Raw genomic sequence first — 55,873 nt, 5'->3', positions numbered from 1 at the left:
CCAGCACCTTGGGCTGCAGGGCCGCCCTGAGATCGGCATGCAAAATACCCAGAAACAACAACGCCGGCATGGTGACGTTGAACACCAGTGCCGACGCTGTGTGGATAAAGTTGTCATTGATCCAGCCCACGCGCTTGAGCACCACACCTAAAAACAGCATGGCAAACACGGGAGCGGTAATCGTGAGCGTCTGAAGGAAGATAGCCAGCATGGCAGCTCACTCGTAGAGGTATAGCCGGATTGAAGCTCTCACCGGGAAAGCTTCAACGTCCTTTCTTACATACCTTTAACGGCATAAATGCCAGCAGCATTACGCCAGTAACCTTTGTAATCCATGCCATAGCCGAAGATGTAACGGTCAATGCACGGCAAGCCCACGTAGTTGGCCTTCAGGTCCGGACGCGCTTTGCGGTCGTGGTCCTTGTCGATCAGAACCGCGGTGTGCACCTGACGGGCACCGGCGTGTTTGCAGAATTCGACAATGGCGCTAAGGGTGTGCCCCTCATCGAGGATGTCATCGATGATCAGTACGTGACGGTCAATGAACGACACTTCTGGTTTGGCTTTCCAGAACAGGTCGCCGCCAGTGGTTTCATTGCGATAGCGCGTAGCGTGCAGGTACGACGCTTCAAGCGGAAATTTCAGATGGGTGAGCAGCTTGCCGGAAAAAATCAGGCCGCCGTTCATCACACAAAATACCACTGGATTGGTCTCGGCCATTTCGGCCGTGATTTGCGCGCCTACGCGGGCAATCGCCGCTTCGACTTCAGCTTCGGTGTACAGGCAGTCAGCCTCTCGCATGATTTGACGGATATGCTCGAGATCAGCAGACATGACGCTCTCCAGGGGGGGTTGTGCAAGAAAAGCGGGCAAAGGTACGCACCCGCATGGCTCAGATCAAGCATTTATGGACTAACGTGCAGTAATGTCTGTAGGACATCACCCCGGATTAGATTAATCTAGGCCGCTTTTTTTGCCTGCCCAACCGGAGCCTTTACTTATGCCCATCCGTGAGATCCGCCATCCGCTGATCCGTCACAAGCTCGGCCTTATGCGCCGCGCAGACATTAGCACGAAGAACTTCCGTGAGCTCGCTCAGGAAGTCGGCGCGTTGCTGACCTATGAAGCCACCAAAGACCTGACCCTCGAAACCTACGAGATTGAAGGCTGGTGCGGCACTGTCCAGGTTGAAAAAATCGCTGGCAAGAAAATTACCGTCGTGCCGATTCTGCGTGCCGGCATCGGCATGCTCGAAGGCGTACTGAGCCTGATCCCGGGCGCTAAAGTCAGTGCTGTCGGTATTGCCCGTAACGAAGAGACCCTTCAGGCCCACACTTACCTGGAAAAGCTGGTACCGGAAATCAATGAGCGTCTGGCGATGATTATCGACCCGATGCTGGCCACCGGCTCGTCCATGGTTGCCACCATTGACCTGCTGAAAAAAGCCGGCTGCAAGGAAATTCGCGCCATGGTGCTGGTTGCTGCACCTGAAGGGATTGCTGCTGTTGAAGCCGCTCACCCGGACGTAATCATCTACACCGCCTCGGTTGATGAGCGTTTGAACGAGCACGGCTACATCATTCCGGGCCTGGGCGATGCCGGCGACAAGATCTTCGGCACCAAGCAAAAGGACGTTTAACATGCAGGACGAGTTCAACGACCCGCTCTGGCGCCAGATCATATCTGGCGCGCAGATGCTTTTCGTGGCCTTTGGCGCGTTGGTGTTGATGCCACTGATTACCGGCCTCGACCCTAACGTCGCGCTGTTCACGGCGGGTCTCGGGACTCTGCTGTTCCAGATCGTGACCCGGCGCCAGGTGCCGGTCTTTCTGGCTTCGAGTTTCGCTTTCATTACCCCGATCATTCTCGCCAAAGGCCAGTTCGGCCTGGCAGCGACCATGGGCGGCGTGATGGCAGCCGGTTTCGTGTACACCTTCCTCGGCTTCGCGGTAAAGATCAAAGGCACCGGTTTTATTGACCGTTTGCTGCCGCCAGTGGTGATTGGGCCGGTGATTATCTCCATCGGCCTGGCGATGGCGCCGATTGCCGCGCACATGGCCATGGGCCGTGCTGAAGACGGTACCGAGCTGATCCACTACCAGACCGCCATGATGATCTCGATGCCAGCCTTGCTGACCACCTTGATTGTGGCCGTATTCGGTAAAGGGATTTTCCGTCTGGTGCCGATCATTGCCGGCGTGCTGGTGGGCTTTGCCCTGGCGTTCTACTTTGGCGTAGTCGATACGGCCAAAATCGCTGCAGCACCGTGGTTCGCCCTGCCGCACTTCACGGCTCCCGAGTTCAACTGGCAGGCGATTCTGTTTATCGTCCCCGTGGCCCTGGCCCCGGCCATTGAACACATCGGCGGCGTGATTGCCGTGGGCAGCGTGACCGGTCGTGACTACCTGAAAAAACCGGGCCTGCACCGCACGCTGTTCGGTGACGGCATTGCCACCACCGCAGCCGGCCTGCTGGGCGGACCGCCCAACACCACCTACGCCGAAGTGACTGGCGCAGTGATGCTGACCAAGAACTACAACCCGAAAATCATGACCTGGGCCGCGATCTTCGCCATCAGTCTGGCGTTTGTCGGCAAGTTCGGCGCACTGCTGCAAAGCATTCCGGTGCCGGTGATGGGCGGGATTCTGTGTCTGCTGTTCGGCTCGATTGCAGCGGTGGGCATGAACACCCTGATCCGCCACCAGGTTGACCTGAGTGAAGCGCGCAATCTGGTGATCGTGTCGGTAACGCTGGTATTCGGGATTGGCGGTGTGCTGATCGGTACAGGCATGGGCCCTGAAGACTTCGGTCTCAAGGGCATCGCGTTGTGCGCCATCGTTGCGATTGCGCTTAACCTGCTCCTGCCGGGCAATGACAGCTGGAAACACAAGAAAGGTGACGGCCCCGTCATCTGACCTGTAATCCCTGCGGGAGCGGGCTTGCTCGCGATTGCATCACCTCTATCCAACAGATAGACCGCGTTGACTGCATCGCGAGCAAGCCCGCTCCCTCAGGGGTTTTTCTAAAGCGCCATCGGCGCCCTTTCACACAACGTGTTCAATGCTGCCGCCCACTGCGGGCTGTCATTGAGACACGGCACCAGCACCAACTCCTCGCCCCCCGCCTCAATGAACTGCTCGCGACCGCGATCACCGATCTCTTCCAGGGTTTCGATGCAGTCGGCCACAAACGCCGGGCACATCACCAGAATCTTCTTCACTCCCTGTTTGGCCAACGCATCCAGCCGTGCCTCGGTATAGGGTTCAATCCACTTGGCCCGCCCCAAACGGGACTGGAACGCCACCGACCACTTGCCCTCGGGCAGGCCCATACGCTCCGCAAAAGCCTGCGCCGTTCGCAAACACTGCGCCCGGTAACAGGTCGCCAAAACGGCGGGCGAGGCATTCTGGCAGCACTCTTCATTCTTGAAGCAGTGATTGCCGGTCGGGTCCAGCTTGTGCAAATGCCGTTCAGGCAAGCCGTGAAAGCTCAGCAACAGGTGATCGTAGTCCTGCTCCAGATGCGGCCTGGCACTGGCCACCAGCGCATCGAGGTATTCGGGCTGATCATAAAACGGCTGCAGGATGGAGAACTGAATGGGCAGCTTTCGGGTTTTGACCACCCGCCTGGCCTCTTCAATCACCGTGGTGACGGTGCTGTCGGCGAACTGTGGATACAGCGGCGCCAACGTGACCTTTTTGATGCCCTGAGCGGCCAGGCGGGTCAGTACCGTTTCAATGGAAGGTTCGCCGTAGCGCATGGCCAGTTCAACCGGGCCCTGGGTCCACTCCTTGGTCATGGCCTGCTGCAAGCGGCGACTGAGCTCAACCAGCGGCGAGCCCTCCTCCCACCAGATTGAGGCATAGGCATGGGCGGACTGCTCCGGACGCTTGATCAGGATCAGCGACACCAGCAAACGCCGTACCGGCCACGGCAAGTCGATCACGTACGGGTCCATCAAAAACTGGTTCAAGTAGCTGCGTACATCCGCTACCGAAGTAGACGCCGGCGAACCCAGGTTAACCAGCAACAGCGCGTGGTCGGTCATGCAACATCCTATTTCAGAGGCGGGCGGCTACGTCATTGAGCGCCGCACGCAAATCGGTGAACTGAAAAGTAAAACCGGCAGCCAGCAATTTTTCGGGCATCGCCCGCTGGCCACCCAGCAACAAACCCGACATCTCGCCCAGCAACACGCGCAACACAAAGGTGGGCATGGGCATAAACGCCGGGCGGTGCAACACGCGGCCCAGGGTCTGGGCGAACTCAGCATTGCGTACCGGATGCGGCGCGCAGGCATTATAAGGACCGCTTGCCCCATTCTCATGCACAAGAAAATCAATCAGGGCTATTTGATCGTTGATGTGAATCCACGGCATCCATTGCCGACCATTGCCTATCGGCCCGCCCAGCGCCAGCTTGAAAGGCAGCAGCAGGCGCGACAAAAAGCCGCCCTCGGCTGCCAGCACCAGCCCCGTACGCACCAATACCACGCGTATGCCCAAGGCTTGAGCCCGCTGCGCGGTTTCTTCCCAGGCAATGCACAGGTGGCTGGCAAAATCTTCGCTGACCGGGGGCGACTCCTCGGTCAACTCACGCTCACCGCCGTCGCCATACCAGCCCACGGCCGAGCCGGACACCAACACCGCTGGCCTTTGCTCGCGGGTTTCAAGCCAGGCAACAAGGGTCTCGGTTAGGGAAATGCGACTGCTCCACAGCACAGTCTTGCGTTTGCGCGTCCAGGGCCGGTCGGCAATGGGCGCACCGGCCAGGTTGATCACGGCATCAACCGCTTCCTGGCCAAGTTCTTCCAGTGCAGCTATACCCTTGACCTGAGCACCGCACAACTTGGCCACTTGCTCGGGGCGCCGGCTCCATACACTGAGACGATGGCCTTGCGCCAGCCAGTGACGACAGAGTTGGCGACCGATCAAGCCTGTACCGCCGGTCAGCAAAATGTGCATGAGTTGAGCCTCGCAAGGAGTTTTATCGGGAGCACTGGTCTATTTTTATATGAAGACCTTTTATCGGTCATCGACCTGATTTAAGGATAGGCCACATGGATCTGAAAGAAGCTCTAAAACCTATACTAACAAATAAAATTGTACAGGTATTGCCGACGGCGTAGTCTGTGCAAACAGAGATCGAGGCCATAATGACTGTACCTATCGCGATTATTGGCGCCGGCATAGCCGGGCTGGCAGCAGCAAAGTCACTGCACAATGCAGGGCATGCGGTTCATCTTTTCGATAAAAGTCGTGGCAGCGGCGGGCGCATGTCGAGCAAGCGCAGTGATGTTGGCGTACTGGACCTGGGGGCTCAGTATTTCACCGCACGGGACCGGCGCTTTGTCGATGAAGTCCAGCAATGGCAAGCCAAAGGCTGGGCCGTCGAGTGGGAACCGCACCTGTACCACTATAAAAACGGCCAGTTGACCCCCTCCCCCGACGAGCAAACCCGCTGGGTCGGCAAGCCGCGCATGAGCGCCATCACCCGAGGCCTGCTGGGGCATTTGCCGGTCAGTTTCTCGTGCCAGATCACTGACCTGATACGCGGTGAAAAGCATTGGCACCTGCTGGACGCCGACGGTGACGAACACGGCCCTTTCAGCCACGTAATCATCGCCACCCCGGCGCCGCAAGCCACCTCCCTGCTGGCCAGCGCGCCCAAATTGGCAAGTACCGCTGCCGGTGTAAAAATGGAACCTGCCTGGGCAGTCGCCCTGGCCTTCGAATCACCGCTCGACACGCCGATGGAAGGTTGCTTCGTACAAGGCAGCCCGCTGGACTGGCTGGCCCGCAACCGCAGCAAGCCCGGACGTGACAGCCAGCCCGACACCTGGGTTTTGCACGCAACCAGTGCCTGGAGCAAACAGAACCTCGACTTGCCCAAAGAGGCGGTCATCGAACAATTGCACGGCGCCTTTGCCGAGCTGATGCACTTCCCCACCCCCGCCCCGATTTTCAGCCTCGCGCACCGCTGGCTTTACGCCCGGCCAGCCGCGACCCATGAATGGGGAGCCCTGGCCGATGCCGACCTGGGCCTGTACGCCTGCGGCGACTGGTGCCTGTCGGGACGGGTAGAAGGGGCATGGCTGAGTGGCCAAGAGGCTGCACGCCGACTGATCGAGCACCTGAAGTGAACCGCATCACCCCCCGGAAATTGCTGCTGTCAAAATGGACAGCAGCTGTGCCGCATAACCGTGAAAAACACTTTCTGGTCACCCAGCTGTTTTGCGACGAAGAAGGCACCGTGCTCGATATCGAACTGCAAGCGGTGCTGACCCAGCGCAATCAGCGTTTGACGTGGCAAAGCCTGCAGGATGCGGACGAATGGAAAATGGGCTGGCAATAATCCTTTCGGCAGCACCTCAAATACTTGTACAAGGTAATTGACTTGTACAACGCAAGACCTATGATGAATCCAAGTTGTACATCAATAAAAAGATGTACAAGTAATTCTTGGAGGTTTATCACATGGCCAGCACCGTCTCGTCTCATACCAAACCGAAAATCGCCATCAGCGCCTGCTTGCTGGGAGCAGAAGTTCGCTTCAACGGTGGGCACAAAGAGTCGCGGCTGTGCAGTCAGGCCCTCAGAGAACACTTCGATTTTGTACCCTTGTGCCCTGAAGTCGCCATTGGCCTGGGTATTCCGCGCCAGCCGATCCGGCTGATTGGCGACCCGGCTCAGCCGCAGGCGGTTGGCAGTGTCGATGCGACCCTGAACGTGACCCAGGAGCTATATGACTACGGGGTGACGATGGCCGCCGCGCATACCGATATTTGCGGCTACATCTTTATGCAGAAATCGCCATCCTGCGGGCTTGAGCGGGTCAAGGTGTATCAGGACGGCGGGCGCCCCGCCGAGCTGAGCGGGCGCGGGATTTACGCACAGGCATTTTGCGCCGCACACCCTGACTTGCCAGTAGAAGAAGACGGCCGCCTGAACGACCCCGTACTGCGCGAAAACTTCCTGACCCGGGTGTATGCGTACAGCGCCTGGCAGGCGTTGCTCAACGCGGGCATCACCCGCCGCTCACTGACAGAGTTTCATGCCCGCTACAAATACCAGCTCATGGCCAACCACCCCGCGCAGTACAAAACCCTGGGCAATCTGCTCGGCACCCTGGGCAAAAGTGACCCACGCAAGATCGCACCGCAGTACTTCAGCGAATTGATGAAAGCCCTCAAGCAATGTGCCACACGCCGCACCCACACCAATGTGCTGCAACACATCAGCGGTTATCTCAAACAGTCCATCAGCGCCGAAGACAAACAGGAAATGCAGCACCTGATTGCCCAATACCTGCACGGCATTGTGCCGCTGGTGGTGCCACTGACACTGCTCAAGCATCACTTTCGCCTGCACCCGGCTCCCTACATTTCAAGGCAGGTCTATCTGCAGCCGCACCCGGAAAACCTCAGCCTGCGTAATGCGATCTGACCATGAATGACGACCTGATCATGTCCAACACCCCCGATGCGGACTACAGCAAGGCGCTGGCCGAGGGCTGGCAGCCGATCCGCGAGGTGGCCCGCATCACTGGCGTGAACGCCGTGACCCTGCGCGCCTGGGAACGGCGGTATGGTCTGATCATTCCCCATCGCACGGCCAAGGGCCATCGCCTGTTCTCGACCGAACACATCCTGCGTATCCGCCACATTCTGACGTGGCTCAACCGCGGGGTAGCCGTCAGTCAGGTCAAACCGCTGCTCGATTCCCTGCCGGCATTTCGCGAACCTGCCGGCAACGACTGGCAGGCGTGGCGCCAGGCCCTGACGCTGGCGATCGGAGAGCTGTCCGAACGCAGGCTCGATGACAATTTCAATCAGGTCATGTCGCTGTATCCGGCCCATACCCTGTGCGAGCAATTGTTGATCCCGCTTTTAAGCGAGCTGGAACAACGCTGGCAGGGCCAATTCGGGGCACAGCTGGAGCGCGTGTTCTTCAGCTCATGGCTGCGCAGCAAACTGGGCGCCCGGATCTACCACAACAATCGCTCACTTAAAGGGCCCCCCGCTCTGCTGATCAACCATTCAACCCAGCATTTCGAAGCGCAACTGTGGTTAACGGCCTGGTTGGTCAGCAGCAGCCATTGCCCGGTTGAAGTATTCGACGCTCCCCTGCCCAACGGCGAGCTGGCCCTGGCGGTTGAACGTCTCAAGTCACCGGCCGTGGTGCTCTACTCGAGCCAGACCCTAAACCTCCAACAGTTGCCAAAACTACTCACTGGCATCGGCTGCCCGATCCTGATTGCCGGACCAACGGTATGCATCCATAGCGTCGAACTGGCCGTATGTACGACTGAAATCCCGGGATTGTTCCTGGCTCTTGATCCGCTTGAAGCCCATCAACGGCTCAGCCATCTCGGACTTTTCTAGCCCCAAGGAACCCACATGCAACTGATCTGGCTGCGCAGCGATTTGCGCCACTACGACAACACCGCCCTGGGCGCCGCTGCAGAACGCGGCCCAACCGTGGCCTTGTACCTCATCAGCCCGGAACAATGGCTGGCCCATGACGATGCCCCGTGCAAAGTCGATTTTTGGCTGCGCAACCTGCGAGCCCTGAGCGACAGCTTGCAGCAGCTCAATATCCCGCTGCTGATTCGCACCGCACCGCTGTGGGATCAAGCGCCCGGCGTGGTCCTTGAGGTGTGCCAACAGCTGGGGGTTGAAGCGGTACACGTCAATCAGGAATACGGCATCCACGAAACCCGCCGCGATCAAGCGGTCGCCCGCGCCCTCGACGCTCAGGGCATCGGCTTTCACAGCTACCTGGACCAATTGCTGTTCAAGCCCGGCAGCGTGCTGACCCAAAGCGGGTCGTACTTCCAGGTGTTCGGCCAGTTCCGCAAGGTCTGCTACAGCCGTTTGCAGATAGCCTTGCCGCCAGTCACCGGCAAACCCCGGGCTCAGGCGCCGCTGTCGATTCAGCGCGATGCGGTTCCCGAATCGGTCACAGGCTTCTCCCCCCCAAGCCAGTCATTGCAGGCGCTATGGCCTGCCGGAGAAGACGAAGCCCGGCAGCGCCTCACACGCTTTGCCGATGAAGCTATCCACGACTACAAAGATCAGCGCGACTTGCCGGCAGTGCCCGGCACCAGCCAGCTATCGGCCTACCTGGCAGCAGGTGTCATCTCACCGCGCCAGTGCCTGCACGCCGCGGTGCAAAGCAACCATGGCGAGTTCGACACTGGCAGTGCCGGTGCTTCAACCTGGATCAGCGAGCTGCTGTGGCGCGAGTTCTACAAACATATTCTGGTGGGCTACCCCAGGGTTTCCCGGCACCGCGCCTTCAGGCCTGACACCGAGTTTTTGCCCTGGCGTGATGCCCCACAAGAGCTGGCCGCCTGGAAACAGGGGCGCACGGGCTTTCCGATCATCGATGCGGCCATTCGCCAGTTACTTGCAACCGGCTGGATGCACAACCGCCTGCGGATGGTGGTGGCGATGTTCCTCACCAAAAACCTGCTGATCGACTGGCGCGAAGGTGAGCGTTTTTTTATGCAGCATTTGATCGACGGTGATCTGGCCGCCAACAACGGTGGCTGGCAATGGAGTTCTTCCACCGGCACAGATTCAGTGCCGTACTTCAGAATTTTCAACCCGCTGAGCCAGTCAGAACGCTTCGACCCTGAAGGGTGCTTCATCAAGCACTGGCTGCCTGAACTGGCGGACCTGAATAAAAAACACGTGCATAACCCCGCTTCGCTTGGCGGACTGTTCGGGGCGGCCAATTACCCGGCCCCCATCGTTGATTTGAGCCAAAGCCGCGACCGCGCCCTGAGCGCTTTCAAAAATCTGCCGTCACGGCAAATGACAGAGGTGAGCCATGGCTGACGTTCGGCGGGTTTGGCTCACAGGCGCCAGCAGCGGGATAGGCGCGCACATGGCAGAAGAGTTGCTGAGCAGCGGTGCCCGGGTGGCGCTGACCGCCCGCACGCAGGAACCCCTGAAAGCCTTGTCCGACCGTTACCCCGGGCAAGTCTTGCTGGTGCCCGGCGACCTGACCGACAGCGCGCAGGTACAGGAAATCGGTAAACGCATCACCCAGGCATGGGGCGCGCTGGACACCGTGATTCTCAACGCCGGGACCTGTGAATATGTCGACGTCCGTCAGTTCGACGCCGCGGTGATCGAGCGTGTGGTGCGCACCAACCTGTTGGCCAGCAGCTACTGCATTGAGTGCGCACTACCCTTGCTGCGCGCAGGCTCGCGGCCGCATCTGGTGGGCGTGGTCAGCTCTGTCACCTACTGGGCACTGCCACGCGCCGAGGCTTATGGCGCATCGAAAGCCGGCCTGCGCTACTTGCTCGAGTCACTGCGTATCGACCTGGCCCAGGAAGGCATTGACGTCACACTCGTCAGCCCCGGCTTTGTCGACACCCCGCTCACCGAAAACAACGACTTCCCGATGCCCATGCGCTGGCCTGCGCAAAAGGCGGCTCAGCATATTTGCCAGCATCTGCACAAACGCCCGCTGGAGATCGCATTTCCCGCACCGTTTATCGTCGCGCTGCGGTTGCTGGCGAACTTGCCAAAACGCCTGCAAGTTGCGCTCAGCAAACGCCTGGCCCGGACCTCTGACGGTAAAGCATCATGAAAATCGCGATCATTGGCAGCGGCATTTCCGGGCTGACCTGCGGCTACTTGCTGCATAAGGCACATGACATCAGCGTGTTCGAAGCCAGTGACTGGGTCGGTGGCCACACCCATACCGTCAATGTGAACGTCAAAGGCCAGGCGTATGCCGTGGACACCGGGTTTATCGTGTTCAACGACTGGACCTACCCCAACTTCATCAAGCTGATGGACCAACTGGGGGTTCGCTCCAAAGCCACAGAAATGAGCTTTTCCGTCCACGACACCGACAGCAGGCTCGAATACAACGGCAACACACTCAACAGTTTGTTTGCCCAACGCAGCAACCTCTTGTCGCCGGGCTTCTGGGGCATGTTGCGCGATATTTTGCGCTTCAATCGCGAAGCCGTCCGCGACCTGGAAGAGCAGCGTATTGCCAGCGACATCCGTCTGGGGGACTACCTGCAGCAACGCGGTTATGGCTCCCGGTTTATCGAGCACTACATCGTGCCGATGGGCGCGGCGATCTGGTCCATGTCGCTGGCCGAGATGCAGGGCTTTCCGCTGCAATTTTTTGTGCGCTTCTTCAAAAACCACGGTTTGCTAAGCGTCACTAATCGCCCGCAATGGCGAGTGATTGAAGGCGGCTCAAGCGCGTATGTGAACCCTCTGAGCGCAGGTTTTGCCGACAAGATCCGTCTGAACTGCCCGGTCAAACGTGTCGAACGCGATAAAGGCGGGGTACTGATCCACAGCGCCGCCGGCAGTCAGTATTTCGACAAGGTGATTTTTGCCTGCCACAGCAATCAGGCGTTGAGAATACTGGCGCGCCCTTCGGTCGCCGAAGCACAAATTCTCGGCGCCATGCCCTATGCCGAAAACGATGTGGTGCTGCACACCGATACTCGCCTGCTGCCTGATCGAAAACTGGCGTGGGCAAGCTGGAATTATCGCCTTGGCAATGCCGGACCAAGGGGCGCTGCGGTCACCTACAACATGAACATCCTGCAGGGTTTTCAGAGCGAGACGACCTTCTGCGTCAGCCTTAACCAGAGCATTGCCATCGACCCTCTCAAAGTACTGGCCAGTTACACCTACGCCCATCCGCAATACAGCCTGGGTGCTGTAGCGGCTCAAGCCCGCTGGCAAGAGTTACTGGGCGCACACCACAGCTTTTTTTGTGGCGCGTATTGGGCCAACGGGTTCCACGAAGACGGTGTCGTCAGTGCGCTGCGCGTCGCGGCGGCCTTTGGCCAGCAATTATGAACAGCGCCCTGTACAGCGGCTGGATCGCCCATCGACGCTTTGCGCCGACCACCCATGCATTCCGCTACCAAATCGGCTTGCTGTATCTGGATCTGGACGAACAGGACGCGGTGCTCGCGCTATCACCACTGGCCGGCAAAAGCCGCTTTGCGCCGTTTTCTTTTCGTGAAACCGATTATCTGAAAACGCACACAGCAACCGGCATGCGCCTGATCGACGCGGTACGTCAGCAAGTTGCCATGGCTTTGGGGCATGCACCGCAAGGCGCGATCTGTTTGCTGACGCAAGCCCGCAGCTGGGGGCTGTCCTTCAACCCGGTGAGTTTCTTTTACTGCTACGAGGCTGACGGAAAACTGGCCGCCATCTTGTGCGAAGTCACCAATACGCCCTGGCGCGAACGCTATCACTACGTGCTCCCGACTCAGGGGGACGGTTTTCAGCATGCCGTCGTGGCCAAGGCCTTTCACGTCTCGCCCTTTCTGCCACGGGATCTGGAATACCGCATGAGCTTCAGCCCGCCGGACACCCGGCTCGGGGTGCATATGGCGGACTGGCTGGGCGACCTGAAAATGTTCGATGCCACCCTCAACCTGCAACGCACGACGCTGGACCGCGCAGGGCTGCATCGGTACTTGCGCCAGTTCCCGTGGATGACCGCCAAAACCTGTCTGGCCATCTACTGGCAAGCCTTGCGCCTGCTGCTCAAGCGCACACCGATTTCCCCCCATCAGGCCGCCGACGGCGCCTTTCGAATTGCCGCCCTGCAACCCAAGGATCAACGCCATGAAGAGCCCTAGCCTGGTTAGCAAACCCTCACTGTCCACGGCCCATAACCTGACCAGCGCATTGCTGCGCCGCGGGGTCATGCGCCAACTGAGCCAGTTGAAAAACGGTCATTTGGTCGTGATCGAAAACGGCGAACGCCTTATGTTTGGTGATTGCAGCGCGGGCCTGGTGGCCGAAGTGCACGTCCACGACACGAACCTCTGGGGCATGATCGCCAGCAGCGGCTCGATTGGCGCGGGCGAAGCGTTCATCCATGGTTATTGGAGCTCACCCGACCTGACCAAGGTGGTCCGGGTACTGGTCAGCAACATGGCGGTGCTCGACGCAATGGAAGACGGGCTGGCACGCCTGGGCCGGCCGCTGATCCGCGGTTTGCACTGGATTAACCGCAATACCCGCAAAGGCTCGCAAAAGAATATTGCCGCGCATTACGACTTGGGTAACGAGATGTTCGAACAGTTTCTCGACCCCACAATGATGTATTCGGCAGCGCAGTTCCTTAGCGATGACGACACCCTGGAGCAAGCCCAGCTCAATAAGTTGCAGCGTATATGCCAGAAACTCGACCTGAAACCCGAAGACCACTTGCTCGAAATCGGCACCGGCTGGGGCAGCATGGCGTTGTTTGCCGCACAGCATTACGGCTGCAAAGTCACCACCACTACCCTGTCCAAGGAGCAATTCGACTACACCAAAGCCCGTGTCGAAGCCTTGGGCTTACAAGATCAGGTGACTTTGCTGCTGGAGGACTACCGCGATTTAACAGGGCAATACGACAAGCTGGTGTCGATCGAGATGATTGAAGCCGTCGGGCATCACTTTTTGCCAGGCTACTTCAAGCAATGCTCCCACCTGCTGAAGCCCCACGGGCTGATGCTGCTTCAAGCCATCACCATCCGCGAACAACGTTACGAGCAGGCCAAAACCAGCGTGGACTTTATCCAGCGCTACATATTCCCCGGTGGCGCGCTGCCCAGCGTGCAAAAAATGCTCGAAATCGTCGGCAACGACACTGACATGAACCTTATGCACATGGAGGACTTTGGCCTGCACTACGCCAAAACCTTGCGTCTGTGGCATGAGAACTTTCGCCGCGCCCACGGGCGTTTAACTGAATTGGGTTACGACGAGTACTTTCTGCGTCTGTGGGAGTTTTACCTGTGCTACTGCGAAGGCGGCTTTCTTGAGCGCAGCATCGGCACCGCGCAATTGTTGTTGGCCAAACCGGCGGCCATGCCTGCGCCGTTGCTCGGGCGGTTCAGTGCTTAGTTCCACGCTTCAGATGCGACTCCTCAATGCCGGGCTGTTCCAGCTCGGCTGGTTCGCCTGTGTGCTGGGAGGCAATAGCCTGTGGTTACTGCTGGCAGGAGCCGCCTTGTTGGCGCATCTGCTGGTGATCAGCCGCTCAATGTCAGACGTGCGCCTAGTCCTCGTCGTCTGTTTAGTCGGTAGCACGGTGGACAGCTTGCTGCTCAATGCCGGGGTTTTCGCGTTCAAGCAATCCGGGGGTTTGATTCCGTTCTGGCTGGTGCTGTTATGGGCACTGCTGGCCATTACCTTGAATCATTGCCTGGCCTGGACCGCCAAGCCTTGGTGGCGTGCTGTTTTGCTGGGTGCTCTCGGCGGGCCGTTGTCGTATTACGCCGGGCAGCGACTGGGGGCGGTGCAATTCCCCCTGGGCCTGTGGCCAACGCTTGCGGGGTTGAGCCTGTTGTGGGCGGGGTTGTTTCCGGCGCTGCAATGGCTGGCGGGCAAACAAAAAACTTAATGATCTGCACAGCATCTGCTCGCGAAGGTCTCAAGAGCGCCGTATTTATCCAGTAAACACTCGTTATCGTTAACGACTTTCGCGAGCAGGCTCGCTCCCGCACCAGGGTTATGACAGACACTTTATCAGCCGATTTACACCTGCCAGCAACACTGCCTTACACTGCGCGCCTATGACCAACATCCCCCTGACCGAAATCAACGAACCCGCCGTCACCTGTTCGACGTGTGCGGCGTGCTGCTGCCAACTGGAAGTGATGCTCATCACCGACACCGGCGTGCCCGAACGCTTTATCGACAACGATGACTGGGGCGGTGAGGTAATGCTGCGTCTGGACGATGGCTGGTGCGCGGCCCTGGACCGCAACACCATGATGTGCACCATCTATGAGAAGCGCCCGCTGATTTGCCGCGAGTTCGAAATGGGCGAAGTCGAATGCCTCAACGAGCGCCAGGGCATTGCGACGGCGTATCGCTAACCCACGAGTCCTACAGCGACAGCGTGTAATGCAGCGCGTAGCTTTCTACGCCGTCATTGGTGCTGGATATGCCCGCATTGGAGTAGTGAGTCGCGCGAATCCCGACCTCATGCCCACCCGCAAAGCGCAAACCAAAACCCAGGCGGTCCTCAAACTGGAAAGCCGTTCCCAGCCTGTTGCCTTCGACTTCAGTGTGCGAGAACAACGCAACTCCAATCCCGGCCTCCACATAAGGGTTAACCCTTTCACCGGCAAATTCGTACACAAATACGGGCGAGAACGACAGGCTGTTACTCGAGGATGACTTGTCACCTTCCCAGTAGGTGTAAGCCCCGTCCCAGTATCCGGTCAGACGCCCCGTGTCGCTTTGCATCCAGCTTTTGTCCCAATCGGACTTCAAGCCCAGACGCCAGGTCATGGTCGATTCGCTGGTATGCCCCACCCCAAATTCAAGCCCGGCAGCCTGTGCCGTAATACTGTGCCCCAGTACAGCGGCTGCAATCGCAACCAAACCAAACAGTCGATTCATAAGAAAATCCTATTTCATATGCCTATGTCAGTTGTTATGCGCCTCATCAGGCAGACGTTATGAAGCAGAGTTCCGGTTTCTTTACAGACCGAAGCTTCGCACAACGCCAGATTTATTCCACAGCACAGGCAGGATTTCTCCTAAGTGTTCAGGCGAAGCGCTGGTCCAGAACTGTGGTTCGCGGGATGGGCCCACCGCCAGCAAGTCTTGTTCCGTCAATAAACGCTGAAGCTGACGCGCCACGGCGGCGCCGGTATCGATCAGGCTGATCGAAGGCGGGAGCATCTGGCTGAGCAGAGGCTTGAGGAAGGGGTAATGGGTGCAGCCCAGAATGATGGTGTCGCACCCGGCCGCCAGCAAAGGCTCTATGTAGCCTGTTAACAAGGTGCGCAAGGCATTGCTGTGCAGGTCGCCGGTTTCAATCAGCTCCACCAGACCGGGGCATGGCTGGGTAATGACCCGGACATCGCTGGCAAAGCGGTCGAGCAAGGCGGCAAACTTGGCGCTTTGCAACGTGCCGGTGGTTGCAAGCACGCCCACCACACCGCTGCGCGTGGCTGCCGCTGCCGGTTTGACGGCGGGCTCCATACCGACGATGGGCCACTCCGGGTATAGCTGACGCAAGTCTGCAACCCCCGCCACTGTCGCGGTATTGCAGGCCAGCACCAGAGCCTTGGCGCCCTGGCGCTGAAAGAAATCGGCCACCACCGCGCAGCGCTGGCGGATAAACTCGGGGCTTTTTTCGCCATAGGGGATATGCCCACAATCCGCTACGTAGAGCAGCGACTCGTTGGGCAACAGGGTGTGAATTTCCTTGAGGACCGACAGGCCACCGACGCCGGAGTCGAAAACCCCAACCGGTGCCTCACTCATGGCCAGCTCCACACACGCTGCACGCCGGGTCACGCTTGACCCGCAACTCTCGAAAACGTGTGCCCACGGCATCGATCAACAACAGTCGACCTACCAGCGGCTCACCAAAACCGGCCAGTACCTTGAGCGCTTCAAGGGCTTGCAAGCTGCCGACCAGCCCTACCAACGGGCCGATCACCCCGGCTTCGCTGCAGGTCAGCTCCTCTTCACTGCCGTGCCCGTACAGGCAGTGATAGCAAGGGCTTGCGGGCTGACGCGAATCAAACACCGACAATTGCCCCTCAAGGCGAATCGCCGCACCACTGACCAATGGCTTGCGCGCCGTGACACAGGCCCGGTTCACCGCTTCGCGGGTGGCAAAGTTATCGCAGCAATCGAGCACCAGATCCACATGGGACACCGCCTCGCTCAAAGAGTCGGCATCCAGCGCCGAACGGTGGCCGACCAGCTTGATGTGCGGGTTTATCAGACGCAGCCGGCGCAACGCCGAGTCGACCTTGCTTTCGCCGACATTGGCAGTGTCGTGAATAATCTGGCGCTGCAGGTTGGTCAGGTCGACGCTGTCGAAGTCGGCCAGATGCAGCTCACCGACACCGGCTGCGGCAAGGTAGAGCGCGACGGGCGAACCAAGCCCGCCCAGACCGACAATCAGCACACGGCTGTTTTTGAGCTTCAACTGGCCGTCAATATCGACCTGTTGCAGCAGGATCTGCCGGCTATAGCGCAACAGCTCCTCATCGGTCAGCACGGCAGGCGACCCAACGTAATGCGTTCGTGCCCGCCCAGGTCCTTGCGACTTTCAACCTGTGCATAACCTGCTGCCAGCAACAGTTCGCGAACGGCCGAGGCCTGATCATAACCGTGCTCCAGCATCAGCCAGCCACCTGCATTCAAGTGCTGTACCGAAGCAGCGATGATCTCGCGTATATCGTCCAGCCCATCAGCCCCGGCGACCAGAGCGCTTTCGGGTTCAAAACGCACATCGCCTTCAGCCAGGTGAACGTCACCGGCCGCTATATAAGGCGGGTTGCTGATAATCAGATCAAAACGCTGGTCGGCCAGGGCGCTGAACCAGTGGCTGGTAAACACATTGACGTTTTCGAGCTGCAAGCGCTGGCGATTGCGCTCGGCCAGGGCCACGGCTTCAAGTACGCGGTCAACCGCAGTGACTTGCCAGGCGGCGCGCTCGCTGGCCAGCGCCAGGGCAATTGCGCCGCTGCCGGTGCCCAGATCGAGCACCTTGGCCGGGGTTGCGGGTAGCAAGTCCAGCGCGGTTTCGACCAGCAGCTCGGTGTCGGGACGCGGGATCAACGTGTGCGGTGCCACTTCCAGATCAAGATTCCAGAAACCCTGCTGCCCCAGAATGTAGGCCACCGGCTCACCGGCCCGGCGACGCAACAGGAACTGCGAGAAGGCCAAAGCCGCTTCGCTGCTGACAATTTTCTCTGGCCATGTGTGCAAATAACTGCGCGACTTGCCCAGGGCGGCAGCCAGCAGCAGCTCCGCATCAAGACGGGCAGTTGGCGAGTCAGGCAGTTCAGCAGCCCGTAACAAGCTGGCAATAATAGTCATTTATTCACCCAGGGCGGTCAGTTGGTCAGCCTGAAACTCCGCCAATAATGGCTCGATAACGGCATCAACGCCGCCAGCCAGTACGTCATCCAAGGAATACAGGGTCAGGTTGACGCGATGGTCGGTCACTCGCCCCTGCGCGAAATTGTAAGTGCGGATACGCTCGGAGCGATCCCCCGAGCCCACCAGTGACTTGCGCTCACTGGCAATCGCATTGGCCGCAGCACTGGTTTGCTGGTCATTCAACTTGGCGGAAAGCCAGGACATCGCCCGCGCCCGGTTCTTGTGCTGGGAACGCTCTTCCTGGCACTCCACCACAATGCCCGAGGGCAAGTGCGTGATACGGATCGCCGAGTCGGTCTTGTTGACGTGCTGACCACCCGCCCCCGAGGAGCGGTAGGTATCGACCCGCAAATCAGACGGGTTGATCTCAATGGCTTCTTGCTCGTCCGGCTCGGGCAGTACTGCCACGGTGCAGGCGGAGGTGTGGATACGACCCTGGGACTCGGTGGCGGGGACGCGCTGCACGCGGTGTACACCCGACTCGAACTTCAGCTTGCCGTAAACATTCTCGCCCTCGACACGGGCAATGACTTCTTTATAGCCGCCATGTTCGCCACTGTTTTCTGACAAGATTTCCAGCTTCCAGCCACGACGCTCGGCGTAACGGGAATACATGCGAAACAGGTCGCCAGCAAAAATGGCCGCTTCATCGCCGCCGGTCCCGGCGCGAATTTCGAGGAAAACGTTGCGCCCGTCGTTAGGGTCTTTAGGCAACAGCATGCGCTGCAAGTCACCTTCAAGCTCGACCAGGCGCTCTTTGGCTTCGCGAACTTCTTCGACCGCCATTTCACGCATGTCCGGGTCGCTGTCCTTAAGCAACGCCTGTGCGCCTTCAAGGTCTGCCTGTACTTTCAGCCATAGCCCGTAAGTCGCGACAATGGGTTCAACTTCGGCGTATTCCTTGGAGTAAGCGCGGAATTTTGTTTGATCAGAAATGACTTCGCCATCGCCAAGCAATGCGGTCAGTTCTTCAAAACGGTCCTGGAGGATGTCCAGCTTATTAAGCAGTGACGCTTTCATTACTATTTTTTATCCGCAGAGCTATGCGAGGAGCCCTCACCGAGGGCAAAAAGTTCTTGGGCCATGGCCAGCGCATCGAGGCGGCCTTCGGCAGAAAGCTTCTTCAGCTGGACGCTGGGTGCGTGCAGCAATTTATTGGTCAGACCGCGCGCCAGTTGTACCAGCACGTCTTCTGGGTTGCTGCCGTTGGCGAGCATGCGCTGGGCTTTTTGCAGCTCTTCGTCGCGCAGGCGCTCGCTTTGCTGGCGGTAGGCCTTAAGTACATCGACCGCAGCCAGCTCGCGCAAACGCACCATGAAGTCGTCAGCGCCAATGCTGACCATCTCTTCCGCCGCCTGAGCAGCGCCCTGACGACTCTTGAGGTTTTCGGCAACCACCTCGTGAAGATCATCGACGGTATAGAGGTAAACGTCGTCCAACTCGCCGACTTCAGGCTCGATATCGCGGGGGACAGCAATATCGACCATGAAAATAGGCTTGTGCTTGCGCAGCTTCAAGGCGCTTTCGACCGCGCCCTTGCCCAAAATCGGCAACTGGCTGGCCGTGGAGCTGATAACGATATCGCTATGCACCAGCTCTTGAGGAATGTCCGACAGCAGCACCGCGTGGGCTCCGAACTGTGCAGCCAGCGTGCTGGCGCGCTCCAGGGTACGGTTGGCCACCACGATGCGCTTGACCCCCAGGTCGTGCAGGTGCCGGGCGACCAGGGTAATGGTCTCGCCCGCCCCGATCAGCAAGGCCTGGCTGCGCTGCAAGTCACTGAAGATCTGCTTGGCCAGGCTGACGGCGGCAAAGGCCACAGACACCGGGTTTTCGCCGATGGCAGTGTCGGTGCGCACCTGTTTGGCCGAGTTGAAGGTCGCTTGAAACAAACGCCCCAACAAAGGCCCGACGGTGCCCGCCTCACGTGCCACGGCGTAGGCCGATTTCATCTGGCCGAGGATTTGCGGCTCGCCCAGCACCAGCGAATCCAGGCCAGAAGCCACGCGCATCATGTGACGAACGGCAGCATCGTCCTCATGGACATAGGCACAAGCCCGCAATTCTTCGAGGCTGAGGTTGTGATAATCCGCCAGCCACTTGAGCACACTGTCAGGCGAAAGGTGGTCCTGCTCTATATAGAGCTCACTGCGATTGCAGGTGGAGAGGATCGCAGCTTCGCGACTGTCGGTTAGGCGGCAGAGCTGCTGCAAGGCCTCAACCAACTGCTCTGGAGTAAATGCCACGCGCTCGCGGACGTCTACTGAAGCAGTCTTGTGGTTAATACCGAGTGCGAGGAAGGCCATTCAAGATCGCTGATGATGACGAGAAGCCGGCAATTGTCCTACTTCGCCAGATTGAGAACAACCATTGCTGACTATTGTCTCTATAGTTAACGTCTGTTGAACACATCATCAGCCCCCGGATATCGATAGTCGCACCTGCTAGGGTTTGCGTCATCGCATGTGTCATGATGCCCAAACCGCAGGTAAGTCGCCCTTCTCTTATATGAATAGATCCTCCGCGTTGCTCCTTGCTCTCGTCCTCCTTGGTGGCTGTCAGGTCCTGGCTCCCACGTCCCCGGAAGATTCATCCGCGGCCGAAGACGTCGCCACCGCCCCGGCAAAGCCCACCGTCTACAGTTCGTTCAGCGAAGAAACGCTGTACAGCCTGTTGAGCGCCGAGCTGGCCGGTCAACGTAATCGCCTGGATATCGCTCTCGATAACTATGTGACCCAGGCGATCAATACACAGGACCCCGGCATCTCCGAGCGTGCGTTCCGTATTGCCGAGTACCTGGGCGCCGATCAGGCCGCACTCGATACATCGCTGATCTGGGCCAAAAACGCCCCGGACGACCTTGAAGCGCAACGCGCTGCCGCCATTCAGTTGGCACGCAATGGTCGCTATGACGACTCCATGGCCTACATGGAAAAAGTCCTGCAAGCCAAAGGCGACACTCACTTCGACTTCCTGGCCTTGTCCGCGATAGAAACAGATGCCGACACCCGGGCGGGCCTGCAAAAAAGTTTTGATCGCCTGCTGATCAAGCATCCGGACAACGGCCAGCTGATTTTCGGCAAGGCCTTGTTGATGCAACAGGACGGCGATGCAGAAGGCGCGCTGAAGCTGCTGGAAAAAAACCCGCCGCAAGACGGTGAGGTTGCCCCGGTGCTGCTGCGGGCCCGCTTGCTGCAAAGCCTCAATCGCGGCGATGAAGCACTGCCGCTGCTGAAAAAGAGCATTCGCCAGTACCCCGACGACAAGCGTCTGGGGCTCACCTACGCCCGAACCCTGGTCGAACAGAACCGAATGGACGAGGCCAAGGTGCAATTTGCCAGCCTGGTCCAGCAATACCCCGAAGATGACGAACTGCGCTTCTCCCTGGCACTGGTCTGCCTGGAAGGCAAGGCCTGGGACGAGGCCGAGGGTTATCTGCAAGAACTGATCGAGCGCGACAGCCATGTTGATTCGGCGCATTTGAACCTGGGCCGTATTGCCGAAGAGCGCAATGATCCCGAGGGTGCGCTTACCGAGTACGCACTGGTAGGCCCCGGCAATGACTATCTGCCAGCACAACTGCGCCAGGCGGATATTCTGGTCAGTCACGGCCGTGGCGCCGAAGCGGCCCGCAAGCTGGCAGCAGCCCGCGATACGCAGCCCGACTACGCCATTCAGCTGTACCTGATCGAGGCCGAAACCCTGGCCGCGAACAAACAGACCGATCGGGCCTGGAATGTGCTGCAACAGGCACTCAAGCAATACCCGGACGATTTGAACCTGCTGTATTCACGCGCCATGCTGGCCGAGAAGCGCAACGATCTTGGCCAAATGGAGCGAGACCTGCGCACCATCATCCAGCGCGAACCCGACAATGCCATGGCCCTGAACGCGCTGGGTTATACGCTTTCGGACCGAACCACGCGTTACGCCGAAGCCAAGGCGCTGATCCAGCAGGCCTACGACCTGACCCCGGATGACCCGGCAGTGCTCGACAGCCTGGGCTGGGTAAATTTCCGCCTTGGCAATCTGGACGAGGCCGAACGCTTGCTGCGCCAGGCCCTGGAGCGCTTCCCGGATCAGGAAGTCGCGTCTCACCTAGGTGAGACGCTGTGGGCCAACGGCAAGCAGCGTGAAGCCAAGCAAATCTGGGCCAAGTTCCTTAAAGAGAATCCTGACAGCCCTCTCCTGCGCAAAACCATCTTGCGCCTGACCGGATCCGAGAATCTTTAATCATGCTTTATCGCCATCTGCGACACCTCATCGCCTTTAGCCTGATCGCCCTGCTCGCCGGTTGCGCGGGCTTCGGCGCCCGCGAATCGGTGGAGGGCCATGGCAGCCCTGCCCTGTGGTCTGCACATAAACAGCAACTGACCCAACTCGACGGCTGGCAAATCAACGGCAAAGTCGGCATTCGTGCCCCTAAAGACTCAGGCAGCGCCACACTGTTCTGGCTGCAACGTCAGGACTATTACGATATTCGCCTTTCCGGGCCGCTGGGCCGGGGGGCTGCACGCCTGACCGGGCGCCCGGGAAATGTCGCTCTCGAAGTCGCCAATCAGGGCCGCTATGAAGCGCCAACCCCGGAAGCCTTGCTGGGTGAACAATTGGGCTGGAGCCTGCCGGTGTCACATCTGGTCTGGTGGGTACGCGGCCTGCCTGCGCCCGGCAGCAAAAGCCGCGTGACGCTGAATGCCGATAGCCGCCTGGCCAACCTGGAACAGGATGGCTGGAAAATCGAATACCTGAGCTATGTAGAGCAAAACGGCTTCTGGCTGCCCGAGCGGGTCAAGCTGCACGGGCCGGATTTGGACGTCACGTTAGTGGTTAAAGATTGGCAACCTCGCCTGTTGGGTCAATGAGATGCAAGACCATTTAGATAAAAGAAGCCTGGTTTTACCCTCCCCGGCGAAATTGAATTTAATGTTGCACATCCTGGGTCGTCGAGAAGATGGCTATCACGAGCTGCAAACCTTGTTTCAGTTTCTCGATTACGGCGATGAAATGAGCTTTGCCGTACGGGACGATGGCGTCATTTGCCTGCACACCGAGTTCCCCGGCGTTCCTCACGACCAAAATCTGATCGTGAAGGCGGCAAAAAAACTTCAGGAACAATCCGGTTGTGCCCTCGGGATCGATATCCGGATCAAAAAAGTGCTGCCCATGGGCGGCGGTATCGGCGGCGGCAGCTCAAATGCTGCAACCACCCTGCTGGGGCTCAATCATCTCTGGCAACTGGCCTGGGATGAAGATCGACTGGCAGCGCTGGGCTTGAGTTTAGGGGCCGACGTCCCGGTTTTCGTGCGTGGACACGCCGCATTTGCTGAGGGTGTCGGCGAAATTCTTACGCCTGCAGAACCGGAAGAACCCTGGTATTTGGTACTTGTTCCGCAAGTATCTGTAAGTACTGCAGAAATATTTTCAGATCCTTTGTTGACACGTGACTCTTTGCCCATTAAAGTGCGCCCCGTTCCCAAGGGAAACAGCCGAAACGACTGCGAAGCAGTAGTGAAGGAGCGTTATCCAGAAGTACGTAACGCTTTGAATTTGTTAGGTAAATATACCGAAGCAAAATTAACTGGAACTGGAAGTTGTATATTTGGGGCCTTCCCAAACGAAGCAGATGCTGATAAAGTGCTGCACCTTCTGACAGACACCCTTACAGGGTTTGTAGCAAAAGGAAGCAACGTTTCGATGTTGCATCGCAAACTACAAGATCTGGCAAAGGAAACGGGTACACGGTACTCGTAGCAACAGATACAGGGGCGTCGCCAAGCGGTAAGGCAGCAGGTTTTGATCCTGCCATGCGTTGGTTCGAATCCAGCCGCCCCTGCCATTTCTTATACTCATCCAGGTTACCCTCAGCCTTCAGGTACTGCGCGTGTCCAAGATGATGGTCTTTACGGGGAACGCTAACCCCGATCTGGCTCGGCGTGTCGTACGTCAGCTGCATATCCCACTCGGTGACATCTCTGTCGGCAAGTTTTCCGACGGCGAAATTACCGCTGAGATTAATGAAAATGTCCGAGGTAAAGACGTTTTCATCATTCAGCCGACTTGTGCTCCGACCAACGATAACCTGATGGAACTCGTCGTGATGGCTGATGCCTTCCGCCGCTCCTCAGCTACTCGTATTACTGCTGTTATTCCTTACTTTGGTTATGCCCGTCAGGATCGCCGTCCGCGTTCCGCACGTGTAGCTATCAGCGCGAAAGTTGTTGCTGACATGCTTACCGTAGTCGGCATCGATCGTGTTCTCACGGTTGATTTGCATGCTGACCAAATCCAGGGTTTCTTCGATATTCCTGTAGATAACATCTATGGCTCCCCAGTTTTGGTGGATGACATCGAAGATCAGCGCTTTGAGAACCTTATGATTGTGTCCCCGGATATCGGCGGCGTCGTGCGTGCACGTGCTGTTGCCAAATCCCTGGGCGTCGATCTGGGTATCATCGACAAACGCCGTGAGAAAGCCAATCACTCGGAAGTGATGCATATCATCGGTGATGTCGAAGGGCGTACCTGTATTCTGGTTGATGACATGGTCGATACCGCCGGCACTCTGTGCCACGCGGCTAAAGCCTTGAAAGAGCATGGCGCTTCCAAAGTGTTCGCCTACTGCACACACCCTGTGCTGTCGGGTCGGGCAATTGAGAATATCGAAAATTCCATGCTGGATGAGCTGGTGGTGACTAACACCATTCCGCTGTCCGCTGCCGCACAAGCCTGTACGCGTATCCGTCAACTGGATATCGCACCGGTTGTGGCTGAAGCGGTTCGCCGCATCAGCAACGAAGAATCGATCAGCGCGATGTTCCGCTAAGGGCCCTGCCCTTTTCAGACATCCGCTGACGAAAAGCGCCCCGCCCCAGCAGCCTGTTGGGGCGGGGCTTTTTTGCCCATACCGTCCATAGCGCTGGTCGCAAACGCTAGGCCGGATGTGGTTATTTTGGAGATACAACATGAACGATTTTACTCTGAATGCTGAAGTGCGTTCCGACCTGGGGAAAGGTGCGAGCCGCCGCCTGCGTCGTCTCGCAAGCCTGGTTCCAGCTGTAGTTTACGGTGGCGAAAAAGCCCCTGAATCCATCAGCATGCTGGCTAAAGAAGTTGCCAAACTGCTCGAAAACGAAGCTGCTTACAGCCACGTTATCGAACTGACCGTTGGCGGCGTTAAGCAAAACGTAATCATCAAAGCTCTGCAGCGTCACCCGGCTAAAGGCCACGTGATGCACGCTGACTTCGTACGCGTTGTTGCTGGTCAAAAGCTGACTGCAATCGTTCCAGTTCACTTTGTTGGTGAAGCTGCTCCGATCAAGAAAGGCGGCGAGATCTCGCACGTTGTTGCTGAAATCGAAGTTTCCTGCCTGCCAAAAGACCTGCCTGAATTCATCGAAGTTGACCTGGCTAACGCCGAAGTCGGCTCGATCATTCACCTGTCGGACATCACCGCTCCTAAAGGCGTTGAGTTCGTAGCTCTGGCACACGGTAACGACCTGGCAGTAGCCAACGTTCACGCTCCACGTGTTGCACCAGAAGCAGCAGAGTAATTCATTACTCTGTAGTTGGAGTTTTGAGAAACATCGCGAGCTAACACGCAGCGAGTAAAGCGGACAAGATCGCGAAGTTTACTCATGTAAACCCGCTTTTTTGTCCGTTTTCGCCGCTAACCGTTAGCGGCGATGTTATCCACAACTCCATAGAAGGGCCCTTGTCGTGACCGCCATAAAACTGATCGTTGGCCTGGGAAATCCAGGCACCGAATACGAACAGACCCGGCATAACGCAGGGGCCCTTTTTGTTGAGCGTCTCGCGTCGGCAAACGGGGTAAACCTGGTTGCAGACCGCAAGTATTTTGGACTGACCGGGCGCTTTAGCCACCAGGGTCAGGACGTTCGTCTGTTGATTCCCACCACCTATATGAACCGAAGCGGCCAGGCCGTTGCGGCGCTTGCCGGTTTCTACCGTATTGCGCCTGAATCCATATTGGTGGCCCACGACGAACTCGACCTCCTTCCCGGCGTTGCCAAGCTCAAGCTGGGCGGCGGCCATGGAGGTCACAACGGGTTGCGAGACATCATCGCGCAACTGGGGAACAACAATAATTTTTATCGTCTGCGGCTCGGCATTGGCCACCCAGGCGTCGCCAGCATGGTGTCCAACTTTGTTCTGGGTCGCGCGCCTCGCGCCGAACAGGAAAAACTGGACGCCAGCATCGATTTTGCCCTCGGCGTGCTGCCGGATATCCTCGCCGGGGAATGGAACCGTGCGATGAAAAACCTGCACAGCCAGAAGGCCTGACTCTACTCCTCGGGGAAAACACCATGGGATTTAACTGCGGCATCGTCGGCCTGCCTAACGTCGGCAAATCCACCCTGTTCAACGCCCTGACCAAATCCGGCATTGCGGCCGAGAACTTCCCCTTCTGCACGATCGAGCCGAACACCGGCATCGTGCCGATGCCCGACCCACGTCTGGACGCACTGGCTGCCATCGTTAAACCGCAGCGTGTCCTGCCAACCACCATGGAATTCGTCGATATCGCGGGCCTTGTGGCCGGCGCATCGAAAGGTGAAGGCCTGGGCAACAAGTTTTTGGCCAACATCCGTGAGACCGATGCTATCGCTCACGTTGTCCGCTGCTTTGAAGATGAGAACGTGATTCACGTTTCCAACAGCGTTGACCCGAAGCGCGACATCGAGATCATCGACCTTGAGCTGATCTTCGCCGACCTCGACAGCTGCGAAAAGCAACTGCAGAAAGTCGCGCGTAACGCCAAAGGCGGCGACAAAGACGCTGTGGCTCAAAAAGCCCTGCTGGAACAACTGATCGCGCACTTCACCTTGGGCAAGCCGGCTCGCAGCCTGATCAAGAACATGGATGCCGATGAGAAACAAATCATCAAAGGCTTCCACCTTCTGACCACCAAGCCTGTGATGTACATCGCCAACGTGGCCGAAGACGGTTTCGAAAACAACCCGTTGCTCGATGTAGTCATGGCGATTGCCGAAGAAGAAGGCGCAATCGTGGTTCCGGTCTGCAACAAGATCGAAGCTGAAATTGCCGAACTCGACGACGGCGAAGAAAAGGACATGTTCCTTGAGGCCCTGGGTCTGGAAGAGCCAGGTCTGAACCGCGTAATCCGTGCCGGTTACGAAATGCTCAACCTGCAAACCTACTTCACCGCCGGCGTTCAAGAAGTACGCGCCTGGACCGTGAAAGTAGGGGCTACCGCTCCGCAAGCCGCCGGTGTGATCCACACCGACTTCGAAAAAGGCTTTATCCGCGCTGAAGTGATCGCCTACGACGATTTCATCAAGTTCAACGGTGAAGCTGGCGCGAAAGAAGCCGGTAAATGGCGTCTGGAAGGTAAGGAATACATCGTTAAAGACGGCGACGTCCTGCACTTCCGCTTCAACGTGTAAAACACCACACGTATAAAAACCGCGCTCAGGCGCGGTTTTTTTTGGCCTGGCGTTTTTGCAGGTCAAACCATCCCCCGGACAAACGGTCTATGGTTAGTCTCTATGCCACAAGACTGATCGGGAGTTTCAATGCTCGCCAAGGTGTTTATCAATCGCTTTACGGCCCCTCTGATCGAGCGGCTGGCCTTTCGCTGGTCTTCAGCCTGGCGAGATGCCCTGGCCTCAGCTATCGCCGCGGCATTGGCCTGGATCCTTGCCACCCATCTGCTGGGGCACGTACACCCGGTATTTGCGGCAATCAGCGCAGTGGTGTGCCTGGCCCCGGGTCTGCCCAGCCATGGCAAACAAGCGGTTGGCCTGATGGTGGGTGTGGCCACCGGGATCCTGGTGGGAGAAGCGGCCTTGTGGCTACCGGACTCCTACCCCTTGCTGCGTATTGGCTTTGCCACATTCTCGGCCATCGCCATCGCGGCCTTGTATGGCCTGGGCCCTGTGGTACCGATTCAGGCCGGGGTTTCGGCCGTGCTGATGCTCGCAGTCGGCCCTGAGAGTGCCGGGGTGGTGCGCATGCTAGATGTGCTGGTAGGGGCTGGGGTGGGACTGGTTTTCAGTCAAGTACTGCTCACGCCTAACCCTATCGGCATCATTGACAGTTCAGCGAAGGACTTGCTGGAAAAGCTCGCCGCTGGATTTGGGAAAAGCCGGCAGGCACTCGAAGATAAAGACGCAGGAAAAGCACAGAATGCCGTGCAGATTTTCTCCCGGGCACACGACAGCCTGATTGCCCTGGAGAACGGCATCAGCATGGCCCGTAACACCGCACGCTGGACGTTACGCGGACGTTTCGTGTCACGTGAAGTCAAGGACATCGCCAGCCGTTACGAGCGCCATGCCGTTCGTTTGTACGCCAGCGCCCTGCTGTTCGCGGAAGCCTTTGCCGATGCCTTGCGCAAGGAAGAGGGCCCGGCACCAGCCTCACTGCACGAACGACTCGCAAACGTTGCGTCAGGCTGTGCTGCCATCGCCAACGACAGTGATCGCCCCATCTTGATCCCGATATCAGCCAGTGAAATGGCCGACGCGGTATCTGGCCCCTGGCAACTGTGCTTGCAGCATTTGAGTACCGTTGAAAACGCCCTTCTGACGTTTGGCTTTACCACCCAAAGCGATACTAAAAGCATCGTCGAAAAAACCAGAACACAGGCTTGAAGCCCCTCCTTGCCGTTGCGAGACATGTTCTCATAGCGGCAAGGGTAATCGCCCTATCGGTAAACACACCAATTCTCACAGCATCTGCTTCCCTTAGCGCAAGACATTCCGCGTGTTAAAAACTTAGCCTAAGCGTTAATTTTCGGCATATAAAACAAATAAGACCGTAACTTGCAACCACTGAACATTGCACTGAACACGCATTAAAAGTATAACTTTCCAAAGTGGCTTTCCGATGGAGCGGTGCCTGCATCCTTTCTAACAAGTCGCTTGCCGGAGCAAAACACATGGCGCCCTCCAACAATAAAGATACAACTTACAACACATACCAACTCGACCCGCCAGACCTCGACACCACGATCAAGAGTACCGCCAGCCTTAATATAGATATATTGTTACATGGTGAAACTGGCACAGGCAAAGATACACTCGCTGAAAAAATCCATACCCTTTCCGGCCGCAGAGGCAAATTCATTGCGTTAAACTGCGCGGCCATTCCGGAAGGGCTGGCTGAAAGCCAACTGTTTGGTGTTACTCATGGGGCGTTTACCGGAGCCATCCAATCACGGGAGGGATTCATTGAAGCCTCTAACATGGGCACGCTATATCTCGACGAAATAGACAGTATGCCGCTGACCTTGCAAGCCAAGTTATTACGCATCCTGGAAACAAGAGGTGTAGAACGACTGGGGTCGACAAGATTTATTCCCGTGGACATGCGCGTTATTGCTTCAGCTCAATCTTGCCTTTTAGAGAAAATTGAACAGGGCCTGTTCCGACGCGACCTGTATTTTCGGCTCAGTGTCGTCAGCCTCCATCTCCCGCCATTACGGGAACGGCGCGAGCATATAGTTCCTTTATTCATGCACCTTGTCCAACGCGAAGCCGACCATTTCAAGTCGTCCATACCAGTGCCCGGCACATCGCTGTTGCAACACATTATTTGCCATGACTGGCCTGGTAATGTTCGAGAACTAAGGTCCGTCGCCAAGCGATTTGTGCTGGGCCTGCCCCCTCTTTCAACCCATGCAGCCACACATAAAGAAGTCGCGCATAACTTGAAGGGGCGATTGCAGCAAATTGAAAAACTGCTTATTCAAGATTCCTTGCAACGCCATTTTCATTGTATAGATGCTGTCGTACTTGAGTTGGGCATGGCAAAACGCACGCTTTACCATCGAATGAAACAATTGGAAATTGCCTGATTATTATTCATTGGAACTGGCGGCCTTGATACCGACACTCAAACAATGAGCCAACTCCTTGGCTCGACATCATTCGTTACTCACAGAGATAAAAATATGCCAGCTTTAATCCCACTTTTGGCCCCCCTCCTATTACCTATCGCAAACAAAGTTCTTGACACCTTGGGGGGCGTAGCAAAAAACACTGCAACCAAACTTCTTGATCCTGCGATATCCCCCCAGAGCAACACCCACCCCACCCAGAACAAAATTGTTTTTTAATACTCCAAACCATAACAAACAAAAGGAGAAATGCCATGAGTGCCAATAACCTGATAGGGCTATTTAATCCACTAATAAATCTTCTCTTCGGAGGTCGCAAGGGTGGCGCTCGCAATGGTGGCGACCAAGGCGCCGACCCGATTGAAGCGCAAAAAGAGTTCCAGAAACAACTGGCCTGGGACAATTTCAATACAAACAAGTTGAAGCTTCAGAATGACTCCGATGCCGCAAAGGCCGCCGGCATCATGGATTCGGCCAACAAACAAATCAACTCCATGACCACCCTGGGTAAAGGAATTAACTTCTGATGTATTGCCAATGCCCCATCCCAAAAAAGGGGCATTGGCCCAAACAACCCATGTAAAAAACTTCCTGCCTATATCCACCGTTGCACGTCGCAGATCAAACCCGGCACGCCTGAGGCTTTATATGAAAATCGACACTGCGCCAATGCCCTCCCCGATGTTGCCCCCCCTATCTGACAAGCCCGCTTATTCACCCGAACCCTCAGATATCAATTGGTTTAATGCTTCATTGAATACACCGACCACTCAAATGCCTAACAACGCCTCGTCCGAACCCTATTTTTCACGACCGCTGAACCGCCAATCGGCTCATCTGCAAGCGCTCTCGAACAAGTCGGCACAGGCCCTGCTGAAAGTCAGCACCAGTACTGACCCCCTCGACATGCTCAACTCAACCCGTGCGCTGTCCAGGCACGGCCTTGATTCAATCCTGGCTGCCAAGGTGGTCAGCAAGACGTCTCAAGCAGTCGACAAACTCACCAACCTTTCTTAGGTCTGCGCATGTTGCCGCGCCTTATCAAGAGCGTGCTTTTAGTGTTCGCGTTATCTGCGGCCGGTTGCAGTGATCGTGTAGAACTGCACCGTCAACTGTCCGAGCAGGAAGCGAATGAAGTCATCGCCGAACTTGCAGACAAGCAGGTCAAGGCCCAAAAAATCCCGACCAAAAACGGTGTCTCCGTGAGCGTCAATGCCCAAGACATCAGCCGGGCCGTTAATGCGCTGGAGGCGGCCGGGTTACCCCGGGCTACGCGATCCACGCTGGGCGAAATCTTTCGCAAGGAGGGGGTGATTTCTACGCCTCTGGAAGAACGCGCCCGCTACATCTACGCCCTTTCGCAAGAACTCGAAGCCACGCTGTCAAAAATTGACGGGGTCATTGTGGCGCGAGTGCATGTGGTGCTCCCTGAACGTATTGCTCCGGGGGAGCCTGTTCAGCCCGCGTCTGCTTCCGTGTTTATCAAGCACAACTCGCGGCTTGACCCGGACAGTATTCAATCTCGCGTGCGTCGGCTGGTTGCCAGCAGCATTCCGGGCATGGCCACGGCGATAGACAACCCGCAGAAAATAACGACGGTGTTTGTGCCCTCCGCGGCGTTTGAAGAGAAACAGCAGCTCCTCTTTTTCGGCCCTTTTCTGGTGCCTGAACACAACCTTGGGTTCTGGAAGACCGTCGTTGTCAGTGTTGTGACCGGGCTCAGCCTGATAGTGATCGCGCTTGCCATCGGGCTGTACAGCTTCTTGCGATTACACAAAAAACCGGAACCCGCCGGGCGCACGTCATGAACGAAACAGACTTATGGGTTCAGTGGTGGTCATCCGCCTGGCATCACGCTCACCCGGACTGGCACTGCGTCGATGATGCGATATGGCCTCCTGCGCTAATCCGCAATCGCCATATTTGCCTGAGCAAGGCGCTGGCGATAGAACCGTGCCTGCCCTGCCGCCCCACGCCAGCCTTGCTTCGTCTGGTCCTTGCACCGCCGGGGCAAAAGGATTTCATCCTGGCGCTGGCGAATTGCATATGCCGCCCCGCATATCCGGGGCCGCTGGATACAGACGGGCATCTCTGGTGCCAACGCCTTGCCGGGGCGCTCCACACACCGGCCTGGCTCAATCAGTCCGACGATGCATTACACCTGCTCAAAGCATGGGTTGAACCGCCAGTGTGGCAACGCCTGCGACTGTGTTTTACACGCTCCCGAGTCATGGCCCTCGAACAAGCCCCCTCCCCCCCCATAGCCCCGTCCAGGCTCGACGTCTTTTGGCAAGCGGTGCTCTGGCGCGCGCATTTCCACCCAGGTTAACGACCATGCTCTTTCGACGCAAAATTGAACTGCGACCAGGCACTCCCGGCTTGCCGCAAACGCTGATTACTCGACAACAACTCATTGATTGCGGCCAGGTCAACGAGGTGTTGGCCCGCGCCCGCGCCCAGGCAGTCGAACTGCTGCGCAACGCGCAAGAAGCCTCTGATGCTCTGCTTGAAAACGCCCGATGCGAATTCTGGCAACAGGCCAATGGGCAACTCGAGCGCTGGCAAATGGAGCACGCCACCCTGTGCGAAGAGCTGGAGTCCAGCGCCAGCCAGGTGGTCAATCAGGCCCTGCGTCATTTACTCGATGACATACCGCCACCGGCACGTATCACCGCCCTGCTTGAGCAACTGGTGCGCGCTCAATGCCCGCCGTTGAATGCGACATTACGTTGCCATCCGCAGGCGCGTGAAGATGTCCAGCAATGGCTAAACACCCGCGCAGACAGCGTATGGCAGCTGCAAACAGATGAGCGACTCGACCCGCTGACCCTCGCACTGGTCACGGCACAAGGGGACTTGCGCATCGATTGGCCTGGGACCCTCGAAACCCTGCTGCTGCCCGCTGATAATCATGGAACCGATGAAGCACTGCCCGCCACTGAGTAACCAACATGATCAAGTGGAGGTTGTATGGCTTCGTTCGAAAGTATCCAGCGCCGGATTGATTTGCGCTTTGCCCAGGCCCAGAAAAATATGGACGAGATCGCCTTGAGCAACCAGGGCGGCCGCGAAGACATGATGGCCTTTCTTGAGGCCTCACGAAAAATGGCGACCGCCACGTTTTCTCTTACCGAGCAAACACGTCTCAAGCACAGCCTGACCAAAAGCATTATTGATGCGGTGCAGTAGCGTGTTCGGAGTCAAGTACGCTTGCCGGCTCGTTCTGTTGGCGCAGGTTTGCATATTGATCCCCCAGGCCACGGCCGCGATCCCCGAGGACTGGAAAAAAACGCCCTACGCCCATGAAGCCACGAACCGGCCGTTGCGTGATTTCCTGGAGGACCTTGTTCAGACCCTTGGCCTGAAGCTACAAATTGACGGCCAGTTGCAGGGCATGGTGCATGGCAAGCTGCGCTCCGACAGCCTGAAGGCCTTTGTGGACCGGCTGGCTCTGGAGCACCGCTTCCAATGGTTCGTCTACAACAACACGCTCTACATCAGCTCACTGGACCAACAAGCATCCGTACGCCTTGAGGTCGCCGACAACACCGTCGCCGACTTGAAGCAGGCATTGACTCATATGGGTCTATTTGATGACCGGTTCGGCTGGGGTGAATTGCCTGACCTCGGTGTGGTGCTCGTTTCGGGCCCCAGGCGCTACATAGAACAAATAAAGCAGTTCAGCCGCAAACGAACAGAGCCTGACGACAAGCAGGAAGCTCTGGCATTCGCGCTCCAGTTTGCCAACGCCGCTGATCGCCAGATCGACTACCGGGGCGAGAAGCTGACGGTTCCAGGTATCGCCAGCCTGTTGCGCGGCCTTCTCGATGCAAAAACATCGACTTTTTCCGGGCCTGAGCCCATTGCGGTCACCCACTCATCACTGTCTGGCGCAGCCCCGCAACCCGGCAGCCCTTTCTCAAACAGCCCCCCGCCCGCCCCTCAAGGCCCGTTGGCACCCACCACCGGGAGTCGCATTCGGGTCGAAGCGGACGTGCGCAATAACAGCGTTCTGATCTACGACTCCCGCAAGCGCCAGGCGCTGTATCAAACATTGATCAACCAGCTCGATACCCCACGCAAACTGGTGGAAATAGACGCCGTAATTCTCGACATTAACCGCACCCAGCTCAAACAACTGGGGATGAACTGGGGGTTTCAGAACCGTCGTTTCCAGGTCAATCAAAACAACCTGCCCGGCGTCGGCAACTCGTCCTTTTCTGCGGCGCGCATGGACCGGTTCACTGCGGATATAAAAGCACTGGAAGAACGCGGGCTGGCAACAGTGGTGTCCAACCCTTCAATCATGACGCTGGAGAACCAGCCCGCCGTTATCGATTTTAATCGCACGCAATACATCAAGGCCGTGGGCGAAGGCGTAGCCAACATCATGCCGGTCACCGCCGGCACCAGTTTTCAGGTCATACCCCGTGTGATCACAGCCAATGGCAAGAATCAGATCCATTTGATTATCGATATAGAAGACGGCACTTTTTCCGATACCCCCACAGAACCTTCAACGCCGGATGTTCGCAAAGGCAAGGTCAGCACTCAGGCCGTGATCGCCGAAAAACAGTCACTGGTCATTGGCGGCTTTCATGTGGCGGACGAAGTCGACAACCTCAACAAAGTACCGCTGTTGGGAGATATCCCCCTGCTGGGCAAGCTGCTGTTTTCATCCTCGGAGACCACGAAAAGCCGCCGGGAACGATTGTTTATTTTGACCCCACGTCTCATTGGCGATCAGCTCGACCCCGCACGTTACCTGCCGCAATCAGATCAGGCTCTTCTGGAATCCGCAGCGGCGCCGCTGGCACGGCGTTATGCGCAACACCTGCCCGTGATCAAGCGCGCCGATGTCGCGGACACCTTGGCCAATCTGGTCCAGGGCCGAGTGCCCAAAGGCTTCGCGGCCATGCCGATGCCCTCCGTGGCGGACGCCTGGTGCAAGCCACCTGTTTTTTTGAAGGTCGAGCCCGGGAAAAGCCAGTGGTACGAAAGCCTGCATTACAACGTGGCCGTTATTGTCTTGCACAACCAAAGCGACAACCGTGTACGCATCGATGAAAGCGAATGCAGTAACGAGCGCACCCTCGCGGTCAGTGTCTGGCCAACCCCTTGGCTGGCCCCCGGAGAAAAGGCAGAAGTGCTGATTGCCACACGTCCCACCGGTGGGGATGAGCTTATGGCTGTACCTCGACCGTCCTTGCTCATACCCGCCCGGAGTGTCACCCGATGAGCCGCTGGATGACCGCTGCCATAGCGGCCGGGATCGTACTGATGCTTCAAGGGTGTACGCCCCACTGCCGGGGTGATTCGTGCTCTCGACCGGAGTCCGGCGCCAGCGCACTGGTGATCTGGTGGCCTGCGCAAATGCGCGTCGAAACAGGCCCGAACGCAGCGCAGCCCGACCATCTGGTTGTCCCCCTTGAACCCTGAACAGGCCTGACAACCCATTACTCGGCACGTCCTCCTCACATGAATAAAACCATGCATCTGCTGGCAGCACTGAGTCAGCAACTCAACGTCAACTTGCAACTGGAAAGTGGCGTGTGCGCCCTGTTCGACAGTCACGATCAGGAAGTGTGCGTCATCGAACTGCTCCCCCAAGGCAGCAGTGCAGTGCTGCATTGCACAATCGACATTCCCCACCCTGTTTCCGGGCACTACCGCCGGCTGCTAACGCTCAACTTTCAACCCGACCTGCTGCACGGTTGCTGGTTGGCGCTGGATGAGGGCGATACCGTGCGCCTGTGCGCTCAGTGCCCGATTGAATTACTGACGGAGCGCACTTTTTGCCAGTGGGTCACCGGTTTTATTCAGCAAGTGGCTGATACACGCCTGTTGCTGGACCAATCTGCCTGAACACCGGACGGGCTAGAGTTTTTAAAACACGGGCCGGCGACTGTTGCGAATGTTTTGTTCGAGCAATTCAGGGTTGAGGTCCGCCTCTTGGGCGGGCGATAAAACATCCTTGAATTTCATGAGTACAGGGGTGTTCTGATCAATGCCGTACTCGAATTCAGTGTTGAGAATCTTGTGGGTATGGCTCAGAGATACACTGCTGGCAAACGCCAGCACGGGCAGAGTCAGCTCCATACTGTGGGTCCGGCTAGCCGTGTAGTTCACGCACAGGCTTTTAATCCGCAGGTTGTCCGTATTTTTCAGCGCACGTTCCACTTCATCCTGTGCCGCGCCCCCATCAGCAGTGACACTTTCAATCATCCGCAGCACATCCGGTTTGACCTCGAGCCCCACGCTCACTGAAGTCCCTTTGTTGCTCTCCAGCTCTTTAAGTGTTCGGGCCAATTGCGGCTGGCTCTGGAGCATCCGGATAATGGCCGCCTTGTTTGCCGCTGCCGTATCGTCCATCCACCCATGCTCTGCGTCGCCATCCAGCCCCACATAGGACACTGTTCGCTCGACGGAGCCAAGTTCGCGCCTGCCCTGTGTGCTCCATTGGTGCTGCTGAAGAAGCGTTTGCATATTGGCTTTCAGCACAGCCTGCTCTTCAAGCCCAGTCTTAGGTGTCGGCAAACGGTCCAATAGTCGATGAAGACTTTGCAGTTGCTCACCTATATCGCCCTCAGAGGGAAGTGCCTGCAGTTCGCGCTTTGCCTGCGGGGAAAAGCCCGACAATGCATCACGCATATCATTGACCTTTATCTGCTCAACGGCCGGTACAGGCTTGAATGTAAAGTTCAAGGCCCCCGATCTACTGCGATCAAAGTTGACCGAGAGCGAAGAATCGAACCATGTGAAACCCACCAGGGATGAACCCTGCGGTTCAACCTGAGCCAATAACGACGTATTCCCGGGCGCCACACCGATAGAAACGCCACCTTTATTCAACAACTGAACATTATGTTCTTGAGTATGAGTCACCTCGTTCAGCCCCTGGATTACCGAGCTGCCTTGATCAAAATGCACCAGGTTAAGGCTCGCACTACCGCCTATGGCCGTACGAACCAAACCAGCCAGTGGCCCCGGGTCTTGCAGCGCTTGGTAATGGACACGGCCTTGTGCGAGCGCAAAAACACTCAGGTCCACATTGTTTTTCGAGCGATGGCCGTACTTGTGATCCTTGCCGAGATCCAGCAAGTCGAATACATCCCCCCGCTCCCCCGTCAGGATCTCCATCATTCTTGGAAAGTCGGCTTCTTCCACATCAAAGCTGATACTCGCGCCCTTTTCATGCGATGCACCCAGGTTGGCCTTCACACCCAGTTTCAGATCGGCCCCAATCACATCACCGACTGAGAACGGCGCCAAGCTCGTCCCTACAGAAGTAGTGAGGGCATGTTTGGTGTCCATGCTGATTTTTACCGTGGCGCCCTCATCGGTTCGGCTGATCGTTACCCCGTTGGACTTGCCCCTCGAAGCGCCAATGTAAAACTCAAGGAAGGGCACAGGCGCAATGCCCAGCGCCAACAACCCTGCGCTCTTGGTGATGTTGCGGCTCGACCCAATGGTTTGGCCGCTTTCAGACTGCTGGACCTCTCGCATCAGAGCCTGTTTAAGATCGCCCCCCTGGCCGACCCCCAAGGTGCGGGCAATATGAAAATGGAGAGCGGACCCGGGGGTACCCAGATCCTTGGCCAGCAACTTGAAGTTTTTGTAGAGGTCCTCGGCTTGCGCGTAATTGTTGATATTTTGCGCAGTTTTTTTATGGACAGGATTGTCGTGGTAATCCTGCATGACGTTTTCTAATGAGGCCGCAATGTGCGTCACGTCGGGATGAGGTTCCTCCAGCCTTGAAATGAGACCGCTCAGGTGCGACAGGGTCAGAGCATGATGAATCAAATCGCTTTCGATCAGCGCCGTGGGGTTTTTCAAATCCCGCTTGTTATCAGCGCTCCACTTCGACAGGACAACGCCCTGCTGCTCATAACTGCGAAGCAGGGCTAACGTTCTGTTGCCCGTAGAAGGCGACAGATTTTCAAACGCCTTGCGTATCTGATGAAGCGTTGACTCGGGATCGCCAACAGTCACGGTTTTGTCAGGCCCAGGGGGCGTTTGGGTTCCGTGCAGCTCACCCAGCCTGGACGCCGACGACTCACTGCTTTTTTCCAGCTGCAGCCGTGCTGCATTGAGCGCCTTGACGATCCCTTGCAAGGGCTCGTGCCCCTGCAGTCGTTCAAGACGAGCAGTTAAATCCGGCGAAGCCTGCGGCGCGCTCGCCAACGGTTTGAGTTGCTGACGCAGTGCTTTGTCACTGTCATAAAGGCCTGCCATCCCGACACGCCCTTTAATGCGATGCTGAAGGTCGTGAGCAATATTTTTAATCCCTTCATAAGGTTTGAAGTGCGCGCTTAAACCTTTGAAATAGCCGCCTTCACGCTTAACCCCCTCCGTAGTTTGCCCCAGGACAGTGGAGCTCACGGCCAAGGAAGTTGCATGGTTCTGTGTTTTCAACTCACCGCCACTCAATACCGAACCCAGGGAGCTCACACGCGTCTTTGACTGCGCTGCAAGCGGCTCCCACTGCAAGGCCCCGTCAGATGAAATATTCAGCTGGCGATATTTTTCGCCCCAGCGCTTCAGTTGAGGATGGTTCTCTCCCCAACTGGCAACCAAATGCTTATCGGCTCCCATGCGCAGTGTTTTCAGTTGCTCATTGCCGGGCAACTTCACCGACGTCCAGGCAACGTGTGATGACGACGGGTTTTGCCAAAATGCCTTTTCCAGCCTCAGCAACTTGCCGGTTTTGGTCTGGCCATAAAGGTTGCCAAGGTGATCCAGCGCCAGTGCTCGCACATCTTCAGCCTTGCTAAACCTTAAGGCCGTTTCTTTTCCATCGATGTGAGCATGCAGCTGGTTGTTATGGTCCAGGCTCACAAAGCGTCGAGCGCTATCCACTGCAAAACCGGTGATGATTCGCTCAGAACCTGCGGTCATTGCTTCGAACGCAAACCGGGTTTGTGCACCATTGGGCGGGGCCAGATCATAACTGGCGCCCATATGTAACGGCTCCCAGGTTTTATGGGGGACCAACACTTTCAACTGACCGTCCTGCAGCACATAGGCGCGGCCATCCAGGCCTCGCTCCAGATGGTCGACATTGAGTTGATCCGTCTGCTCCCAACGCTGAGCCGGCGAGTCCCAGCACAACAGGGTATTGCCTTGCAGCGCGACCTTGCCCCGCACGCCAAGATCCACAGCACCGGCCAGTGCTCCCGGCCCCGGTTGCGGCACACCTTTGTCGATCGCCTTAAACATCACATCACTGAGATTCCAGCCCGGTGCCAGCCCTGCCCCGTCAGTCAGCGGGCTGCTGTGGAGCTGCTTGGATGCATCGAGAAACAGGGCGTTGAGCTGAGCATTATCGTCATGCATGAACCCCTTGATAGTGATGCCGTCCTTGAAGAAATGCCCAAGCTGACCGATCGGCTCACGCACCATCTCCAGATCCCCCTCCCTGGCCGTGCGCAAATCCCCACGTAACAACTCGCCCTTCAGGTTCGAGGCATACAGCACATCACCCGCCAGCCCAATGCATGTTAGCTGTACAGGCTCGCCCGACTCACTGACAGGTGTGAGACGGACAACGGGCACACCCTTGTCGCGATGGATGTGAAGAACGGCACCTTGCGCGCATGGCCTCAGGCTTGCCTGTGTTTGACCGGCAATACTCAGGTCACTGACGCCCTGTGGGACTTTCATCAGGGCACCTTCCCGGGTCAGGCCAAGACGGGTGTACTTGCCCTCATCCTTGTCAGCCAGCCAGGCACAGGTCTGCGGCTCGAACCGGTACAGACGCTGCTCTTTCAAACGAAACTGGCTACCGTCCCGGGTTGTGTGTACCTCACTGACCTGTCCCAAATGGGCCCGACCAGGGTTGTCGGGCCCCCAGTCGCCGCCAGCCAGGGGGCAACTGCTTTTGAACGCCGCGGCAACGGCCGGCGTGGACTGTATGTGAAACACATTGAGCTTCTCATCCAGCACGCGCAGCCCTTGCTCCTTGCCCGCGTAACCGGGGGCCGGGGTCAGGCGCCCGGGGAGCTGATTGAGTTGCCCGGCGATATCCCGCCCGGCCTGCGAACCTTCTGCAACAACCTTTCCATGCTGAACCCCGGCGCTGAACGCCATGGACGATGGACGATAACTGCGAAACTGGACCAGCTCCGGGGGATGTGCGCTGGAGCGACCCAGCCGGAAAAGATCGGAACACCATCGGCCAATACTTCGAGTGGCAGGCTTCTGCCGGATGGCCGGGTTGGCTCCGCTCTGCGAAGTACCAAGGTTCTTTTCAAGACGAACTGGATCTGCTGGGCCCAAAAACATGGCAGGCTCGAATTTATCGGCTGATGACAACTGAGTGACACTGAAAACCCTCGCGGTTCCCTCATGCCCGGTCATCAGCGATCAAGTTCAGGCAGTTCTATGGTTTCACGACGCGCGTCATCATCCAGTTCACGCAGAATGCGGTAGATGTGGGCAACGGCCTGCAATGTCTCGCGGCCAATACAGTCGCCGACCTCTTCGCGATACAGCGTACGGGCCAGCCAGACACACTGGATCACAGGGACATCCGCCGCCCTGGCCCTGTCGATCATTTGCCGGGCCTGAGCATCGACCCCTTTTTCGAGCAACATCGGCAACGGTGTGTGGGGGGGACGGTAATACAGTGCAACAGCAAAATGAGTCGGGTTGACCAGCAACATGTCGGCCTCTTCCAGCGGCAGTGGCTTGGCCACCGGCGCATCCTGGGCCAGCTCTTGGGCCAGTGCCCGGCGCAGCATTTTGACGTGGGGGTCACCCTCCATGCCTTTGTATTCCTTGACCACTTCGTCATGGGTCATACGCATGCGCTTGGCAAAAAAGTATTTTTGCAAAGCCCAATCCACCAGTGCGAGCACCAGTAACAGGCCAAGACAGGTATGCAACAAACGTCGAAACAACACGATCAACGCCTCGATGTAGCCCGGTAAATCACCGTTGGCCAACCCCACCAGCACGCCCAGGTCCGGGCCAATCACCCGGTACAGCACAAAGCTGATACACAGGGCCTTGAGCACGCCCATCAGCATGTTCATCAAGGCCTGGCCCGAGAACATCTGCCGGGCCTGATTGATCGGGTTAAGCCGGTTGAAGTCCGGTGACAGAGTCTGGGGGGCAAACAAAAAACCGAACTGCAGCCAGCTGCTGATCAATTTCATGGCGATTGCGAGGCCTGTCATCAGGAGCGCGAACCCGAAAAACACCTGGGCCGCCCCGGCTGCGACCTCTTGCAGCGCACGGATAAAGGGTTGCCCCATCAGTGACACGGGCAACATCAACAGTTGCTGAAGACGCTGCATGGTGCCCTGGGCCGAGGCCAGGGCTATTTCACTGATGGCGGTCAGGGCCAGCAGTTTGCCGATGTCCTGGCTCTGCGCGACTTGCCCTTTTTGCCGTTGATCCTGAAGTTTCTTGCGGCTCGCATCGTACTTTTTTTCACCGCAGTCACTCATGGCCAGGTCACCTTGAACAACAGGCCGAGTGAATGTTTGAGGTCGCCCAGCAGCCCCATGCGCCCCACAATCAATTCTTCAAGCAACCCCAGATACAGCAAAAGAAAGCCCAGCCCGGCCAGGCTTTTAGCGGGCATCGACAACACAAAAACCTGCAACTGCGGGCTGTAGAGGCTCAACAGGGAAATGGCGAATTCGATCATCAACAGCAACGCGATAAACGGCGCCGCATACAGCAGCAGATGGGTGAAGGTATCCCCGAGCAGACCAACAAAAACATCAAAGCCATCCTCTGCCAGCGTCGGGAGCCAGAGTGTAGGCGGCCAGATCAGATAACTGTCCCAGATCACTTGGGTCAGGCTGCCTAACCCCAGCGTGACAATCAGCAAAAAAATGCTCAGTTGTTTGAACATATGCCCGATGGGTGTCGCATCGGGGCCCAATAACGGGTTGAGCTGCCCTGCGATCAGAGCCCCGCGCTGGTTGTCCAGTAATGCGCCGACCGACTCGAACAACCAGAAGGGCATCGACAGCAGCATGCCCAGCAAAAAGCCCAGTACAGCTTCTTTGAGCAGCAACCCGCAAAGCGCCAGCATGCTGTAGTCCAGCGCCGGCAAGTTGTGATAAATGCCCGGGGCCGGGATCAATGCCAGTGAAAAAACGATGGCATGACGCGGCATCCCGCGCACATGCTGAAAGCAAAATGCAGGGACCAGAAAAAAACAGGGGTACAGGCGCGCCATCGCAATGGCGAGGCTGGGCAAATACTCAAGGATCGGTATGGACGGCGTCACGGCAGGGCTCCCTTCAACGCGTCGAACGCGCGGCAATGTCAAAGGTGAGGTTGAGCAGTTGAATCAACTCGACGCCGATCCAGCGCCCCGTCAGCGCCAGCGTGATCCCCACGGCGACCAGCTTGATACCGAAGGGCAATGCCTGGTCCTGGATCTGCATCAAGGCCTGGACCAGTGATGTCAGCACCCCCGCGACAACCGCCACGATCAGCGGTGGCGCAGACAGCACCACCACCAGCAACATGCCCTGCTTGAACAACAGAATCGAGTCCATTGGCGCCTCAAAGGTAGGACAGAAAAAGGCTGTCGAGCAGGCGTGTCCAACCGGATACCAGCACAAACAGCAGCAACTTGAGAGGCAGTGAAATCGTCATGGGCGAGACCATCTGCATGCCCAGGGCCAGCAGCAGATTCGACACGATCAGGTCGACGACAATGAACGGGATATAGATCAGAAAACCTATTTCGAATCCGGCCTGCAACTGCGAGAGCACAAATGCCGGAACCAGCAGAATCAGGTCATCGCGATTGACCTGTTGCGCCATTTCCTGCGGCCACAGGCGGGCCGTGTTCTCCAGCAGATGAGTCAGCACATCGGGGGCCGTGTTACGCACCATAAACCCCTGCAAAGGCTTCACGGCTTGTGCCCCACTGGCCTGCAAGGCCTGCAAGCTGCTCAGGTCCACCGGCGATTCCTTGAGGATGCGGGCGGTCTCATAACCCACAGGCGCCATCACAAACAACGTCGCTGCCAGAGCAATGCCGTAGAGCGCAATGCTCGGCGGCACCTGCTGCACGCCGATCGCATTACGGGTGATCATCAACACGATGCAGATTTTCAAAAATGCCGTACACACCACCAGCAGCAACGGCATCAATGACAACCCGCCAAGGAAAAGCGCCAGCAGGAAGGGATCAACCCCTTGAACCGTCATTGTGAAAAACTGATGCGCGACAGCTGCAAGCCGAGACGGCCGTCGACCTCCACCAGTTGGCCGTGGCCAATCCGGCGATCACCGTAGTAAAGCCCGGCCATGCCTGCGCCATAACCCTCAACGGTCAGCACCATGCCGGGGGCCAACTGGCGCAGCTCACCCAGGCTCAGTTTGAGTGCTCCGCAACGAACGCTCATCTCCAGCAACAAGCCTTCAATCGGCTCATCCAGCGCAATCGCTGCGCCCGGTTCATCAATTGGCGCAACGCCCGTGCTCGTAAAAAGAACATCATCCATCGCTGATTCCTCAACAGAACAAATCTTCAGGCACCTGCGCCCGCCGCCATCATCCATCTGCGTATCCAGCTTGAGCCGCCCCACCCTCAATGATCCAAAACCTTCGGTGCTGAACCCGGAACACTCCGCCAGCAACACGTCACCGGGGCGAACCGTGCGCACCTGTTCAATCGCCAGTTGCAAGTGCCCGAGCACTATCGGGATCGACACCGCAAAGCCCTCCCACAGCGGCGCCTTGATTGCCTGCCACGTCCCCGCGTCATAAAGCGCCAGCAGGGTTTGCGCGGGCATCGTCAGCCGGCCGACGCTGCGCGATTGCCCAAGCGCCACGCTGACCCGGCATTCGAAAGTGCCCTGCTGTACATCGGCAAGGGGTCGCAGGTAACCAAAAAGCCCGGTTAATTGCGGGCTCAAACGCTGCTGAAAAAGCCCCCAGAACCATGAATCCGGATCATTGCCGGTGTCTGCCAGCACCACAGGGCATTCACCAAATAAGCTGAGAATGGCAGTGCAGTCACTGAACGTCATGACGCCACATCCGCTTTCAAAGGACAGTGAAACACCAGAATCCGGGGTCGGGCCGGGCTCAAGCACAAGCTCACCGGCCTCGTCGGCTACCCGGAACAAAAAGCGCAGGCCACGGCCCAGCCGGCGATAAGCCGCGACCACCAGACTGTCCTGCCGGGGCAAACAGATTGCCGTTGCGGTCATGGCCGCACCCCCTGCATCAGTTCTATCCTCACGGGCCGGCCCAATCGGCGCGCAAGGCTTTGCTGGCAGCGCTGCTGCTGGCCTGCGAGCCATTGGCAGGTGTCGGCGCGCTCGGCATCCAGCCAGATACTCCAGCCCTGAGGTTCATGGCGCGCACTGACCTTGATCCGTCCGCGACGGGCCAGACACATCACAAATTGCAGGGGCCAGTGGCCGCTCCCCCCAAGGCGGGGCATCAAATGCTCGGACATGGCCTGGGCAAACTCGACAGCATCCGCAGGGTTTGCCAGGCGCGTATCGGGCAGACTGCCCTGGACACCTGACGCCAAAAACGCGTTGAACAGCTTGCTGTCGGCGACACGCCTCCGTGACCCGGAGTCGTGCGGAAGCGCACGTTGCAGTGTGGGCACTGATAGCTCGGTCATAGGACCTTCTGCCCCCATTGCACGGATAACTCCCGAAGCTTTTCTACTGCCCGCCGACACTGCGAGGCGTGCTTGCGCGCACGCTCAACGTCGATCACTTCCCGCCGCTGCTGATCGAACAACAGCTGCAGGCGTTGTTCTTCACGGACCGTTTCGGCACATGCCTTACGCTCCGCCTCGCCCCAGCCTGTCAGGGTTTGCAGTGACACTGCCCGCCCCCGATGCCGGCCCAATAATTCGGCCCGCTGCCGGGCTTCTTGCAGACGGGTTTGTTCGACCAGCACCCGGGCCTGCTCGATACGCACGCTCAGCGCCTGCAGGGCCGCCAGGGCTTTTCGCAACTGCCGCTCGGCCCGCTCGGCCCGAAATCCGCGCAGGCATTGCAGGGTTTCTATTTCACTCAGAGGCACTTCAGGCAGGTACATGGGCAGTCAACTCGCTGAGTTGCTCCAGCGTTACCGGAAATGGCGTGGGCTCACGCAAGTCCTGGCGAAGAAAAGCGTCTACCCGCTGCCGACTTTCGACCGCCATGTCGGTCAGCGCATCGTTCCCCGCCTGGTACTCACCCAGTTTGAGCATCAACTCAATCTGTTGATGGGCAGACAGCAAACGCCTTAAAGACGTCATGTTCTGCACCTGGGCAGGCGCTGCAACATTACCCATGATCCGGGACAGGCTGCCCAGCACATCAATCGCCGGATAGTGGCCGCGCTCGGCCAGCTTTCGTGACAACACAATGTGCCCGTCCAGCAAGGAACGGACTTCATCCGCAACGGGGTCGCTCATGGAGTCCTGCTCGATCAACACGGTATAGATCGCGGTAATAGCCCCCTGTTGAGTCAACCCTGCGCGCTCCACCAATCGCGGCAGCAAGCTGTAAACCGAAGGCGGCAGACCACCACGCCCCAGCGGTTCACCCGCTGCCAGACCGATTTCACGCTGGGCCCGGGCAAAGCGCGTCAGGGAGTCGATCAGCAATAGAACCCGTTGCCCCTTGCTGCGAAAACCTTCGGCCAGGGCGGTCGCCGTGAAGGCTGCGCGCGCCCGCTCCATGCTTGAGCGATCAGACGTTGCGCACACCAGAACGGCTTTGGCGCGCAAGGCATCGTCCAGTTCATGGTCGAGAAATTCGCCCAACTCGCGGCCCCGCTCACCAATCAGCCCAAAGACGATCACATCGCAATCGACGTTGCGGGCGATTTCAGCCAGCAGTGTGGTTTTGCCACACCCGGCCCCGGCAAAAAGCCCCACCCGCTGACCTTCGCCCAGCGTCAACACTCCATCAATTGCCCGCACCCCGGTCGATAATGCGCGGCAGATGCGCGGTCTTTCGGTGGGCAGTGGCGCCTCGCACAACACCGCACCGGCAGCCTCACAAGGCGGCCTGGCGAAGGCTCCCCACCCGCAGCCGGTGAGCGGTCGGCCAAATCCGTCCAGAACCTGGCCCAGCAAATCATTGCCGACACGAACCTGGTGCGCCCCTCCCAGGCGTTTAACCGCCGCCCCTGCGCAAATGCCTTCCAGGTTGCCAAGGGCACTGAGCATCGCGTCCTGCTGATCAAAACCGATGATTTCGGCGAGCACCCACCCTTGGCCCGAGGTCTCGACCTGACATAAATCCCCGATCCGGGCATGTGGCAAACGGCATTGCAGCAAAATGCCATTGATCCGCTGTACCCGGCCGTAAAGAGCCACTGGCGCAAAACCGGCCAACCGGGCGGACTGGCCCTGCCGCCAGCACTCAAGCCTTTCTTGAATGCTCTTGCTCACCACTTCACCTCGTACCGCTGCTTGCCTTCAAACAGCAAGCGGTGATTGTCGATAACGGTCAGGCGCAAGCCATCAATTTCATCACCGAAAAACAGGCGGCGCCCGTCTGCCAACACCACATGGGCCTTTTGGCCGCCAATGATCTGAACGATCCTGAATGGCAGGTCCGAGCTGAGCGCCTGGACCTGGTTGATGATCGGCACTGTCGTGTCGAACTGCGCCGAAAAACGGGCAAGCATCCGTGAAACCAGTGCCTGCGACTCTTTCGAGACGTCACCGCCGAGGGTGATTTGATCGTTGGCGAGCTCAAGGCTGACTTGATGGCCCAGCTCGCGCTCGATCAACATTTTACGTAATTGCTGATGCACCTCTGCCGGCGTCGCGAGCCGACGCTTGTCACTGGTTGAGGCCTCTTCCCGGGGCGGTGGCATCACGTCACTGGAGGGCAAGACCAACCCGCCGGCCACCGCCAGCGGCACCAGCAGTGCGCAGACCAGCCCGGTTTTCCATCGAACTGCCGTGGATGCTGCCCGCTCATTGACCGCAACTTCGTTCGACGTGCCCGGCACATGAACAGGCTCCTGGGACCAGAAGCTGTCGGTGATGGCGATACAAAGCCGGATACCGCCAATGGAGAACTCGACCCTGGGCGCCAGATTTGCAATGCGCGCCAATACAGCCCCGCACTCGTCCTGCAAAAGACCTTGCCGGGCTTGCACCTGCCATCGACCGTCACTGCAGAACAGTTGAGCGTGCTGAGCCTCAATACCGGGGTCGTATAACTCCAGGTCGGCCTCTGCGCTGGCACCGATGCACCATTGATCACCGAACAATGGCAATGCAGCGCCTTGATGCAGGCCGCTTAAAACCCGCAGCTCGAACATCTCGCCCGCGTTGTCGGTCGGCACGCCCTGATGACTCAAGAGACCGCCTCACGCAGCAGCCCTTCGTATTCAAAATCAAACCGGCCAAGCACTTTCACCTTCGCCGAGCCCATCAATTCGGCAAACGACATGACCGGCACATGGTTGAACTCATCGAACAATAAAGTGCGCAAAGGGCTACGCAGATCGTGGGCGACCAGCATCACGCTTTTTTCGCGCAACCCCGGCACAAAGGCATCCTTGAGCTGCTCCACCAACTGGGTGCTGTGCTCGGTGTCCAGGGCAAAGAAAACCCCGGTCTGGGTCTGACGCAACGCCTCGCGCAAAATGTTTTCGGTGTGGGGTGAGAGCAGCCAGGCATGAAGCCCGTCGAGCTCACTGTGCAAGTGATAAATCTGCGACTTCAGGGCTATGCGCGCATAGTCCGCGAGCGCAATCACTTCACGCTCGTGCTGACCGTGCTCGGTCAGTGCTTCGACGATCAGGCGCACTGCACGCAACGGCACCCCTTCACTGGCCAGGCGCTGCAGTACGCCGGAGAATCGGGAGAGGGGCATGATGCGCTGCAGCTCTTGCACCAGTTCCGGCTGGGTTTGCTCGAGCCAGGAGAGAATGGATTTGCTCTCCTGGACACCTAAAAACTGCGGCCCGCTGATCATCATCGCTCGCCGTATGCGCTCGATGATCAAGGTCTGGGCACTGAACGACTCGACGCTCTCCCCGGCCAGCACCGGGTCATCGGGTTGCAGCCATAACCAGTCCAGCTCATCCCGCTGCTCGCTGCCCCTGAGTGCATCAAGGGGTTCGCTTGGCAGGCTGGCACGCCTCACCGCCCTGCGCTCACTAAAGGTGGCCTTGAGCACCGGGGCCTCGTGCACACAAAAACGGAATTCATCCTCGCCAAGCGTGGGGCTGTATTCGATTTCAAATGGGGGGAGCGTCAAGCCCACGGTTGTGACGATGCTGTTACGCACCTGGCGAATGCCGTGAATCAGTTGCGTGGTTGGCCCGAGATCCTGATGGGCAGTTGCAAACTGCAGCACATAAGGCCTGGATGGATCAAAGCTGCGCAAATCCTCTTCGCCGTTTTGCCCGGGGGCAAGCTGCGGCACTTCGACAACCTGCGGCTCCTCTGCCTTCCTGGTGCGCAACCACAAATGAAGCCCCAGGCCAAAGGTGCCCAGGGCAATCGCGATAAACACCAGGGTCGGCATTCCCGGTAACGCGGCGAACGCCAGCATCCCGATCGAAGCAACCATCCAGCTTTTGGGTTCGCGGGTTATTTGCTGCCCGATCTGCACCCCGACGTTGGTGCTTGCCGACGGATTGTCAGGGGCGACACGGGTGATGATCATCCCCGCAGTCAACGCAATCAGAAGGGCCGGGATCTGAGCGATCAGGCCGTCACCGACGGTCAATACCGAATACAGCGTGATGGCATCTGCCGCACTCATACCATGCTGCAACATGCCCGTGGAAAACCCGCCCACTATGTTGATCACCACAATGACCAGGCCTGCGATAGCGTCCCCTTTGACGAACTTCATGGCCCCGTCCATGGCCCCGAACAACTGGCTCTCCCGGGATAACTCGTCGCGTTTGTGACGGGCCTGGGGCCCATCAATCAGCCCGCCGCGCAAATCACTGTCGATGGACATCTGCTTGCCGGGCATCGCATCCAGGCTGAAACGCGCGGAGACTTCCGCCACACGCTCGGAGCCCTTGGTGATCACCAGGAAGTTGACGATGGTGATGATCAGAAAGATCACCAGCCCGACGGCGAGATTGCCCCCAACTACGAAGTTGCCGAATGCCTCGACAATTTCACCCGCATCCTGCTCCAGAAGGATCAGACGGGTCGTCGCAATCGACAGCGCCAGACGAAACATGGTGGTCAACAGCAGGAGCGAGGGGAACGAAGAGAACGCCAGAGGGCTCGGCAGGTAAAACGCCAGAACGATCAGCAGGCAGGAAATACAGATATTGATCGCGATCAGGACATCTATCAGCCACGTCGGCAGCGGCGCGATAAAGATAAACACAATGCCCAGTACAAACACCGCCCCCAGAGCCTCGCCCCCTTTGGCGACGTTCGACAGGCCTTTGTTGAGCCACTGCACAAGTGTCATCGAATGGGTCTCGACAACCCGGGCCTCAGTGGCGCAATACCCTCGGCCCGAGTGTGCTCCCCCATCAGCGCCAATAAAGACTGGAGCGTGGCCTGACGGTTTTGCGGATCACTCCATACCGCCAGCGGCAGCCGTTGAACCAGTGAATAGACCTGGTTCAGGGAGACCAGTTGGCCGGAAAGCCCCTCCCCTCCCAACTCCCGGCTCAGGTCCTGAATCTCGCCGGGGTCGGTGCCTGTACTCGTGTACCCCAGCAAGCGCTGTAACAGGGCGACACCGGTGTATTCACCCGCCGGGGCACGGGCAGGCGATCGCTCAATAAACTGGCAACAACTGTGCAGGATGCCGCCCAATTGGCCGCAGGCCTGTAGCCCCAGGAGCAAGGTACGCAACTTGTCTGTCGGTACAGACGGACGATGGGCGGCAATATCATCCGCCAGGGCCCGGCCCATCATGTTCAACCCGGCATCGACCCCTTCTTCGCCAAACAACCCCAGCAATGCCTGCGTAATACTCACCAGCGATTGTTTCATCACCACGCTGGAGTAATACAGCGTGCGAACGGCCTGGCGCAAAGATGCATCACCATTGGCGGCCTTCAGCGCCTGGGCAATGTTCACACCTGCCTGGATCTGCCGCAGATAACGTACCTGTACCTGCTCTTGAAAAGCCTGCGCCTGAACAGCATCCGGCTCTCGCCCTTGCGCCTGGGCCTGGGCCGTCACGTGCTGCAGCACGACATAGGTACGGGCCGGATCGTCACCGGTCAGCGCCAGCAAACTCTCGACACTGGGCCTGGACATGAGCTCCTGACGGACTTGCCGGGTCAACTGCCCCAGGCTGATCTGACCGGGATGCCCCAACTGCTCATACAACTCGTTGAGTTGCTGGATACCCTGGATTTTCAGCACGGGGGTATCCGTGCGCAGGTTTCGTCCGGGCTGCACTTTGCTGCTGCTCTCTACCTTCTGGCTGAACAGCATGCCGACTTCCTCGGCGGCATTTTGCTGAGAAGCCTGAGGGGCTTGCGCCCGGACCTCCCGCAGGGAGACAAGCGGGATGGAGACCGACGCAACATCGTTTCGCACGTCAACTTTCATAGAGATGCCATCAAGGAAGTTTCGAGTACCTGTGTGGTCGTCCACAGGCAAACGGTTCCTTGGTCGTTCAACGGCATTTTTTGTGAAAAAAATGGCACAAGAAAAAAGCCGCCATGCAAAAAACAGCACTGAAAAAACACCAACCGCAGCAAATACCCATAAAAAACATACAGATAAAAACAGTCCATCATTGGCATAAGCGATGCTTGGCAGGTCCTCGTCGAAACTATTTCGATAGCGTTCACTTGAGGATAAAGAATGAATCACTTAGATGATGTTTTAGCGCCTCCCCTTTTGCCTCCCCCATGCGACCCACTGGATCTGTCACTCGCGCTCCAGAAAAAACTGCGCCTGTTTATTCATAAACGCGTCCTGAATCCCGCAGATGCAGACGATATTTTTCAATTAACCTGCCTTGAGGCCTGGCGCAGCAAAGGCCGCTTCAACGGCCAGGCAGCGCTCAGTACCTGGATGTGCGGCATTGCGCAAAACCTGATCCGCAGTCACTTTCGCCGCCTGTACGCCAGGCCTGTGCATTGCGAGTTTGACGAGGTGCTGTGCCATGAGGAGAACTGCGCCCAGGACCCGGGCGGACAGTTCGAGATCAACCGGCGACTTGAGCTGACGCTCATTGCCATCAACCGGCTGCCGACTGAAATGCGCAATACGCTGTATGCATCACTGGAAACCGGGGGCAGCTACCGCGACACGGCCAGTGCCCTGGAGATACCCATAGGTACGGTTCGCTCGCGCATCTCCCGTGCACGTGAGCAACTCAAGATTGCGACCCACTGCTAGAACTGCCATGGGCCATATCAGCACTGCCGTGTTGAACGGGTGCGCAACAGGGAAGTAAGCCCTGACTTTAGGTGAGATTGAGCCAGTGAACTGTCAGTCGCATGATTGTGCTGCCAGCCATGGGGCTACTGATGAGGTAGCCCCATGGTTGAAGGCAAGCGGCACCTGGCCTGGTGCCGTTAAGACTGGGGCGTTCAGGCTTTTTTGGTGCGCGGCAGCAAGATGGCCAGCACGCCGAACAGCGGCAGATACGAACACAGGCCGTATACATATTCGATGCCATGAATGTCAGCCAGATGGCCGAGCAAGGCGGCACCAATCCCGCCGAAGCCAAACATCAAACCGAAGAAGATACCGGCGATCATCCCCACATTGCCCGGCACCAGCTCCTGGGCATACACCACGATCGCCGAGAACGCCGACGCCAAAATAAACCCGATGATGACGCTTAGCACACTGGTCCAGAACAGGTCGGCGTAGGGCAGCAGCAACGTGAACGGCGCGACCCCGAGAATCGAGAACCAGATCACCGCCTTGCGGCCGATACGATCACCGATCGGGCCACCAAAAAACGTACCCGCCGCGACAGCGCCTAGGAACAGGAACAAATACAACTGTGAAGTGGCGACCGACACATCGAACTTCTCAATCAGGAAGAAGGTGTAATAGCTCGTCAGGCTCGCCATGTAGAAATACTTGGAGAACACCAGCAAGCCAAGGACCACCAACGCACTGAGTACGCGCTGCTTCGAAAGCCCGTGAGTAGCCTTCTGCCCGGCTTTGAGCTTGAAGAGGTTCAAGTGGTTACGGTACCAGCGGCTGATGACATACAGCAGCCCGACCGCGAACAGCGCAAACAGCCCGAACCAGGCGACGTTGCCCTGGCCAAAGGGAATGATGATCGCTGCCGCCAGCAATGGCCCGAAGGCTGAGCCGGCATTGCCACCGACTTGAAAGGTCGATTGCGCCAAACCGTAGCGCCCGCCCGAAGCCAGCCTCGCCACCCGGGAAGCTTCCGGGTGAAACGTTGAGGATCCAATCCCCACCAGGCCTGCCGCCAGCAAAATCAGCGCAAAGCTGCCGACTTGCGACAGCATCAGAATCCCGACCAGGGTGCAAACCATACCGGCCGGCAACAGCAACGGATTCGGATGTCGATCGGTGTAGTACCCCACCCAGGGTTGCAACAGTGACGCGGTGAGCTGAAACGTCAGCGTAATCAGCCCTATCTGGGTAAACGTCAGGTCATATTTGGCCTTGAGCATCGGATAGATCGACGGCAGCACCGCCTGAATCAGGTCATTGATCAGATGCGCCAGCGCCACGGCACCGATGATGCGCATGACGAGCGGGCTGGACTGAGGGGTTTGCGAAGCGGTACTTGTTGTTGTTTGAGCGTTGCTAAGAGCCATAAGAGTTTCCGGACATCAGGTGAATGCGCACTTGCAGGTGCTTCAATGTGCCATTTTTTTACAACATATTGCCATCCAAGTGCCGGAAAACCTTAAGCAGTTGATAGGACAAAGAATTTTTTAAGATATTTGCTTGACACATGTCCATTACGAGGGAATAATGCGCGCCATTGGCTACATAGCTCAGTTGGTTAGAGCATAGCATTCATAATGCTGGGGTCCGGGGTTCAAGTCCCTGTGTAGCCACCAAACACCGGTTTCACTACATCGCAAGATGAAAATGAAACCAACAAGAAGCCCGCCTAGTGCGGGCTTTCTTGTGTCTGGGGTATTCGTTTTTCGCGCCATGCTCCCGCACAGCCAGCCCGGGTATCGGACACGGGCTTATTCTTGCCTGACAATATCGACCGATATCTCCACCGCCGGCATCGCCCCTCTGTTTTCTAGCCAGTGCGTGGTGTGCCTGTCCTCGGGCCAGCCGACACCCGGGCCATAGTCCGTAGCCACGCCATTCCGATGGTCGGTTATCACACCGTGCAGAATGTAGACGGTGCCAGGCCTGTCTATATGGTTGTGAACCGGCCCAAAAACGCCTCCCGGCTCAATCGTCACCAGACGCATGCGAAGCTGGCGCCCTGCCATTCCTTCGATCTCGGGGCCCAGGTCAATGGCGGCAAGCAGTTTGACCGTCACGCCTTTCGTTTCAGGTGCTACCTGTTCGTTGCTCATCGCGCCCACCTCTTTGTAAAGACAACGCCTTACTGAAAGTAGACACCCTAAAAGGCGTGACGAGTGGCGAGGCGACAAAGGGTTGTTCATCACAAGGATGGGCAGATTGGGATTGCAAACATCTACAACGGCCACAAACAAAAAACCCCCGAAGCCGTGAGGCATCAGGGGTTTTGGTGTTGTGGTGCCCAGAGACGGAATCGAACCGCCGACACGGGGATTTTCAATCCCCTGCTCTACCGACTGAGCTATCTGGGCAAGGGTGCAATTAAACGTGTTTTACGGTCGGGGCGTCAATAAACAAATAAAAAAAGATCAATAAATACCTGCGCTTACGATTATCCGTTATTTGAGAAAGCGCCCCCGCCAGCCGAGCATCAAGCCTCAGGCAGGATTTTGCCCGGGTTCATCAAACCGAACGGATCGAGTGCCTGCTTGACCAGACGCATGACACCGAGTGCGGCCCCATGCTCCTGTGACATGTACTTTATCTTTCCCGAACCGATGCCATGCTCACCGGTGCACGTGCCCTCCAGGGCAATGGCGCGCTCTACCACACGCTCATTGAGCGCTTCGGCTTCAGCCATTTCTGCCTCGTTATCCGGGTCGACCACCAACCCCAAGTGGAAGTTTCCGTCCCCCACATGCCCGACCATACCGACAAAAAAAGACACCCGGGCCACATCCTCAGCGGTTTCGGCAATGCATTGAGTCAGCGCCGAAATAGGTACGCAGACGTCGGTACTCCAGATCCGCGCATTCGGGCGCATGGACTGCATCGCATAGTGAACATTGTGCCGGGCGCGCCACAGCGCATTACGCGCATCTGCATCAGCGGCCGCCTGAAAACCCAGTGCCGCGTTGCTTTCGACAATTTCCCGGGTTAATTCGACCTGCTCGGCCACGCTGGCCGGGGAGCCGGCGAATTCGAAAAACAGCGTCGGCGTCTCGGCCAGCCCCATCTGCGAGAAGCGGTTGACGGCCTGCACCGTGCGCGCATCGAGCAATTCGACCCGTGACACCGGGATGCCGTATTGAATGATGGACACCACCGAGCTGACCGCCGCGGCAATCGTCGGGAAGGTGCAGACTGCCGCGCAGGTGGTTTCCGGGATGCCGTAAAGGCGCAGCGTGACTTCGGTGATGATCCCCAGGGTGCCTTCCGAGCCGACGAACAAACGAGTCAGGTCGTAGCCTGCGGCCGACTTTCGCGCGCGGCCGCCGGTCTTGATCACCTGACCATCGGCGAGTACCACGGTGAGGTTCAATACGTTCTCGCGCATGGTCCCGTAGCGCACCGCATTGGTACCTGAAGCGCGGGTAGCCGCCATGCCGCCCAAGGTGCTTTCGCCACCGGGATCGACCGGAAAGAACAAACCTGTGGTGCGCAGTTCGGCATTGAGTTGCATCCGGGTGACGCCCGCCTCTACCGTGACATCCAGATCATCGGGACGCACAGCAATGACTCGCTGCATGCGGCTCAGGTCGATACAGACCCCGCCCCGAGTGGCACCCACATGCCCTTCCAGTGAAGTCCCCCCGCCAAAGGCAATGATCGGCACCCGCTGCGCTGCGCAGAGTTTTACGATGGCCGCGACCTCGGCAGTGGACCCGGCGTAACACACCGCATCCGGCGGTAAAGACGGGTGGTATGACTCACCGCGCCCGTGTTGCTCGCACTCGGCGCGGCGGGTGCTTAATCGCTCACCGAGAAGCTCGCGCAAGGCATCGAGCAAGGTGGGCATGGATGAAAACTGAAGCGTTTGGGTAGAGGCCATAAAAACGTCCATATTGTTATTGGGGGGACGAATCTAAGGTACAGCAGTCATCGCGCCTGTAGTGAGCAGGCCGCCTGCTTACTCGCCACCGGGGTACAACTCCCCGTCCACCAGCCTCGACAAGACGCGGTGAAAGCGCTGCAACAACGCCTTGATCTCATCGGCTGACTCAGGGTTCAAAGGCTCACGCAGCAAAGCGATTTCGCACTCATTGCAAACCGCCGCCAGGGTGACGGCGCCTACCGTGGCAAATGAGCCATGCATCCGGTGCACATAGCTGACCAGTTTCGATGTGTTGGCTTGCTGCAAAGCCAGCTGCGCCTGCGCCAGATCCTCCTGCAGGGTGGTGATAAACAGCCGGTGCATCATCGGTGACAGCGTAATCCAGTCTTCCAGATCATCCGCTGCCAGGGCCGCAGCAGGGGGCGCCTGCACCCGGACAGGCTGGGGAGCATAGGCAGACAGGGTCTGGCGCAATGTCGTCAGACTCAAGGGTTTGACCAGCCAGACATTCATCCCGGCCTCCAGGCATTGCTCGCCTTCTTCGCGCAAGGCATTGGCGGTCACGCCAATAATCGGCACCAACGGATCAAGCTGACGCAAGCGGCGAGTCAGCTGATAGCCATCGAGCCTGGGCATATTGACGTCGGTGATCACCAGATCGAACGACGCCTCACTCCAGCGCAACAGCGCTTGCTCACCATCGTCTGCCAACGTCACCCGAACACCCAGGGCTTCTAGCTGCTCCCTGAGAATCTCCTAGGGGGTGTTCTCATTCAGGCGAGCCATATGACAGCAGACACAAGGGATAACATCGACTGGTAATTCCTGGCCAGTCGCTCATATCGTGTCGCTATC

Annotated in this window: 58 protein-coding genes and 3 tRNA genes (1 of these 61 cut by a window edge); 34 read left to right on the top strand and 27 right to left on the bottom strand. The window is 57.9% G+C overall.

Going from position 1 to position 55,873, the window contains the following annotated elements:
• A protein-coding gene (locus tag ACZRMS_RS12990; protein WP_463995574.1) for an AEC family transporter crosses the window boundary here: on the bottom strand, nt 1–211 show its beginning. The gene continues 731 nt to the left of window position 1, outside the view; the window shows 211 of its 942 coding nt (coding positions 1–211); it begins with the start codon at nt 209–211; its stop codon lies beyond the left edge, outside the window.
• A 65-nt stretch (nt 212–276) separates the two neighbouring features.
• Nucleotides 277–834, bottom strand: a complete 558-nt coding sequence (locus ACZRMS_RS12985; protein WP_463995573.1) for a hypoxanthine-guanine phosphoribosyltransferase — start codon at nt 832–834, stop codon at nt 277–279.
• A 166-nt stretch (nt 835–1,000) separates the two neighbouring features.
• Between ACZRMS_RS12985 and upp the strand changes: the two genes are divergently transcribed.
• Both upp and ACZRMS_RS12975 read left to right on the top strand, forming a co-directional pair.
• On the top strand, nt 1,001–1,639 hold the full coding sequence (gene upp, locus ACZRMS_RS12980; protein ID WP_463995572.1) for a uracil phosphoribosyltransferase: 639 nt from the start codon (nt 1,001–1,003) through the stop codon (nt 1,637–1,639).
• A gap of 1 nt (nt 1,640) precedes the next feature.
• On the top strand, nt 1,641–2,915 hold the full coding sequence (locus ACZRMS_RS12975) for a uracil-xanthine permease family protein (RefSeq protein WP_463995571.1): 1,275 nt from the start codon (nt 1,641–1,643) through the stop codon (nt 2,913–2,915).
• Between the two features lie 107 nt (nt 2,916–3,022).
• On the opposite strand, the gene hemH is transcribed toward ACZRMS_RS12975, so the two are convergent.
• Both hemH and ACZRMS_RS12965 read right to left on the bottom strand, forming a co-directional pair.
• Nucleotides 3,023–4,048, bottom strand: a complete 1,026-nt coding sequence (gene hemH / locus ACZRMS_RS12970; protein WP_463995570.1) for a ferrochelatase — start codon at nt 4,046–4,048, stop codon at nt 3,023–3,025.
• Nucleotides 4,049–4,061: 13 nt separating this feature from the next.
• Entirely contained in the window at nt 4,062–4,964 is a 903-nt protein-coding gene (locus tag ACZRMS_RS12965) for a TIGR01777 family oxidoreductase (protein ID WP_463995569.1), read from the bottom strand.
• Between the two features lie 191 nt (nt 4,965–5,155).
• On the opposite strand from ACZRMS_RS12965, the gene ACZRMS_RS12960 reads away from it, so the two are divergent.
• The 11 genes from ACZRMS_RS12960 to ACZRMS_RS12910 all read left to right on the top strand — a co-directional run bounded on the left by ACZRMS_RS12960 (nt 5,156) and on the right by ACZRMS_RS12910 (nt 14,883).
• Nucleotides 5,156–6,142, top strand: coding sequence for an NAD(P)/FAD-dependent oxidoreductase (locus tag ACZRMS_RS12960; RefSeq protein WP_463995568.1), 987 nt, complete (start codon nt 5,156–5,158; stop codon nt 6,140–6,142).
• Complete coding sequence (locus ACZRMS_RS12955; protein ID WP_463995567.1) at nt 6,139–6,354, top strand: TIGR02450 family Trp-rich protein; 216 nt, start codon at nt 6,139–6,141, stop codon at nt 6,352–6,354. Before ACZRMS_RS12960 ends, ACZRMS_RS12955 begins: the two co-directional genes overlap by 4 nt.
• 122 nt (nt 6,355–6,476) lie before the next feature.
• Entirely contained in the window at nt 6,477–7,445 is a 969-nt protein-coding gene (locus tag ACZRMS_RS12950; RefSeq protein WP_463995566.1) for a DUF1722 domain-containing protein, read from the top strand.
• A 2-nt stretch (nt 7,446–7,447) separates the two neighbouring features.
• On the top strand, nt 7,448–8,383 hold the full coding sequence (locus ACZRMS_RS12945; RefSeq protein ID WP_463995565.1) for a MerR family transcriptional regulator: 936 nt from the start codon (nt 7,448–7,450) through the stop codon (nt 8,381–8,383).
• Nucleotides 8,384–8,398: 15 nt separating this feature from the next.
• Entirely contained in the window at nt 8,399–9,844 is a 1,446-nt protein-coding gene (phrB, locus tag ACZRMS_RS12940; RefSeq protein WP_463995564.1) for a deoxyribodipyrimidine photo-lyase, read from the top strand.
• The gene (locus ACZRMS_RS12935; protein ID WP_463995563.1) at nt 9,837–10,607 is read left to right on the top strand and encodes an SDR family NAD(P)-dependent oxidoreductase; all 771 of its coding nucleotides are present in this window, start codon (nt 9,837–9,839) and stop codon (nt 10,605–10,607) included. Before phrB ends, ACZRMS_RS12935 begins: the two co-directional genes overlap by 8 nt.
• Entirely contained in the window at nt 10,604–11,851 is a 1,248-nt protein-coding gene (locus ACZRMS_RS12930) for an NAD(P)/FAD-dependent oxidoreductase (protein ID WP_463995562.1), read from the top strand. The genes ACZRMS_RS12935 and ACZRMS_RS12930 overlap by 4 nt, the downstream gene beginning before the upstream one ends.
• Complete coding sequence (locus tag ACZRMS_RS12925) at nt 11,848–12,648, top strand: DUF1365 domain-containing protein (RefSeq protein ID WP_463995561.1); 801 nt, start codon at nt 11,848–11,850, stop codon at nt 12,646–12,648. Before ACZRMS_RS12930 ends, ACZRMS_RS12925 begins: the two co-directional genes overlap by 4 nt.
• The gene (locus ACZRMS_RS12920; RefSeq protein ID WP_463995560.1) at nt 12,635–13,906 is read left to right on the top strand and encodes a class I SAM-dependent methyltransferase; all 1,272 of its coding nucleotides are present in this window, start codon (nt 12,635–12,637) and stop codon (nt 13,904–13,906) included. The genes ACZRMS_RS12925 and ACZRMS_RS12920 overlap by 14 nt, the downstream gene beginning before the upstream one ends.
• A 13-nt stretch (nt 13,907–13,919) precedes the next feature.
• A complete protein-coding gene (locus ACZRMS_RS12915) occupies nt 13,920–14,405 on the top strand; it encodes a DUF2878 domain-containing protein (RefSeq protein WP_463995559.1) in 486 nt (161 codons plus the stop codon).
• Nucleotides 14,406–14,577: 172 nt separating this feature from the next.
• Nucleotides 14,578–14,883, top strand: coding sequence for a YkgJ family cysteine cluster protein (locus tag ACZRMS_RS12910; RefSeq protein ID WP_463995558.1), 306 nt, complete (start codon nt 14,578–14,580; stop codon nt 14,881–14,883).
• Between the two features lie 10 nt (nt 14,884–14,893).
• On the opposite strand, the gene ACZRMS_RS12905 is transcribed toward ACZRMS_RS12910, so the two are convergent.
• From ACZRMS_RS12905 to hemA, 6 genes are all read right to left on the bottom strand, one after another.
• Nucleotides 14,894–15,412 (bottom strand): acyloxyacyl hydrolase, encoded by a 519-nt coding sequence (locus ACZRMS_RS12905; protein WP_463995557.1) that lies wholly within the window; start codon nt 15,410–15,412, stop codon nt 14,894–14,896.
• A gap of 81 nt (nt 15,413–15,493) precedes the next feature.
• A complete protein-coding gene (murI, locus tag ACZRMS_RS12900) occupies nt 15,494–16,285 on the bottom strand; it encodes a glutamate racemase (protein WP_463995556.1) in 792 nt (263 codons plus the stop codon).
• Nucleotides 16,278–17,033, bottom strand: coding sequence for a molybdopterin-synthase adenylyltransferase MoeB (locus ACZRMS_RS12895; protein WP_463995555.1), 756 nt, complete (start codon nt 17,031–17,033; stop codon nt 16,278–16,280). The genes murI and ACZRMS_RS12895 overlap by 8 nt, the downstream gene beginning before the upstream one ends.
• Complete coding sequence (gene prmC / locus ACZRMS_RS12890; RefSeq protein WP_463995554.1) at nt 17,027–17,857, bottom strand: peptide chain release factor N(5)-glutamine methyltransferase; 831 nt, start codon at nt 17,855–17,857, stop codon at nt 17,027–17,029. Before prmC ends, ACZRMS_RS12895 begins: the two co-directional genes overlap by 7 nt.
• A complete protein-coding gene (prfA, locus tag ACZRMS_RS12885) occupies nt 17,858–18,940 on the bottom strand; it encodes a peptide chain release factor 1 (protein ID WP_463995553.1) in 1,083 nt (360 codons plus the stop codon). It lies immediately after the preceding gene.
• A 2-nt stretch (nt 18,941–18,942) separates the two neighbouring features.
• The gene (hemA, locus tag ACZRMS_RS12880) at nt 18,943–20,226 is read right to left on the bottom strand and encodes a glutamyl-tRNA reductase (RefSeq protein WP_048360125.1); all 1,284 of its coding nucleotides are present in this window, start codon (nt 20,224–20,226) and stop codon (nt 18,943–18,945) included.
• A gap of 202 nt (nt 20,227–20,428) precedes the next feature.
• Here hemA and ACZRMS_RS12875 point away from each other — a divergent pair, with 202 nt between their 5' ends.
• The 18 genes from ACZRMS_RS12875 to ACZRMS_RS12790 all read left to right on the top strand — a co-directional run bounded on the left by ACZRMS_RS12875 (nt 20,429) and on the right by ACZRMS_RS12790 (nt 35,666).
• A complete protein-coding gene (locus ACZRMS_RS12875; RefSeq protein WP_463995552.1) occupies nt 20,429–22,153 on the top strand; it encodes a tetratricopeptide repeat protein in 1,725 nt (574 codons plus the stop codon).
• 2 nt (nt 22,154–22,155) lie between these two features.
• Entirely contained in the window at nt 22,156–22,782 is a 627-nt protein-coding gene (gene lolB / locus ACZRMS_RS12870) for a lipoprotein insertase outer membrane protein LolB (protein WP_463995551.1), read from the top strand.
• A gap of 1 nt (nt 22,783) precedes the next feature.
• Nucleotides 22,784–23,671 carry a 4-(cytidine 5'-diphospho)-2-C-methyl-D-erythritol kinase gene (gene ispE, locus ACZRMS_RS12865; RefSeq protein ID WP_463995550.1) on the top strand — a complete coding sequence of 296 codons (888 nt, stop codon included), beginning with the start codon at nt 22,784–22,786 and terminating at the stop codon, nt 23,669–23,671.
• Nucleotides 23,672–23,681: 10 nt separating this feature from the next.
• A tRNA-Gln gene (locus ACZRMS_RS12860) sits at nt 23,682–23,756 on the top strand.
• 45 nt (nt 23,757–23,801) lie between these two features.
• Nucleotides 23,802–24,743 (top strand): ribose-phosphate pyrophosphokinase, encoded by a 942-nt coding sequence (locus ACZRMS_RS12855; RefSeq protein ID WP_003439794.1) that lies wholly within the window; start codon nt 23,802–23,804, stop codon nt 24,741–24,743.
• 139 nt (nt 24,744–24,882) lie between these two features.
• Entirely contained in the window at nt 24,883–25,470 is a 588-nt protein-coding gene (locus tag ACZRMS_RS12850; RefSeq protein WP_095003177.1) for a 50S ribosomal protein L25/general stress protein Ctc, read from the top strand.
• 166 nt (nt 25,471–25,636) lie between these two features.
• Nucleotides 25,637–26,221: an aminoacyl-tRNA hydrolase gene (gene pth / locus ACZRMS_RS12845; protein WP_048360129.1), complete on the top strand. Its 585-nt coding sequence runs from the start codon at nt 25,637–25,639 to the stop codon at nt 26,219–26,221.
• Between the two features lie 23 nt (nt 26,222–26,244).
• Entirely contained in the window at nt 26,245–27,345 is a 1,101-nt protein-coding gene (gene ychF, locus ACZRMS_RS12840) for a redox-regulated ATPase YchF (RefSeq protein WP_463995549.1), read from the top strand.
• A 129-nt stretch (nt 27,346–27,474) separates the two neighbouring features.
• Nucleotides 27,475–28,554, top strand: coding sequence for an FUSC family protein (locus tag ACZRMS_RS12835; protein WP_463995548.1), 1,080 nt, complete (start codon nt 27,475–27,477; stop codon nt 28,552–28,554).
• 287 nt (nt 28,555–28,841) lie between these two features.
• Nucleotides 28,842–29,759 carry a sigma 54-interacting transcriptional regulator gene (locus ACZRMS_RS12830; RefSeq protein ID WP_463995547.1) on the top strand — a complete coding sequence of 306 codons (918 nt, stop codon included), beginning with the start codon at nt 28,842–28,844 and terminating at the stop codon, nt 29,757–29,759.
• 296 nt (nt 29,760–30,055) lie between these two features.
• Nucleotides 30,056–30,328: a hypothetical protein gene (locus tag ACZRMS_RS12825; RefSeq protein WP_463995546.1), complete on the top strand. Its 273-nt coding sequence runs from the start codon at nt 30,056–30,058 to the stop codon at nt 30,326–30,328.
• Nucleotides 30,329–30,575: 247 nt separating this feature from the next.
• Nucleotides 30,576–30,818 carry a type III secretion system inner rod subunit SctI gene (gene sctI, locus ACZRMS_RS12820; protein ID WP_463995545.1) on the top strand — a complete coding sequence of 81 codons (243 nt, stop codon included), beginning with the start codon at nt 30,576–30,578 and terminating at the stop codon, nt 30,816–30,818.
• 8 nt (nt 30,819–30,826) lie between these two features.
• Nucleotides 30,827–31,609, top strand: coding sequence for a type III secretion system inner membrane ring lipoprotein SctJ (gene sctJ, locus ACZRMS_RS12815; protein WP_463995544.1), 783 nt, complete (start codon nt 30,827–30,829; stop codon nt 31,607–31,609).
• 526 nt (nt 31,610–32,135) lie between these two features.
• Nucleotides 32,136–32,747, top strand: coding sequence for a type III secretion system stator protein SctL (sctL, locus tag ACZRMS_RS12810; protein WP_463995543.1), 612 nt, complete (start codon nt 32,136–32,138; stop codon nt 32,745–32,747).
• A 24-nt stretch (nt 32,748–32,771) separates the two neighbouring features.
• Complete coding sequence (locus ACZRMS_RS12805) at nt 32,772–32,990, top strand: type III secretion protein (protein ID WP_463995542.1); 219 nt, start codon at nt 32,772–32,774, stop codon at nt 32,988–32,990.
• On the top strand, nt 32,977–35,040 hold the full coding sequence (sctC, locus tag ACZRMS_RS12800; RefSeq protein WP_463995541.1) for a type III secretion system outer membrane ring subunit SctC: 2,064 nt from the start codon (nt 32,977–32,979) through the stop codon (nt 35,038–35,040). Before ACZRMS_RS12805 ends, sctC begins: the two co-directional genes overlap by 14 nt.
• Complete coding sequence (hrpT, locus tag ACZRMS_RS12795) at nt 35,037–35,240, top strand: HrpT family type III secretion system protein (RefSeq protein WP_463995540.1); 204 nt, start codon at nt 35,037–35,039, stop codon at nt 35,238–35,240. Before sctC ends, hrpT begins: the two co-directional genes overlap by 4 nt.
• A 39-nt stretch (nt 35,241–35,279) precedes the next feature.
• Nucleotides 35,280–35,666, top strand: a complete 387-nt coding sequence (locus ACZRMS_RS12790; protein WP_463995539.1) for a type III secretion system chaperone — start codon at nt 35,280–35,282, stop codon at nt 35,664–35,666.
• 21 nt (nt 35,667–35,687) lie between these two features.
• Here the strand turns inward: ACZRMS_RS12790 and ACZRMS_RS12785 are convergent, their stop codons facing one another.
• From ACZRMS_RS12785 to ACZRMS_RS12730, 12 genes are read right to left on the bottom strand one after another with little or no spacing between them, the layout of a single operon-like run.
• Nucleotides 35,688–40,160: an AvrE-family type 3 secretion system effector gene (locus ACZRMS_RS12785; RefSeq protein ID WP_463995538.1), complete on the bottom strand. Its 4,473-nt coding sequence runs from the start codon at nt 40,158–40,160 to the stop codon at nt 35,688–35,690.
• On the bottom strand, nt 40,160–41,254 hold the full coding sequence (gene sctU / locus ACZRMS_RS12780; protein ID WP_463995537.1) for a type III secretion system export apparatus subunit SctU: 1,095 nt from the start codon (nt 41,252–41,254) through the stop codon (nt 40,160–40,162). The genes ACZRMS_RS12785 and sctU overlap by 1 nt, the downstream gene beginning before the upstream one ends.
• On the bottom strand, nt 41,251–42,048 hold the full coding sequence (gene sctT / locus ACZRMS_RS12775; protein WP_463995536.1) for a type III secretion system export apparatus subunit SctT: 798 nt from the start codon (nt 42,046–42,048) through the stop codon (nt 41,251–41,253). The genes sctU and sctT overlap by 4 nt, the downstream gene beginning before the upstream one ends.
• Before the next feature lie 13 nt (nt 42,049–42,061).
• Nucleotides 42,062–42,322, bottom strand: a complete 261-nt coding sequence (sctS, locus tag ACZRMS_RS12770) for a type III secretion system export apparatus subunit SctS (protein WP_463995535.1) — start codon at nt 42,320–42,322, stop codon at nt 42,062–42,064.
• Nucleotides 42,323–42,329: 7 nt separating this feature from the next.
• Nucleotides 42,330–42,983 carry a type III secretion system export apparatus subunit SctR gene (sctR, locus tag ACZRMS_RS12765; RefSeq protein WP_463995534.1) on the bottom strand — a complete coding sequence of 218 codons (654 nt, stop codon included), beginning with the start codon at nt 42,981–42,983 and terminating at the stop codon, nt 42,330–42,332.
• Nucleotides 42,980–43,990 (bottom strand): FliM/FliN family flagellar motor switch protein, encoded by a 1,011-nt coding sequence (locus ACZRMS_RS12760; RefSeq protein WP_463995533.1) that lies wholly within the window; start codon nt 43,988–43,990, stop codon nt 42,980–42,982. The genes sctR and ACZRMS_RS12760 overlap by 4 nt, the downstream gene beginning before the upstream one ends.
• Entirely contained in the window at nt 43,987–44,415 is a 429-nt protein-coding gene (locus ACZRMS_RS12755) for a type III secretion system HrpP C-terminal domain-containing protein (RefSeq protein WP_463995532.1), read from the bottom strand. Before ACZRMS_RS12755 ends, ACZRMS_RS12760 begins: the two co-directional genes overlap by 4 nt.
• A complete protein-coding gene (locus tag ACZRMS_RS12750) occupies nt 44,412–44,840 on the bottom strand; it encodes a type III secretion system stalk subunit SctO (RefSeq protein ID WP_463995531.1) in 429 nt (142 codons plus the stop codon). The genes ACZRMS_RS12755 and ACZRMS_RS12750 overlap by 4 nt, the downstream gene beginning before the upstream one ends.
• On the bottom strand, nt 44,827–46,185 hold the full coding sequence (locus ACZRMS_RS12745) for a FliI/YscN family ATPase (protein WP_463995530.1): 1,359 nt from the start codon (nt 46,183–46,185) through the stop codon (nt 44,827–44,829). Before ACZRMS_RS12745 ends, ACZRMS_RS12750 begins: the two co-directional genes overlap by 14 nt.
• Nucleotides 46,182–47,108, bottom strand: a complete 927-nt coding sequence (locus tag ACZRMS_RS12740) for an FHA domain-containing protein (RefSeq protein ID WP_463995529.1) — start codon at nt 47,106–47,108, stop codon at nt 46,182–46,184. The genes ACZRMS_RS12745 and ACZRMS_RS12740 overlap by 4 nt, the downstream gene beginning before the upstream one ends.
• On the bottom strand, nt 47,105–49,198 hold the full coding sequence (gene sctV / locus ACZRMS_RS12735; RefSeq protein ID WP_463995528.1) for a type III secretion system export apparatus subunit SctV: 2,094 nt from the start codon (nt 49,196–49,198) through the stop codon (nt 47,105–47,107). Before sctV ends, ACZRMS_RS12740 begins: the two co-directional genes overlap by 4 nt.
• Nucleotides 49,195–50,181: a TyeA family type III secretion system gatekeeper subunit gene (locus tag ACZRMS_RS12730; protein WP_463995527.1), complete on the bottom strand. Its 987-nt coding sequence runs from the start codon at nt 50,179–50,181 to the stop codon at nt 49,195–49,197. The genes sctV and ACZRMS_RS12730 overlap by 4 nt, the downstream gene beginning before the upstream one ends.
• Nucleotides 50,182–50,257: 76 nt before the next feature.
• On the opposite strand from ACZRMS_RS12730, the gene ACZRMS_RS12725 reads away from it, so the two are divergent.
• Nucleotides 50,258–50,497, top strand: a complete 240-nt coding sequence (locus ACZRMS_RS12725; protein WP_463995526.1) for a hypothetical protein — start codon at nt 50,258–50,260, stop codon at nt 50,495–50,497.
• Nucleotides 50,498–50,556: 59 nt separating this feature from the next.
• Nucleotides 50,557–51,096, top strand: a complete 540-nt coding sequence (locus ACZRMS_RS12720; protein ID WP_463995525.1) for an RNA polymerase sigma factor — start codon at nt 50,557–50,559, stop codon at nt 51,094–51,096.
• A 194-nt stretch (nt 51,097–51,290) separates the two neighbouring features.
• Here ACZRMS_RS12720 and ACZRMS_RS12715 read toward each other — a convergent pair whose 3' ends face one another.
• The gene (locus ACZRMS_RS12715; RefSeq protein ID WP_463995524.1) at nt 51,291–52,508 is read right to left on the bottom strand and encodes an MFS transporter; all 1,218 of its coding nucleotides are present in this window, start codon (nt 52,506–52,508) and stop codon (nt 51,291–51,293) included.
• 172 nt (nt 52,509–52,680) lie between these two features.
• On the opposite strand from ACZRMS_RS12715, the gene ACZRMS_RS12710 reads away from it, so the two are divergent.
• Nucleotides 52,681–52,757: transfer RNA gene (locus ACZRMS_RS12710), tRNA-Met, on the top strand.
• Between the two features lie 135 nt (nt 52,758–52,892).
• On the opposite strand, the gene ACZRMS_RS12705 is transcribed toward ACZRMS_RS12710, so the two are convergent.
• From ACZRMS_RS12705 to ACZRMS_RS12690, 4 genes are all read right to left on the bottom strand, one after another.
• Nucleotides 52,893–53,237: a cupin domain-containing protein gene (locus ACZRMS_RS12705; protein WP_463995523.1), complete on the bottom strand. Its 345-nt coding sequence runs from the start codon at nt 53,235–53,237 to the stop codon at nt 52,893–52,895.
• A gap of 182 nt (nt 53,238–53,419) precedes the next feature.
• Nucleotides 53,420–53,495, bottom strand: a tRNA-Phe gene (locus ACZRMS_RS12700).
• A 119-nt stretch (nt 53,496–53,614) separates the two neighbouring features.
• Complete coding sequence (locus ACZRMS_RS12695; protein ID WP_463995522.1) at nt 53,615–55,015, bottom strand: FAD-binding oxidoreductase; 1,401 nt, start codon at nt 55,013–55,015, stop codon at nt 53,615–53,617.
• 78 nt (nt 55,016–55,093) lie between these two features.
• Nucleotides 55,094–55,771 carry a response regulator gene (locus ACZRMS_RS12690; RefSeq protein WP_463995685.1) on the bottom strand — a complete coding sequence of 226 codons (678 nt, stop codon included), beginning with the start codon at nt 55,769–55,771 and terminating at the stop codon, nt 55,094–55,096.
• Nucleotides 55,772–55,873 lie beyond the last annotated feature (102 nt).

This window comes from Pseudomonas sp. B424 (assembly GCF_055408345.1).
Note: the sequence above shows the minus strand (reverse complement) of the source record. Positions and strands in the feature narration are given on the sequence as shown.

What these genes read in the sequence shown, in the direction of transcription:
- ACZRMS_RS12985 (WP_463995573.1), bottom strand. Translation starts at nt 834, where the DNA reads ATGTCTGCTGATCTCGAGCATATCCGTCAAATCATGCGAGAGGCTGAC.
- upp (WP_463995572.1), top strand. Translation starts at nt 1,001, where the DNA reads ATGCCCATCCGTGAGATCCGCCATCCGCTGATCCGTCACAAGCTCGGC.
- ACZRMS_RS12975 (WP_463995571.1), top strand. Translation starts at nt 1,641, where the DNA reads ATGCAGGACGAGTTCAACGACCCGCTCTGGCGCCAGATCATATCTGGC.
- hemH (WP_463995570.1), bottom strand. Translation starts at nt 4,048, where the DNA reads ATGACCGACCACGCGCTGTTGCTGGTTAACCTGGGTTCGCCGGCGTCT.
- ACZRMS_RS12965 (WP_463995569.1), bottom strand. Translation starts at nt 4,964, where the DNA reads ATGCACATTTTGCTGACCGGCGGTACAGGCTTGATCGGTCGCCAACTC.
- ACZRMS_RS12960 (WP_463995568.1), top strand. Translation starts at nt 5,156, where the DNA reads ATGACTGTACCTATCGCGATTATTGGCGCCGGCATAGCCGGGCTGGCA.
- ACZRMS_RS12950 (WP_463995566.1), top strand. Translation starts at nt 6,477, where the DNA reads ATGGCCAGCACCGTCTCGTCTCATACCAAACCGAAAATCGCCATCAGC.
- ACZRMS_RS12945 (WP_463995565.1), top strand. Translation starts at nt 7,448, where the DNA reads ATGAATGACGACCTGATCATGTCCAACACCCCCGATGCGGACTACAGC.
- phrB (WP_463995564.1), top strand. Translation starts at nt 8,399, where the DNA reads ATGCAACTGATCTGGCTGCGCAGCGATTTGCGCCACTACGACAACACC.
- ACZRMS_RS12935 (WP_463995563.1), top strand. Translation starts at nt 9,837, where the DNA reads ATGGCTGACGTTCGGCGGGTTTGGCTCACAGGCGCCAGCAGCGGGATA.
- ACZRMS_RS12930 (WP_463995562.1), top strand. Translation starts at nt 10,604, where the DNA reads ATGAAAATCGCGATCATTGGCAGCGGCATTTCCGGGCTGACCTGCGGC.
- ACZRMS_RS12925 (WP_463995561.1), top strand. Translation starts at nt 11,848, where the DNA reads ATGAACAGCGCCCTGTACAGCGGCTGGATCGCCCATCGACGCTTTGCG.
- ACZRMS_RS12920 (WP_463995560.1), top strand. Translation starts at nt 12,635, where the DNA reads ATGAAGAGCCCTAGCCTGGTTAGCAAACCCTCACTGTCCACGGCCCAT.
- ACZRMS_RS12915 (WP_463995559.1), top strand. Translation starts at nt 13,920, where the DNA reads ATGCGACTCCTCAATGCCGGGCTGTTCCAGCTCGGCTGGTTCGCCTGT.
- ACZRMS_RS12910 (WP_463995558.1), top strand. Translation starts at nt 14,578, where the DNA reads ATGACCAACATCCCCCTGACCGAAATCAACGAACCCGCCGTCACCTGT.
- ACZRMS_RS12905 (WP_463995557.1), bottom strand. Translation starts at nt 15,412, where the DNA reads ATGAATCGACTGTTTGGTTTGGTTGCGATTGCAGCCGCTGTACTGGGG.
- murI (WP_463995556.1), bottom strand. Translation starts at nt 16,285, where the DNA reads ATGAGTGAGGCACCGGTTGGGGTTTTCGACTCCGGCGTCGGTGGCCTG.
- prmC (WP_463995554.1), bottom strand. Translation starts at nt 17,857, where the DNA reads ATGACTATTATTGCCAGCTTGTTACGGGCTGCTGAACTGCCTGACTCG.
- prfA (WP_463995553.1), bottom strand. Translation starts at nt 18,940, where the DNA reads ATGAAAGCGTCACTGCTTAATAAGCTGGACATCCTCCAGGACCGTTTT.
- hemA (WP_048360125.1), bottom strand. Translation starts at nt 20,226, where the DNA reads ATGGCCTTCCTCGCACTCGGTATTAACCACAAGACTGCTTCAGTAGAC.
- ACZRMS_RS12875 (WP_463995552.1), top strand. Translation starts at nt 20,429, where the DNA reads ATGAATAGATCCTCCGCGTTGCTCCTTGCTCTCGTCCTCCTTGGTGGC.
- lolB (WP_463995551.1), top strand. Translation starts at nt 22,156, where the DNA reads ATGCTTTATCGCCATCTGCGACACCTCATCGCCTTTAGCCTGATCGCC.
- ispE (WP_463995550.1), top strand. Translation starts at nt 22,784, where the DNA reads ATGCAAGACCATTTAGATAAAAGAAGCCTGGTTTTACCCTCCCCGGCG.
- ACZRMS_RS12850 (WP_095003177.1), top strand. Translation starts at nt 24,883, where the DNA reads ATGAACGATTTTACTCTGAATGCTGAAGTGCGTTCCGACCTGGGGAAA.
- ychF (WP_463995549.1), top strand. Translation starts at nt 26,245, where the DNA reads ATGGGATTTAACTGCGGCATCGTCGGCCTGCCTAACGTCGGCAAATCC.
- ACZRMS_RS12835 (WP_463995548.1), top strand. Translation starts at nt 27,475, where the DNA reads ATGCTCGCCAAGGTGTTTATCAATCGCTTTACGGCCCCTCTGATCGAG.
- ACZRMS_RS12830 (WP_463995547.1), top strand. Translation starts at nt 28,842, where the DNA reads ATGGCGCCCTCCAACAATAAAGATACAACTTACAACACATACCAACTC.
- ACZRMS_RS12825 (WP_463995546.1), top strand. Translation starts at nt 30,056, where the DNA reads ATGAGTGCCAATAACCTGATAGGGCTATTTAATCCACTAATAAATCTT.
- sctI (WP_463995545.1), top strand. Translation starts at nt 30,576, where the DNA reads ATGCCTAACAACGCCTCGTCCGAACCCTATTTTTCACGACCGCTGAAC.
- sctJ (WP_463995544.1), top strand. Translation starts at nt 30,827, where the DNA reads ATGTTGCCGCGCCTTATCAAGAGCGTGCTTTTAGTGTTCGCGTTATCT.
- sctL (WP_463995543.1), top strand. Translation starts at nt 32,136, where the DNA reads ATGCTCTTTCGACGCAAAATTGAACTGCGACCAGGCACTCCCGGCTTG.
- ACZRMS_RS12805 (WP_463995542.1), top strand. Translation starts at nt 32,772, where the DNA reads ATGGCTTCGTTCGAAAGTATCCAGCGCCGGATTGATTTGCGCTTTGCC.
- sctC (WP_463995541.1), top strand. Translation starts at nt 32,977, where the DNA reads ATGCGGTGCAGTAGCGTGTTCGGAGTCAAGTACGCTTGCCGGCTCGTT.
- hrpT (WP_463995540.1), top strand. Translation starts at nt 35,037, where the DNA reads ATGAGCCGCTGGATGACCGCTGCCATAGCGGCCGGGATCGTACTGATG.
- ACZRMS_RS12790 (WP_463995539.1), top strand. Translation starts at nt 35,280, where the DNA reads ATGAATAAAACCATGCATCTGCTGGCAGCACTGAGTCAGCAACTCAAC.
- ACZRMS_RS12785 (WP_463995538.1), bottom strand. Translation starts at nt 40,160, where the DNA reads ATGACCGGGCATGAGGGAACCGCGAGGGTTTTCAGTGTCACTCAGTTG.
- sctU (WP_463995537.1), bottom strand. Translation starts at nt 41,254, where the DNA reads ATGAGTGACTGCGGTGAAAAAAAGTACGATGCGAGCCGCAAGAAACTT.
- sctS (WP_463995535.1), bottom strand. Translation starts at nt 42,322, where the DNA reads ATGGACTCGATTCTGTTGTTCAAGCAGGGCATGTTGCTGGTGGTGGTG.
- sctR (WP_463995534.1), bottom strand. Translation starts at nt 42,983, where the DNA reads ATGACGGTTCAAGGGGTTGATCCCTTCCTGCTGGCGCTTTTCCTTGGC.
- ACZRMS_RS12760 (WP_463995533.1), bottom strand. Translation starts at nt 43,990, where the DNA reads ATGACCGCAACGGCAATCTGTTTGCCCCGGCAGGACAGTCTGGTGGTC.
- ACZRMS_RS12755 (WP_463995532.1), bottom strand. Translation starts at nt 44,415, where the DNA reads ATGACCGAGCTATCAGTGCCCACACTGCAACGTGCGCTTCCGCACGAC.
- ACZRMS_RS12750 (WP_463995531.1), bottom strand. Translation starts at nt 44,840, where the DNA reads ATGTACCTGCCTGAAGTGCCTCTGAGTGAAATAGAAACCCTGCAATGC.
- sctV (WP_463995528.1), bottom strand. Translation starts at nt 49,198, where the DNA reads ATGACACTTGTGCAGTGGCTCAACAAAGGCCTGTCGAACGTCGCCAAA.
- ACZRMS_RS12730 (WP_463995527.1), bottom strand. Translation starts at nt 50,181, where the DNA reads ATGCTGTTCAGCCAGAAGGTAGAGAGCAGCAGCAAAGTGCAGCCCGGA.
- ACZRMS_RS12725 (WP_463995526.1), top strand. Translation starts at nt 50,258, where the DNA reads ATGGAGACCGACGCAACATCGTTTCGCACGTCAACTTTCATAGAGATG.
- ACZRMS_RS12720 (WP_463995525.1), top strand. Translation starts at nt 50,557, where the DNA reads ATGAATCACTTAGATGATGTTTTAGCGCCTCCCCTTTTGCCTCCCCCA.
- ACZRMS_RS12715 (WP_463995524.1), bottom strand. Translation starts at nt 52,508, where the DNA reads ATGGCTCTTAGCAACGCTCAAACAACAACAAGTACCGCTTCGCAAACC.
- ACZRMS_RS12705 (WP_463995523.1), bottom strand. Translation starts at nt 53,237, where the DNA reads ATGAGCAACGAACAGGTAGCACCTGAAACGAAAGGCGTGACGGTCAAA.
- ACZRMS_RS12695 (WP_463995522.1), bottom strand. Translation starts at nt 55,015, where the DNA reads ATGGCCTCTACCCAAACGCTTCAGTTTTCATCCATGCCCACCTTGCTC.